Here is a 55296-nt window from a genome sequence, read left to right as displayed (position 1 = left end):
CCCGGCAGCAGCGCCAGCTTTATGCCGCGTTCGCGGGCAGTCGCGGCGAGTTGGTCGCAGCCATAGCGCCACCAGTCGTAGCCGCCGAGGATGCGCACCAAAATCACCTTGGCGTGGCGGGCGACGCTATCGACCCAGAGGTCGACGGACATGGGATGGCGCAGGTCGCGGAGCGCCGCCAATCGCATCGAGGGCAGGCGGCCGGCATCAGCCTTCCATGCGGCCGCCAGCCCGGCGAGGTCGCTGTCGGTGAAGGACAGCGCCACGATATCCGCCGGCGTCTGCCTGAGATCAACTGGCTCGGCGAGATCGTCGAGCGAGGCGGAGGTCGTGGTGAGTATGTGCATTGCGGCTCGTGGTTTGGGTCAGCCGGCGAGTATACGCTCGATCGCCGGGCGGTTCAGCCCCTTGAGGCCAATGACGACGAGGCGCGAGCGGCGGTCGTCCTCGGCCGTCCAGGCGCGGTCATAGTAATGGTTGACGCGCGGGCCGACGGCCTGCAGCAAAAGCCGCATCGGCTTGCCGCCGACATCGACGAAGCCTTTCACGCGCAGCACATTCTCTTCTTCGGCAATGGTGGTGACGCGCTTTGCCAGTTCGTCGGGATTGGCGATCGAGGGAATGTCGACGATGAAGGTGTCGAAGTCGTCGTGCTCGTGGTCGAAAGCGCCGTCATGATGCGACTTGCGGTTCTCGATATCGTCCTCGACGGCGAGACCGAGGCCGAGCAGGACGGAAGGATCGACCTTGCCATGCGCCGTCGGTACGATTTTTACCGCACGCGCGGAGTGCTCGCCAATGATGGCGTTGGCGCGGGCCGAGCCGGCTGAATCCATCAGGTCGCTCTTCGACAGGATGATCAGGTCGGCGCAGGCGATCTGGTCCTCGAAGACTTCCTCGACTGGATCGTCGTGATCGAGCGTCTCATCCTGAACACGCTGTGCCTGCAGGGCGTCCATGTCGTTGGCGACACGTCCCTCAGCCAGTGCCGGGCCGTCGACCACGGCGATGACGCCGTCGACCGTCACCCGGCTCTTCACGCTCGGCCACTGGAAAGCCTGGACCAGCGGCTTGGGCAAAGCCAGGCCCGAGGTCTCGATCAGGATGTGGTCGACCTTCGGCGTCAGCGCCAGGATCTGGTCGAGGGCCGGCACGAAATCGTCGGCGACGGTGCAGCAGATGCAGCCATTGGCCAGCTCAACGATGTTTTCCTCGGGGCAGGTGTCGATGCCGCATCCCTTGAGAATCTCGCCGTCGATGCCGATGTCGCCGAACTCGTTGACGATGATGGCAATGCGCTTGCCGCCGGCATTTTCCAGGAGATGGCGGACCAGTGTCGTCTTGCCGGCGCCGAGAAAGCCGGTGACGACGGTGCAGGGAACACGAGAGAGATTGCCGGCCGGATTTGGAGCGTTCATGGTCAGTCCTTCAACATGTCGAGGGGTGGGATGCGGGCAACGAGGCCGCGCTTGAGGCTATCGGGCCGGCCGCGCCAGGGGATGAGGCCGTCCGTCGAGGTGGCGAAGAGCTTGGCGCCGGTGACGAGATCGGCGCCGCTGGTCGTGGTCAGGTCGCCGAAGACATAGCTCCAGCAGCCATCGCGCAGGATCGCGGCGCTGAGTCGGCGCTTGCAATTGCCGAGGCATTCGACGGTGCGGACACGGATGTCGCCGGCAGCGGCGCGGCGCGTGTCCTCAGCCAGCAATTCGCAAGCGCGGGGATGGGCGTCTGAGCCGGTCTCGTCGCGGCAGGAGGCGCAGACGATGACAGTGACGCCGACCAAGGCGTCGCCATCGGCGGGCGAAATACCCGCTGTGCCAGCCGAAAAACTGCTGTTCTGGTCCAAAAACCGGGCTCCTTGCCCGGAAACCCGCCAGGCGATCGGATTCTTCTGTCGCAGACGGCAGGTCTCCTGGCTCGCGGGTCATCGCCTTGGTAGCCGCCTTCCCGGTGTTACCCAGTGGCTTTCGGCCTTGGCTCGTCGCTTACAGTTGCGGGGACAGCCGCGGATTTGGGATTTTGTCCCGCACCGCATTCCCTCTTGGCCCCAGCCGTTGCGGGCAGGGGACCGTCTGCAGCGGATTTAGGCTTTTGCGGGCAGCACTGTCAACGCACGGCTACGACATGGCAATGTCGGCCAAAGGCTGTCCCAAATCGCCGGCCGGCGTCACTTCGATGCGCTCGAGGCCAAGCCAGCCCTGCATCTGCTTCAATTCCTCGAAGAGTTGTGCGGCGGTCTCAGGTGGCGCTTTGGGTTCGGCATAAGCCGCGTGGACGCGCAGCACGCTGGCGGGACGGTCGGCTTTGAGGTCGACGCGCCCCACGATCCGGTCGCCGAGCAGGAACGGCAGCACGTAATAGCCGTATTGCCGCTTTTCGGCGGGGGTGTAGATCTCGATGCGGTAGTGGAAATCGAACAGACGCTCGCTGCGCGAACGCTCGAAGACGACGGGGTCGAACGGTGCCAGCAAGGCACGGGCTTCGATTTTTCGCGGCAGGCGGGCGTCCTTGTGGAGGTAAGCCGGCTTGTCCCAGCCTTCGACGCGCACCGGCAAAAGCTCGCCCGTCTCGACCAACTCCTCCAGCCGGCCCTTCATGTCGGCCGGCGACAGGCGGAAATAGTCGCGCAAATCGCCAGATGTCGCGATGCCGTGGGCGCGGGCGGAAATACGCAGCAACTCGCGGTGCGCATCCTTGGCGGCCGGCACCGGCAGATCGAGGATCGCCTGAGGCAGCACGCGCTCGGGCAGGTCGTAGAAGCGCTCGAAGCCGCGACGGTGGGCCGTGGTGATACGGCCGGCCCAGAACAGCCACTCGAAGGCATGCTTGGCATGGCTCCAGCCCCACCAGCCGCCCGAGCCCTTCTGGCCTTCGAGCGCCGAAGCGGCGATCGGACCGCGCTCGGCGACCGCGCGGTAGATCTCTTCGATATAGGCGGCGTGCTCGCGGCCCCATTTGGCGAGGCCGAGATACATTTCGTCGCCGCTCTCGGCACGCTGCATGCGCCAGCGCATCAGCGGCCAGGTCTCGACCGGCAGGAACGAGGCCTCATGCGCCCAATATTCGAACACCGTGCGCTTGCGGGTGACCGCGGCATTGTCGAGGAGGGCGAGCGGGTAGGGGCCAAGGCGCGAATAGAGCGGCATATAGTGGGCGCGCACCACGGCGCTGACGGAATCGATCTGCAGCAGGCCGGTGCGCGAGAGCACCCGGGCGAGGTGGCGGCGATCGGGTGTGCCGCCCGGGCGGGGGTCGGTAAAACCCTGCGCGGCCAGTGCGATCCGCCTGGCGGTAGCGAGCGATATTTTGTCCTTCATCAAGATGCCTTTGCCCTGGTCCTGTTCGCGCATTTTTAGCCGGTGATTCCGACCATGCTAGCAGGCGAATGGCGGGAGACATGTCAGGAGACAAAAGTGGAGTAAAAGGTGAAGGAAATCAAACAGGAGCGGATCGGACCAGTTTTTCCGGACCTGCCGTCCAGCACTGCGTTTTGAACAAGGTTTGACTTGCTTCGCCGAAAGCCCTGCGCTAACCCTCGCCGCGTTGCAGCATAGGCACCTAAAACGGTTCAGCGGTTAAACTGTCACGCTTCCGCATTAGGGTTGGTTGCTGTAATCAAAGTGGATTGGCCGCCAACGGAAAGCCCCGCAGCATGAACGCACTGCTCAGTTCGTACCTGCCCATCGTCCTCTTCATCGCCGTGGCGGCGGTCGTCGGCCTGGCGCTTATCATAGCGCCGTTCCTGGTGGCCTACCGCAGTCCCGACCCGGAAAAGCTTTCCGCTTATGAGTGCGGCTTCAACTCTTTCGACGATGCCCGCATGAAATTCGACATCCGCTTCTACCTGGTGTCGATCCTGTTCATCATCTTCGACCTGGAAGTGGCCTTCCTGTTCCCGTGGGCGGTGTCGTTCTCGAAGATCGGCATGCTCGGTTTCTGGTCGATGATGGTGTTTTTGGCGGTGCTGACCATCGGCTTCGCCTATGAATGGAAAAAAGGAGCGCTGGAATGGGATTGAACGACAGTTCCGGTACGCTCGTCGCACCGAAGCCCAAGGGCCTGATCGACCCCAATACCGGACGTCCGGTCGGTTCTGACGACCCGTTCTTCCTCGAGATCAACAATGAACTCGCCGACAAGGGGTTTCTGGTCACCTCGACCGAGGCGCTGATCACCTGGGCGCGCAGCGGCTCGCTGATGTTCATGACCTTCGGCCTGGCCTGCTGCGCTGTCGAGATGATCCACACCTCGATGCCGCGCTACGATTCGGAGCGGTTCGGTGTTGCGCCGCGCGCCTCGCCGCGCCAATCCGACATCATGATCGTCGCGGGAACGCTGACCAACAAGATGGCCCCGGCTTTGCGCAAGGTCTACGACCAGATGCCGGAGCCGCGCTACGTCATCTCGATGGGCTCCTGCGCCAATGGCGGCGGCTACTACCACTATTCCTATTCGGTGGTGCGCGGCTGCGACCGCATCGTGCCGGTCGACATCTATGTCCCCGGCTGCCCGCCGAGCGCCGAAGCGCTGCTCTACGGCATTCTTCTCTTGCAGAAGAAGATTCGCCGCACCGGCACGATCGAACGGTAAATCCATGGCCGCATCCCTTAGCGAACTGTCGACCTATCTCGGCGAAAAGCTGCCGGGTCGCGTCACCGATGCGGTGTTCGCCTATGGCGAACTGACGATCTCGGTCGAGCCCGGCGACCTGATCGACGTGGCGACCTTCCTGCGCGACGATCCACGCTGCCAGTTCATCTCGATCATCGATGTCTGCGGCGCCGACTATCCGTCACGGATCAAGCGCTTCGATGTCGTCTATCACCTGTTGTCGCCGAAGCAGAATTTGCGCATCCGCATCAAGGTTCAGGCCGACGAAGAGACGCTGGTGCCCTCGCTGACATCAGTCTATCCCGGCGCCGACTGGTTCGAGCGCGAGACCTACGATCTCTATGGCGTCCTGTTCTCCGGCCATCCGGACCTGCGCCGCATCCTCACGGATTACGGCTTCGAGGGTCACCCGCTGCGCAAGGATTTCCCGCTGACCGGTTTCGTCGAAGTCCGCTACGACGACGAGGCCAAGCGCGTGATCTACGAGCCGGTGGAATTGAAGCAGGAATTCCGCAATTTCGATTTTCTTTCCCCGTGGGAAGGCACCGACTACGTGCTGCCTGGGGACGAAAAAGCCAAGACGAATTGAGGCGCCAGAATGGCCGAAACCTCCGTCCGCAATTTTAACATTAACTTTGGACCTCAACACCCTGCGGCGCATGGTGTTTTGAGGTTGGTGCTTGAGTTGGACGGTGAGGTCGTGGATCGCGTCGATCCGCATATCGGCCTGCTGCATCGCGGCACCGAAAAGCTGATCGAGCACAAGACTTATCTGCAGGCGGTGCCTTATCTCGACCGGCTCGACTATTGCGCGCCGATGAACCAGGAGCATGCTTTCGCACTCGCCGCCGAGCGGCTGCTCGGCATCGCAGTGCCGAAGCGCGGGCAGCTCATCCGCGTGCTCTATTGCGAGATCGGCCGCATCATGTCGCACATCCTCAATGTGACGACGCAGGCGCTCGACATCGGTGCGCTGACGCCGCCGCTGTGGGGTTTCGTCGAACGTGAAAAGCTGATGGTGTTTTATGAGCGCGCCTCCGGCTCGCGCATGCATGCCGCCTATTTCCGCCCCGGCGGCGTGCACCAGGACCTGCCGGCCAAGCTGGTCGAGGACATCGGCAAGTGGATCGATCCGTTCCTGAAGTCGCTCGACGATCTCGACAAGCTGCTTACCGGCAACCGCATCTTCAAGCAGCGCAATGTCGATATAGGTACGGTGTCGCTGGCCGATGCCTGGGCATGGGGTTTTTCCGGCGTCATGGTGCGCGGTTCGGGCGCTGCTTGGGACCTGCGCAAGTCGCAGCCCTATGAATGCTATTCCGAGATGGATTTCGACATCCCGATCGGCAAGAACGGCGACTGCTACGACCGTTATCTGGTGCGCATGGAAGAAATGCGCCAGTCGGCCAAGATCATGCGCCAGTGCGTCGATCTGTTGCTCGGCAGGGAAAGCACCGGCCCGGTGTCGAACCTCGACGGCAAGGTGGTGCCGCCCAAGCGCCAGGCGATGAAGCGCTCGATGGAAGCGCTGATCCATCATTTCAAGCTCTACACCGAGGGCTATCGCGTGCCGGCCGGCGAGGTCTATGCCGCCGTCGAGGCGCCGAAAGGCGAGTTCGGCGTCTATCTCGTCTCGGACGGTACCAACAAGCCGTACCGCTGCAAGCTGCGCGCGCCGGGCTTCGCGCATCTGCAGGCCATGGACTTCCTCTGCCGCGGCCACATGCTGGCCGACGTCACCGCCGTTCTTGGCTCCCTCGACATCGTGTTTGGTGAGGTCGATCGCTAAATGTCAGTCCGCCGTCTCGCAGAAGCCAGCGTCCAGCCAGCCTCCTTCGCCTTCAACCGGGCGAATGCGGCGGTGGCCAAGCAATGGATCAAGAAATATCCGAAGGGTCGCGAGCAGTCGGCGATCATTCCCTTGCTGATGATCGCGCAGGAGCAGGAAGGCTGGGTCACCAAGGCGGCGATCGAGACGATTTCCGATATGCTCGGCATGCCGCGCATCCGTGGGCTCGAGGTCGCGACCTTCTACACGCAGTACCAGCTCAATCCGGTCGGCACACGCGCGCATATTCAGGTCTGCGGCACCACGCCCTGCATGTTGCGCGGCTCGGAAGCGCTGATGGATGTATGCCGCTCCAAAATCCACCACGATCAGTTCCACACCAACGACAAGGGCACGCTGTCGTGGGAGGAGGTCGAGTGCCTCGGCGCCTGCGTCAACGCGCCGATGGTCATGGTCTTCAAGGACACGTTCGAGGACCTGACGCCGGAACGGCTGGCCGAAATCATCGATCTCTACGATGCGGGCAAGGGTGCCACGGTTCCCACGGGACCGCAGAATGGTCGAACCGGCTCGGAGCCGGCCCCCGGCCTGACGACGCTGAAGAGCGAAAAGGCGATCCTCAAGGCGACGCGCGACAAGGAAGCCAAAGCGGCGACCAAGGCTGCAAGAACGGCGCCAGCCGTGGTTGCGCCGGCCGCTACGGTTTCGCAGGCGCCTGCCGCAGCGCCGGTTGCTCCGTCCAAGGCCGGCAAGCCAAAGACCGATGCTCCAGAGACCAGTCCGGCTCTGAAGTCGCCATCGCCGGTCAAGGTCGCGCCCGAGGTGGAAAAAGCAGCGAGCGTTGCCGCGCCGTTGCATTCGGCTGCCAATGCCAATCTGGCTGCCCCGGAAGTCGAGGAGGTCTCGAAACAGCGTAGCGGCCCCAGGAACAAAGCCGAGCCGGCGACTGCCTTCAAGGCGCCGGAAGTCAAGATTCCAGCCGCCAGGCCGGCAAAACCGTCGCTCAAAGACAAGAACCGTCCCGCTGGCATCGACAGGCCGGTCGCGGTCGATGATCTCAAGCTGATCTCAGGCGTCGGTCCGAAGATCGAGGGCATCCTGCACACTCTGGGCATCTTCACCTTCGCGCAGGTCGCTTCGTGGAAGAAGGCCGAGCGCGACTGGATGGACGGCTATCTCGCCTTCAGTGGCCGCATCGACCGCGACGACTGGGTCGGCCAAGCCAAGGCGCTCGCCAAGGGCGGCGTCGCCGAATACATCCACGTCTTCGGCAAGAAGCCGGTCTGAGGGACGAAACATGCTTCAGGATCAAGACCGCATCTTCAACAACATCTACGGCCTCTTCGACAAGTCGCTGGCCGGCGCCATGGCGCGCGGCGCTTGGGACAACACGCCCGGCATCATCGCCAAGGGGCGCGAATGGATCGTCAACGAAATGAAGGCGTCGGGCCTGCGCGGCCGTGGCGGCGCCGGCTTCCCGACCGGGCTGAAATGGTCGTTCATGCCCAAGCAGAGCGACGGAAGGCCGAGCTATCTCGTTGTTAATGCCGACGAATCCGAGCCCGGCACGTGCAAGGACCGCGACATATTGCGCAACGATCCGCACACGCTGGTCGAGGGCTCGTTCATTGCCGGCTTCGCCATGGGCGCGGTCGCCGCCTACATCTATGTGCGCGGCGAGTTTGTCCGCGAGCGCGAGGCGCTGCAGCGCGCCATCGACGAGGCCTATGAGGCCAAGCTGATCGGCAAGAACAACACGTCCGGCTACGATTTCGACATCTACATGCATCACGGCGCCGGCGCCTACATCTGCGGCGAGGAGACAGCGCTGCTCGAAAGCCTCGAAGGCAAGAAAGGCCAGCCCAGGCTGAAGCCGCCATTCCCGGCCAATGTCGGCTTGTACGGTTGTCCGACAACCGTGAACAATGTCGAGTCGATCGCGGTGGCCCCGACCATTCTGCGCCGTGGTGCGGCCTGGTTCTCGTCCTTCGGCCGGCCCAACAATGTCGGCACCAAGCTGTTTTGCATCTCCGGTCACGTCAACAATCCGTGCACCGTCGAAGAGGCGATGTCGATCCCGTTCCGCGAGCTGATCGAGACGCATTGCGGCGGCATTCGCGGCGGCTGGGACAATCTGCTTGCGGTCATTCCGGGCGGCGCTTCGGTGCCGCTGGTGCCGGCAGAGCAGATCATCGATGCGCCGATGGATTTCGACGCGCTGCGCGACCTGAAATCGGGCCTCGGCACGGCGGCTGTCATCGTCATGGACAAGTCGACCGATATCGTGAAGGCGATCGCCAGACTGTCCTATTTCTACAAGCATGAGAGCTGCGGCCAGTGCACGCCGTGCCGCGAAGGCACGGGCTGGATGTGGCGGGTGATGGAACGGCTGGTGCGCGGCGAGGCGCAGAAGCGCGAGATCGACATGCTGCTCGACGTGACCAAGCAGGTGGAAGGCCATACGATCTGCGCGCTGGGCGACGCGGCGGCATGGCCGATCCAGGGGCTGATGCGGCATTTCCGCGGCGAGGTGGAGCGGCGCATCGACGAGTTTTCCCGCAACGCGCACCGGGCCGAGCCGGTGATGGTGGCGGCGGAATAGATTTGAAATAAGGGCGCAAGCCCGGGACTGACATATCGGGGCGGGGCAGACGAAGAAACGACCAGGAGATTTCTATGGCGCCGTATTCGAACCCTTTGATGCCCAATTTGGACCAGCTTGAGAAGATGAACCAGGATTTGACCAGGATGATGCCGAAGGAGATGGCCAGCGCCGTCAACCTTCTCGCGCATCCTGTCGCCGGTGCCGCCGCCATGTCGGCGCTTGGCTTTGGCCTCGCCAACCATGCCTTTGGCGTGTGGCTTGGCGCATGGTCGGGTGCTGTCGAGACATCACAGCGGATTTTCCAGCCGATCATCGACGATTTCGAGCAGCGCGCCGAGCGCTATTCGGAGACAGCCCCCGCCACCAAGGCGCGCGCCGCGACCAAGACCCTGATCGCCGAGGCGCAGACTTTCGCGCAGGACGTAACCGATATTGCCGCCCGCACCGTCGATGCCGAGCCGGAGAAGGCGGATCCGGTCGCCGAAGACGCGACGACCGGGTTGATGCCGGAGGATTTCAGGCAGCCCAAGACGACAGCGCGTCCGTCCAAGCCATCTGATCTTAAGGCGATAGCGGGCGTCGGGCCGAAGCTGGAAAAGGTGCTGAACGGCCTCGGCATCTGGACCTTTGCCCAGATCGCCGCATGGACGCCGGAAGAGATCGCCTGGGTCGAGGATTACCTGTCGCTCAAGGGCCGCGTCGGCCGCGACGAGTGGACCCGCCAGGCAGCGGCGCTGACGCTCGCCGCCAAGGCGAAGAGGTAGGGGGCAGGTATGGATGTCCACGACAGGAGCGATGTTCTCGATGTGCGCAATGCCATCGTCAGCAACTCCAGATTTGACGATGTGAACCTGTCGAACACGCAGTTTCGCAACGTCAACCTGTCGGCGGCCCTGGTGGAAGACGCGGACCTCTCGAACGCGTTTTTCAGCAATGTGAATATGAGCAATTTGAAGATAGAAAACGCTGAACTCGCCGGCATGATGATCAATGGCATCAGGTTGAGCGATCTGTTTCAGGCATATGAGACGGCGCAGACCGCCGGGGGCAATTGATGGCAAAGCTCAAGGTCGACGGGAAAGAGATCACTGTACCCGACCACTATACGCTGCTGCAGGCGGCCGAGGACGCCGGCGCGGAAGTGCCGCGCTTCTGCTTCCATGAGCGGCTGTCGATCGCCGGCAATTGCCGCATGTGCCTGATCGAGGTGAAGGGCGGGCCGCCCAAGCCGCAGGCTTCCTGCGCCATGGGCGTGCGCGACCTGCGCCCCGGCCCGAACGGCGAGCCGCCGGAAATCTTCACCAACACGCCGATGGTCAAGAAGGCCCGGGAAGGCGTGATGGAGTTCCTGCTGATCAACCATCCGCTTGATTGCCCGATCTGCGACCAGGGCGGCGAGTGCGACCTGCAGGACCAGGCAATGGCCTTCGGCGTCGATTCCTCGCGCTATCACGAGAACAAGCGCGCGGTCGAAGACAAGTATATCGGCCCGCTGGTCAAGACGGTGATGAACCGCTGCATCCACTGCACGCGCTGCGTCCGCTTCACCACGGAAGTCGCCGGCATTTCCGAGCTTGGCCTGATCGGCCGCGGCGAGGACGCCGAGATCACCACCTATCTCGAAAGCGCGATGACCTCGGAGTTGCAGGGCAATGTCATCGATCTCTGCCCGGTCGGCGCGCTGACCTCGAAGCCTTTCGCCTTCCAGGCGCGGCCGTGGGAGCTGACCAAGACTGAATCCATCGACGTCATGGACGCCGTCGGCTCGGCGATCCGCGTTGATAGCCGCGGCCGCGAAGTGATGCGCATCCTGCCGCGCGTCAACGAAGCGGTGAACGAGGAGTGGATTTCCGACAAGACCCGCTTCATCTGGGATGGGCTGCGCACGCAGCGCCTCGACCGCCCCTATGTGCGCAAGGACGGCAAGCTTGCTCCCGCCAGCTGGGCCGAGGCCTTCGCGGCGATCAAGGATGCGGTGTCGAAGGCTGCGCCGGAGAAGATCGGCGCCATTGCCGGCGATCTCGCGGCGGTTGAGGAAATCTACGCGCTGAAGCAGCTTATGGCTGCGCTGGGCTCGAAGAACATCGACTGCCGCCAGGATGGCGCCGCACTCGATCCGGCGCTTGGCCGCGCCAGCTACATCTTCAATCCGACCATCGAGGGCATCGAGCAGGCCGATGCGGTGCTGATCATCGGCGCCAATCCGCGCTTCGAAGCGTCGGTGCTCAACGCCCGCATCCGCAAGCGCTGGCGCATCGGCAATTTGCCGGTCGGCGTCATCGGCGAGGTTGGCGACACTCGCTACGATTACGAACAGCTCGGCGCCGGCCCGGAATCGCTGAAGGATTTGGCCGACGGCAATGGCAAGTTCTTCCAGGTGCTGAAGAAGGCGACGCATCCGCTGATCATTGTCGGCCAGGGCGCACTGTCGCGCGCCGATGGCGCGGCAGTGCTCGGCCAGGCGGCGAAGCTCGCCGCTGCCGTCAACGCTGCCCGCGCCGACTGGAACGGCTTTGCGGTGCTGCACAATGCGGCCGGCCGCGTCGGCGGCCTCGATGTCGGCTTCGTGCCGAGCGAGGGAGGCAGGAATGTCGCCGGCATGCTTGGCGACAGCGATGTGCTGTTCCTGCTCGGCGCCGACGAGATCGATATGGGCAAGACCGGCGGCGCATTCGTTGTCTATATCGGCACCCATGGCGACGCCGGCGCGCACCGCGCCAACGTCATCCTGCCGGGCGCTGCCTACACCGAAAAGTCGGGCACCTATGTCAACACCGAGGGACGCGTGCAGCAGACCAACCGCGCCGGTTTCGCGCCGGGCGATGCGCGCGAGGATTGGGCAATCTTGCGGGCGCTGTCGGATGTGCTCGGCAAGAAGCTGCCCTTCGATTCGCTGCAGCAGCTGCGCGCCAAACTTTATGGCGAATACCCGCATCTCGCCCGCATCGACCATGTCGAGGCCGGCAATGCCGAGGATATCGCCAAGGTGGCGAAGCTCGGTGGGCGGCTGAACAAGGGCACTTTCACCTCGCCGGTCACGGACTTCTATTTGACCAACCCGATCGCGCGGGCGTCGGCCGTAATGGCTGAGTGCTCGGCGCTGGCGAAAAACGGCTTCAGGCAGGCGGCAGAGTAGACATGGACACTTTCTTCTCCTTCTACGTGCTGCCGACGCTGATCATCCTCTTGAAGTCGGTCGTGCTGATCGTCGTTTTGCTGATCGGGGTCGCCTACCTGCTTTACGCCGACCGCAAGATCTGGGCGGCGGTGCAACTGCGCCGCGGCCCGAACGTCGTCGGCCCATGGGGCACGCTGCAGGCTTTCGCCGATCTGTTGAAGTTCGTCTTCAAGGAGCCGGTCATCCCGTCGGGCGCCAACAAGGGCGTGTTCCTTTTGGCGCCGCTGGTGTCGGCGGTGCTGGCGATCTCGGCCTGGGCAGTCATTCCGGTCAACGCCGGCTGGGCGATCGCCAACGTCAATGTCGGCATCCTCTACGTCTTCGCCATCTCCTCGCTCGAGGTCTATGGCGTGATCATGGGCGGCTGGGCATCGAACTCGAAATACCCGTTCCTCGGCGCGCTGCGCTCGGCGGCGCAGATGGTGTCCTACGAAGTCTCGATCGGCTTCGTCATCGTCACCGTGCTGCTTTGTGTCGGCTCGCTCAACCTGTCCGACATCGTGATGTCGCAGCAGGACGGGCTGGGCACCAAGCTTGGCCTGCCCAACAGCTTCCTCGACTGGCACTGGCTGGCGCTGTTCCCGATGTTCGTCATCTTTTTCATCTCGGCGCTGGCCGAGACGAACCGCCCACCCTTCGATCTCGTGGAAGCCGAGTCCGAACTCGTCGCCGGCCATATGGTCGAATATTCCTCGACGCCGTTCCTTTTGTTCTTCCTCGGCGAATATGTCGCCGTGGTGCTGATGTGCGCGCTGGCCACCATCCTGTTCCTCGGCGGCTGGCTGCCTCCCTTCGACTTCGCCCCCTTCACCTGGGTGCCCGGCGTGATCTGGTTCGTGCTCAAGATCTGCCTGATGTTCTTCATGTTCTCCATGGTGAAGGCCTTCGTGCCGCGCTACCGCTACGACCAGCTGATGCGTCTTGGCTGGAAAGTCTTCCTGCCGATTTCGCTGGCGATGGTGGTAATCGTCGCCGCCTTTCTCAAGATCACGGGGTTTGCGTGATGTCCGCTCTTGGCCAAGCCGCCAAATCGCTGCTGCTGCAGGATTTCGTCAGCGCCTTCTTCCTGTCGATGCGCCAGTTCTTCGCGCCGAAGGAGACGATCAACTATCCGCACGAGAAGGGGCCGGTGAGCCCGCGCTTCCGGGGCGAGCATGCGCTGCGCCGGTATCCCAATGGCGAGGAACGCTGCATTGCCTGCAAGCTGTGCGAGGCGATCTGCCCGGCGCAGGCGATCACCATCGAGGCCGGCCCGCGCCGCAATGACGGCACGCGCCGTACCGTGCGCTACGACATCGACATGGTGAAGTGCATCTATTGCGGCTTCTGCCAGGAAGCCTGCCCGGTCGACGCCATCGTCGAGGGGCCGAATTTCGAATTCGCGACGGAGACGCGCGAGGAGCTTTACTACGACAAGGACAGGCTGCTGGCGAATGGCGACCGGTGGGAGCGCGAACTGGCGCGCAACATCTCGCTGGACTCGCCCTACCGCTGACATTTGACGCATGGACGGGGCGAGGGGCCTCGTCTAAGGACAACGCAACTTGCCGGCCGGAGGCGGTCGCAAACATCGAACAGGACGGATGTCCTGTTTCGGACAGGAACCCGGGGGATCCCCAATGCTGAGTGGACTAGAGGCGGCCTTTTTCTACCTCTTCGCCTTTGTCGCGGTGGCGTCGGCCTTCATGGTCATTTCGGCGCGTAACCCTGTGCATTCCGTGCTGTTCCTGATCCTGACCTTCTTCAACGCCGCCGGCCTGTTCATGCTGACCGGCGCCGAGTTCCTGGCGATGATCCTGCTCGTCGTCTATGTCGGCGCCGTGATGGTGCTGTTCCTGTTCGTCGTCATGATGCTCGATGTCGACTTCGCCGAGATGAAGGAGGGCGCTCTGCAATATGCACCGATCGGCGCGATGGTCGGGCTGATCCTGGCGGCGGAGCTGATCGTGGTGCTTGGCGGTTACACATTCGCGCCGCAGCTGGCGTCGACGGTCTCAAAGCCGATCCCGGACCTCGCCGCGCGGACCAACACCGCCGCCCTCGGCGACATCCTCTATACCGACTACCTCTACTACTTCCAGATTTCGGGCCTCATCCTGCTGGTCGCCATGATCGGCGCGATCGTCTTGACGCTGCGCCACAAGGAAGGGGTCAAGCGGCAGTCGATCGCAGCCCAGGTTGGCCGCACGCCGGCGACGGGCATGGAAATCCGCAAGGTCAAGTCGGGCGAGGGGCTCTGAGATGGTCGTCGGCATCGCACATTACCTCACCGTATCGGCGATCCTGTTCACGCTCGGCGTGTTCGGCATCTTCCTGAACCGCCGCAACATCATCGTCATTCTGATGTCGATCGAGTTGATCCTTTTGGCCGTCAACATCAATTTCGTCGCCTTCTCGGCCGCACTCGGCGATCTCGTCGGACAGGTGTTTGCGCTGTTCGTGCTGACGGTCGCGGCCGCTGAAGCGGCCATAGGTCTTGCCATTCTTGTCGTCTTCTTCCGCAACCGCGGCTCGATCGCGGTCGAAGACGTGAACCAGATGAAGGGTTGACGAGGCAGTTATGTATCAAGCGATCGTCTTCCTTCCGCTGCTGGGCTTCCTGATTGTCGGCCTGTTCGGCAATTCGCTCGGCGCCAAGGCATCGGAATACATCACCTCGGGCTTCCTGGTGATCTCGGCCGTGCTGTCCTGGGTCGCCTTCTTCTCCGTCGGCTTCGGCGAGGGCGAGGTGTTCACCGTGCCGGTGCTGCGCTGGATCCAGTCGGGCGGGCTGGACGCCTCCTGGGCGCTCAGGATCGACACGCTGACGGTGGTCATGCTGGTGGTGGTCAACACCGTGTCGGCGCTGGTTCACATCTATTCGATCGGCTACATGCACCACGACCCGAACCGGCCTCGCTTCTTTGCCTATCTGTCGCTGTTCACCTTCGCCATGCTGATGCTGGTGACGGCCGACAATCTGGTGCAGATGTTCTTCGGTTGGGAAGGCGTCGGTCTCGCTTCCTACCTGCTGATCGGTTTCTGGTACAAGAAGCCGTCGGCCAATGCCGCGGCCATCAAGGCCTTCGTCGTCAACCGCGTTGGCGATTTCGGCTTCGCGCTGGGCATTTTCGGCGTCTTCGTTTTGTTCGGCTCGGTCAATCTCGGCACCATCTTCGCCAATGCCGCGACGTTCATTCCGGCTGAAGGCGCTGAGCACGGTGCTGCCGTTCTCACCTTCCTTGGTTACGCGCTCGACAAGCACGCGGCCATGACCATCGTCTGTCTGCTGCTGTTCATGGGCGCCATGGGCAAGTCGGCGCAGGTGCCGCTGCACACCTGGCTGCCGGACGCCATGGAAGGCCCGACGCCGGTCTCCGCCCTCATCCATGCCGCCACCATGGTCACGGCCGGCGTGTTCATGCTGGCGCGGCTGTCGCCGCTGTTCGAGCTATCGCATTCGGCGCTGACGGTGGTCACCTTCATCGGCGCCTTCACCGCCTTCTTCGCGGCGACCGTTGGCCTGGTGCAGAACGACATCAAGCGCGTCATCGCCTATTCGACCTGCTCGCAGCTCGGCTACATGTTCGTCGCGCTCGGCGTCGGCGCCTATGGCGCCGCCATCTTCCATCTGTTCACGCACGCCTTCTTCAAGGCGCTGCTGTTCCTCGGTTCGGGCTCAGTCATCCATGCCGTCTCCGACGAGCAGGACATGCGCAAGATGGGTGGCCTGCGGAAGCTGATTCCCAAGACCTACTGGATGATGGTGATCGGCACGCTGGCGCTGACCGGCGTGGGCATTCCGGTGACCGTTATCGGCACCGCGGGCTTCTTCTCCAAGGACGCCATCATCGAGGCTGCCTTTGCCGGGCACAATTCGGTCGCCGGCCTCGCCTTCATCCTGCTGGTCATCGCCGCCTGCTTCACCTCGTTCTACTCCTGGCGGCTGATCTTCATGACCTTCCACGGGGAGCCGCGGGCGAGCCACGACGTCATGCACCACGTCCATGAATCGCCGCCGGTGATGCTGGTGCCGCTGTTCATCCTGGCCGCGGGCGCGCTGTTTGCCGGCATCATCTTCCATGGTGCCTTCATCGGCGAGGGCTATGCCGAGTTCTGGAAGGCGTCGCTGTTCACGCTGCCGGACAACCACATCCTGCATGATATCCACGAATTGCCGCTGTGGGTCGAGCTGGCACCGTTCGTCGCCATGATCATCGGCTTTGCCGTCGCCTGGAAGTTCTACATACGCTCGCCGGAACTTCCCCGGAGTGTCGCCGCCAACCATCGCCTGCTCTATGCCTTCCTGCTCAACAAGTGGTATTTCGACGAGCTCTACGACGTCCTGTTCGTGCGGCCGGCCAAGGCGCTGGGCAGGTTCCTGTGGAAGACCGGCGACGGCACCATCATTGACGGGCTCGGGCCGGACGGCGTTTCGGCGCGCGTCGTCGACGTCACCAACCGCGTCGTCAAGCTGCAGACCGGCTACCTCTATCACTATGCCTTCGCCATGCTGATCGGCGTGGCCGCACTCGTCACCTGGATGATGCTCTGATGACCGCCTGGCCAATCCTCTCGCTGGTCACCTTCCTGCCGCTGGTTGGTGTGCTGCTGATCCTGTTCATCCGGGACGACAGCGAAAACGCACGCCGCAACATCCGCGCCATCGCGTTCACAACGACGGCGGCTACCTTCATCATCTCGCTGTTCATCTGGACCGGCTTCGACAATTCGCAGGCCGGCTTCCAGTTCGTTGAGAAGTTTGCCTGGCTGGATTCCGGCATTTCATACCATATGGGCGTCGACGGCATTTCGATGTTGTTCGTCATCCTGACGACGTTCCTGATGCCGCTCTGCATCCTGGCGTCGTGGGAAGCGATCGACAAGCGCGTCAAGGCCTACATGATCGCCTTCCTGCTCCTGGAAACGCTGATGATCGGCGTGTTCTGCGCGCTCGACATCGTGCTGTTCTACGTCTTCTTCGAAGCCGGCCTGATCCCGATGTTCATCATCATCGGCGTCTGGGGCGGCAAGCGCCGCGTCTATGCCTCGTTCAAGTTCTTCCTCTATACGCTAGCCGGCTCGGTGCTGATGCTGCTCGCCATCATGGCGATGTTCTTCCAGTCCGGCACCACCGATATCCCGACGCTTTTGACCCACAATTTCCCGGCCAGTATGCAGACATGGCTATGGCTCGCCTTCTTCGCTTCTTTCGCCGTGAAGATGCCGATGTGGCCGGTGCACACCTGGCTGCCTGACGCGCACGTCGAGGCGCCGACGGCGGGCTCGGTGATCCTGGCCGCCATCCTGCTCAAAATGGGCGGATACGGCTTCCTGCGCTTCTCGCTGCCGATGTTCCCGCTGGCGTCGGAAATGTTTGCGCCGCTGGTGTTCACGCTGTCGGTCGTCGCCATCATCTACACGTCGCTGGTGGCGCTGATGCAGGAGGATATGAAGAAGCTGATCGCCTATTCCTCGGTCGCCCATATGGGCTTCGTCACCATGGGCATCTTCGCCATGAACCAGGAAGGCGTGCAGGGCGCGATCTTCCAGATGCTCAGCCACGGCCTGGTCTCGGGCGCGCTGTTCCTGTGCGTCGGCGTCATCTACGACCGCATGCACACACGCGAGATCGACGCCTATGGCGGTCTGGTCAACAACATGCCGAAATACGCCACCGTGTTCATGGTCTTCACCATGGCCAATGTCGGCCTGCCCGGCACCTCAGGCTTCGTCGGCGAATTCCTGACCATGCTCGGCGTGTTCAAGGTCAACACCTGGGTGGCGTTCTTCGCCGCCACCGGCGTTATCCTGTCGGCGGCCTACGCGCTCTGGCTCTACCGCCGGGTGATCTTCGGCGCGCTGACCAAGGAAAGCCTGAAGGGCCTGCTTGATCTCTCGACGCGCGAGAAGGCGATCATCTACCCGCTGGTCGTGCTGGTCATCTTCTTCGGCGTCTATCCCGCTCCCGTCTTCGATGCCACGGCCCAGTCGGTCAAGGCGCTCGTCACCAATGTCACCGCATCCATCGGCGCCGCGCAGACCGCGGCGGCGAACTGACCAGAGGTTTTGCGAACCATGACGCCGGACCTTTACTCCAGCCTTTCGCTCTCGACGCCGGAGCTGATCCTTGCCATCGGCGCGCTGGCGCTGTTGATGGTCGGCGCCTATTCGCGTGCCAACGCCGTCAACATGGTGACCGGCCTTGCCGTCGCCGTGCTGGTGATATCAGGCATGTGGCTGGTCTTTTCCACGGGGCAGGGCGCAGCCTATGGCAACGCCTTCATCCAGGATCCCTTTTCCCGCTTCATGAAGGTGCTGTCGCTCGTCGGTTCGGCAGTGACGCTGGTGATGTCGATGCGCTTTGCCAAGCAGGAGCATTTCGACAAGTTCGAATACCCGGTGCTGATCCTGCTCTGCACGCTCGGCATGATGCTGATGATCTCGGCCAACGGCATGATCGGGCTCTATCTCGGCCTCGAACTGCAATCGCTGGCGATCTACGTGCTGGCGGCGATCAACCGCGACAATCTGCGCTCGACCGAAGCCGGCCTGAAGTACTTCGTGCTCGGCGCGCTGTCATCGGGCATGCTGCTCTACGGCATCAGCCTGGTCTACGGCTACACCGGCAATGTCGGCTTCCAGGAAATTGCCTCCGCACTTGGCAGCGGCGAACGCCAGCTTGGCCTCGTCGTCGGCCTGGTCTTCGTGCTGGCCGGCCTCGCCTTCAAGATCTCGGCGGTGCCGTTCCATATGTGGACGCCGGATGTTTATGAGGGCGCACCGACGCCGGTCACCGCCTTCCTGGCGGCAGCCCCCAAGATGGCGGCGATGGCGCTGATCGTGCGCGTCACCATGGGCGCCTTCAAGCCGATCGCTTCCGACTGGCAGCAGATCGTCGTCTTCATCTCGATCGCCTCGATGGCGCTCGGCGCCTTTGCCGCCATCGGCCAGACCAACATCAAGCGACTGATGGCGTACTCCTCGATCGGCCATATGGGCTATGCGCTGGTCGGTCTTGCGGCCAACAGCGAGGCCGGTGTGCGCGGCGTCGCGATCTACATGCTGATCTATCTGGTGATGACGCTCGGCACCTTCGCCTTCATCCTCGCCATGCGGCGCAAGGAAGGCAATGTCGAGCAGATCAGCGATCTCGCCGGTCTCTCGTCGACCAACCCGATCATGGCGACGATCCTGACCATATTGATGTTCTCGCTGGCCGGCATCCCGCCGCTCGCCGGCTTCTGGGGGAAGTGGTACGTCTTCCTCGCCGCCATCAACGCCAATCTTTACGCGCTGGCGATCATCGGCGTGCTGGCTTCGGTCGTAGGCGCCTATTACTATCTGCGCATCATCAAGATCATGTGGTTCGACGAACCGGCGGGCGGCTTCGTGCCGATGGCCAGTGAACTGCGCCTCGTGCTCGGCGTCTCCGGCGCTTTCGTGCTGTTCTATGTGCTGATCGGCGGTCCGATCGCGACCTACGCCGAAGCCGCCGCCAAGACATTTTTCTGAGCGGGATGGCATTTCGGCTGGCTCCAACCTCTGAGACGGAAGGGTTCCGGCTCGAGGCCCATGACAGTATCGGCTCCACCAACACGGTGGCGCTGGACCATGCAAGGGCAGGCGACCGCGGCAAATTGTGGGTCGTTTCCAAAAAGCAGGAAAGCGGGCGCGGCCGGCGGGGTCGAGCCTGGGTATCGCCCGAAGGCAATCTGGCCGCGACTTTGCTCGTCATCACCGGCGGTGAGTTGCGTCTAGCGGCGACGCTCGGTTTCGTCGCCGGCCTGTCGCTGGCGGACGCGCTCGATGCCGTCGTGCCGAAGGGCAGGATCGCTATCGGCCTCGACGGCGGAAGCGACGGCAAGAACCGTTTCGAGTTGAAATGGCCGAACGATGTGCTGGCCTCCGGCGCCAAGCTTGCCGGGATCCTGCTGGAATCGGCCATTCTCGACGGCGGCCGCTTCGCGGTGGCGGTCGGCATCGGCGTCAATGTGGTGACATATCCCGAGGATATGCCGTATCCGGCGACATCGCTGCAGGCGCTTGGCGCGACATGCGATGCCGAAACGCTGTTTTTGGCGCTGTCGGATGCGTGGACCGACAATGCCAGGCTGTGGGATGAAGGACGTGGGCTCGACGCCATCCGGCGGCGCTGGCTGGCGCGCGCAGCGGGGCTTGGCGGCGAGGTTGCTGTCAGGATTGACGGGAATGTGGTGCGCGGTACCTTCGAGACCATTGACGCGGACTGCCGTTTCGTGATCCGCGATGACGAGGGGTCGGTTGTGACGGTAGCCGCCGGCGACGTGCATTTCGGCGCGGTCGCGTCGGCAAGAGTCTGATTGTTGTGCGCAATTCCTGTGGGAAAACCGTTACACACTTTTCCTGGAATTGCTTAAGGGGCTGGCCGCAAGGGCCGGGAAGGGAAAATTGATGGCGAAAGCGCAAAACGCCGAACTCGTCTTCGTGCCGCTCGGCGGCGTCGGCGAGATCGGCATGAACTTCGCCCTTTACGGCTACGGCCCGCCCAGTGCGCGCGAATGGATCGTCGTCGATGTCGGCGTGACCTTTCCCGACGCGGCGCATCCGGGCGTCGACCTGATCCTGCCCGATACGCGTTTTATCGAGGAGAACCTCGCTAATCTGCGTGGCATCATCATCACCCACGCGCATGAAGACCATTATGGCGCGCTGCTCGATACCTGGCCGAAGCTGAAGGCGCCGGTGTGGATGACGCCGTTCAGCGCCGGCCTGCTGGACGCCAAGCGCCAGGGCGAACAGGGCGCGCCGAAGATCCCGGTGACGATCTACCGGGCAGGCGAAAAGTTCACCGTCGGTCCGTTCGAGATCGAGGCCATTCCGGTGGCGCATTCGATCCCCGAGCCGATGTCGCTGGCGATTACCTCGCCGGCCGGCACGGTCATCCATACCGGCGACTGGAAGATCGATCCGGAACCGACGATCGGTCCCAAAACCGACGAAGCGCGCTTCCGCGCCTACGGAGACAAGGGCGTGCTGGCGCTGGTCTGCGATTCGACCAATGCGCTCAGGGAAGGCGAATCGCCGTCGGAAGTGGCGGTTGGCGAGGGTCTCCGGGGCGTCATCCAGAGTGCCGTCGGCCGCGTGGCGGTCACCACCTTCTCCTCCAATGTCGGGCGCATCGTCTCGATCGCCAAGGCGGCGCGCGATGCCGGCCGGCAGTGCCTGGTGCTCGGACGCTCGCTGAAGCGCGTCATCGATGTCGCCGGTGAACTCGGCTACATGGACGGGTTGCCGGAATTCATCGCCGAGGAGGATTTCGGTTTCATCCCGCGCGAAAACCTGGTCATCATCTGCACCGGCAGCCAGGGCGAGCCGCTGGCTGCACTGGCCAAACTCTCGCGCGAAGAGATGAAATCGGTGTCTCTGACGGCAGGCGACACCGTGGTGTTTTCCTCGCGCACCATTCCCGGCAATGAGAAGGCGATCCTCGAGATCAAGAACCGCCTGATCGACCTCGGCATCAAGATCATCGAGGACGGCGACGCGCTGGTGCATGTCTCCGGCCATCCGCGCCGCAGCGAATTGCGCAAGATGTATGAGTGGGTGCGGCCGCAAATCGGCGTTCCCGTGCATGGCGAAGCCGCGCATCTGGTGGCGCAGGGGTCGCTGATGTCGACCTCCGGTATCGGCCAGGTGGCGCAGGTGCGCGACGGTGACATGCTGCGGCTCGCTCCCGGTCCGGCAACCATCATCGACCAGGTGCCGTTCGGCCGCATCTACAAGGATGGCAGGCTGATTGGCACCGACCAAGCGATGGGCATACGCGACCGGCGCAAATTGTCGTTCGCAGGCCATGTCGCGGTCAATGTCGTGCTCGACGACAAATACGAGCTTGCCGGCGATCCCGATCTGGTCGCCATCGGCGTCGCCGAAGCGGATGCCCGTGGCGAGAACATGGAAGATCTGATGCTCGACGCGGCCGTCGGCGCGGTGGACTCTATCCCGCGCCAACGCCGCAAGGATCTCGATCTGGTGCAGGAAGCGGTGCGTCGCGCCGTGCGCGGCGCCGCCAACGAAGCCTGGGGCAAGAAGCCGCTGGTGACGGTGTTTGTCACGCGTTAGAGCGTTTCACCGTTTCACGGAAACGGCGAACCGCTCTATCTCTTTGTTTTGACGCAATTCCCAAGGGAAAGCGCTACGCGCTTTTTCCGGGAAAACCGCACACACTTTTCCTGGAATTGCTCTCGGGCGAAGCCAACCGCTGGAGTTCAGCTGGTGGCGGGAAGCCAGCGAAACGTCCCGTCCACCTGCTCGATGTGCCCGAGACCCGGAAATGGCATGTGATAGCCGGCGACAAGCAGCCGGTGGTCGGCGGCCATTTTCAACAGGCGCTTGCGGGTCTCGACGGCCTGCTCCTTCTCGTCGTCGAGGTCGGCATGCCACTCAGGGCGCTGGATCGACACGACAGAGTGCAGGAAGGCGTCCGACCAGACGAGCAATTGCTGTCCGTCGCTTTCGACGTGGAACGCCAGCAGTCCCGGCGAATGGCCGGCGGCGTCGATGGCGGTGATGCCGGGCACGACCTCGTCTCCGGGCGCTACGAATGTCGCGCGGTCGGCAAGGCCGGCGCAGACACGCAGGAACAGGGCGCGATTGCTCAGCCTGGCTTCGCGCACCGTATCGGCCTCGGTCCAGAAGACGAATTCTGCCGCACCGAACACGTAGCGCGCCCGGCTGAAGACGGCTTCGCCGTTGTGGACGAGGCCCCCGATGTGGTCGGGGTGGCCATGCGTGATGACCACCAAATCGATGTCGCCGGGCTGGAGCCCAAGGTCTTGCAGGCATTGCAGCAACGAACTGTCCTCGTCGCCGAATCCGGTGTCGAACAGGATCTTTTCGGCACCGGTGTCGATCAGCGTCGGGATGAAGCAATGCTCGTATCGATCGGGATCAACGGAGTTCGACATGGCGAGTTCCCGCACCGCGCCCGGCGATTGTCCAGGGGCGAAGGCAGCCGCGAGATTGTCTCTGGCATCGACGGCGTCGAGCAGGGCGGCAACCCTGAACGAGCCAAGATCGAAGCTGAAAACGCGGGAGCGGGCATCGGGCATTGCCGTTTGTACTTCGCCGATATCGATTGGAACAGGGCGGCGGTTCACCCAAGTGCGACCTTGCGCGCCTCGGCAAAGACTATTGATATTGGCCGATTTGACGTAAGACGCCAGCATCGAAGCTGGAGGTTTCATGCTGGGACGCCTGAACCATGTCGCGCTTGCCGTGCCGGATCTGACCGCGGCGATCACCGCCTATCGCGACACGCTGGGCGCCCGGGTCACCGCGCCGCAGGCGCTGCCGGAGCACGGCGTGACGGTGGTGTTCGTCGATGTCGGCAACACCAAGATCGAACTGCTGGAGCCGCTGGGCGACGGCTCGCCGATCGCGGCTTTCCTGGCGAAGAACCCCTCGGGCGGCATGCATCATGTCTGCTATGAGGTCGACGATATTCTTGCCGCGCGCGATCATCTCAAGGCGAGCGGCGCACGCGTGCTGGGCGACGGCAATCCCAAAACCGGCGCCCACGGCAAGCCGGTGCTGTTCCTGCACCCCAAGGATTTCTTCGGCACGCTGGTCGAACTGGAGCAGGCATGAGCTGGATTTCGTTTGCCGCGCTGTTCTTCATCACATGGTGGCTGATGCTGTTCATGGTGCTGCCGTTCAGCGTGCGCACGCAGGATGACGATCACGACGTGACGCTGGGCACGGTTCCCAGCGCCCCGCGCGGGCCGCATATGCTGCGCGCCGTGATCCGCACCACCATCGTCACGGCTGTCGTCATGGGCATTTTCTACGGCCTGACGCACGGGCTGGGTTACAGCCTCGACGAAGTCCCGCACATCATCCCCGAAGCCAGCCAGGCACCGGCTAACTAAAACCTTTCCCGCCGACAAAATCGGGCGGGCGGCATGCTGCTGTTTGTGCCTATTTTCGGATCATGGAAGTCCAGTTTCGGCGCACTCGGGCTGAGGTTAGCAACTCTGCGCGCAAGAATAGCCAATCCTGATGGAATCGCGGCGAGATCACGCCGGCGCAAGCTCATGTGATTTGGGAATGTGTAGATCTAACCAGATGATTGCGCAAAAAAAATGCAAGGCACAAGGCCTTGCAATTTAAACGCGTTCCGATCTGTTTTCCGGTTTCCGGCGGCAGCGGGTAACCGCGCCTAGATCGCATCCTCCCAAGACTTTGACCGCGTAGGAGAGCAGATTTTTCTCCGCCCTCTCGGTTATCGGGGCACACTAGCCTAACCCTGATGAAATTGTCACGCAGAATTTTGCCCGCAAACGGGCAATCTGTGCTGCAGTGCACAATAGTGCGGCAGGCTTTGCTTGCGAAACGAACAACACCGGGGCTGCCGCATTAATGTGGCCAGGTGTGCTGCGTCGCTCAGGTGCGCAAGGCGTGTGTCAGCACTTTGCAGCCAAGCCATCACTTTGCACCTGACCAATTATCGTTTTCGGTTCGAAGGTCTTTGGAAGAAGAATCGATTTTTGCGATTTCGGGCCGATGCCGCGGGTCGGGTTTCCATTCCGTCACGAAATAGCTATGAAGCCGGGGCAAGCAAGCCAGCCGCGCCGATTCCGGTGCAGCCTCCTCTCTCACGGACCTGTCCATGCGTTTGTCGCAGTTTTTCCTGCCCATCCTGAAAGAAAATCCGCGTGAGGCCGAGATCGTCTCGCACCGGCTGATGCTGCGTGCCGGCATGATCCGCCAGCAGGGGCAGGGCAGCTTTTCCTGGCTGCCGCTCGGCAAGCTGGTGCTGGACAAGGTCTGCCGCATCATCCGCGAGGAACAGAACCGCGCAGGCGCACTGGAAATCCTGATGCCGACCATCCAGTCAGCCGACCTGTGGCGCGAAAGCGGCCGCTATGACGACTACGGCAAGGAGATGCTGCGCATCAAGGACCGGCAAGACCGCGACATGCTCTACGGTCCGACCAATGAGGAAGTGGTTACCGAGATCGTGCGCGCCTACGTCAAGTCCTACAAGGATTTGCCGCTCAACCTCTACCACATCCAATGGAAGTTCCGCGACGAGGTGCGGCCGCGCTTCGGCGTCATGCGCTCGCGCGAATTCCTGATGAAAGACGCCTATTCCTTCGACCTCGATTTCGAGGGCGCCAAGGCGGCCTATAACAGGATGTTCGTCTCGTATCTGCGGACCTTCACGCGCATGGGCCTGCAGGCGATCCCGATGCGGGCCGACACAGGGCCGATCGGCGGCGACCTCAGCCATGAATTCATCATCCTGGCCGACACCGGCGAGAGCCAGGTCTACTGCGACCGCGAGTATCTGTCGCTCCAGGTGCCCGGCGAAAACACCGACTTTGCCAATGACGGCGAGATCGCCGACATCGTCAAGACATGGACGACGCCCTATGCCGCCACCGACGAGATGCATGACGAGGCGGCCTGGGACAAGCTCGGCGAAGCGGACCGGGTCTCGGCGCGCGGCATCGAGGTCGGCCACATCTTCCATTTCGGAGACAAATATTCGAAGCCGATGGGCGCCAAGGTGACCGGGCCCGACGGCAAGGATCATTTCGTCTCCGGCGGCTCCTACGGCATCGGCCCATCGCGCCTGGTGGCGGCGATCATCGAGGCCAGCCATGACGACAACGGCATCATCTGGCCGGAGGCGGTGGCGCCGTTCGACATCGGCCTGATCAACATGAAGGTGGGCGACGCCGACTGCGACCGCGTCTGCGGCGAGCTCTATTCCGCCTTCACCGGCGCCGGCAAGGACGTGCTCTACGACGACACTGACCAGCGTCCGGGCGGCAAGTTTGCCACCGCCGATCTGATCGGCCTGCCCTGGCAGGTGATCGTCGGACCGCGCGGCGTTGCCGCCGGCGAGATCGAGATCAAGAACCGCCGGACTGGCGAGCGCGAGACGCTGCCGGTCGCGGAGGCCAAGAAACGCTTCGGTGCAATCGCATGAGCGAAGCCGCGGCAACGAAGCCTTCGGTCGCCAAGTCGCCGATCGCCAAATCTCCGGTCGCTGGCCCGTTCTCCATGTTCGAACGCATGGTCGCCTGGCGCTATCTGCGGTCGCGCCGCAAGGAGACGGTGATCTCGGTCATCGCCTCGATCTCCTTCCTCGGCATCATGCTCGGTGTCGCCACGCTGATCGTCGTCATGGCGGTGATGAACGGATTCCGGGCTGAGCTTCTGACCCGCATCCTCGGCGTCAACGGTCATCTGATCGTGCAGCCGCTGGATTCGCCGCTGGAGGACTACGCGCAGGTTGCCGCCCGCATCAACGGCGTGGCCGGCGTCAAATACGCCATTCCGCTGATCGACGGCCAGGTGCTGGCGCAAGGCGATGTCGGCGGCGGCATGGGCGCGCTGGTGCGCGGCATACGCGCCGAAGACCTCGGCAAGATCGCCATCGTCGCCAACAACGTCAAGCAGGGTTCGCTCGCCGATTTCGACTCGGGCGAGGGCGTCGCCATCGGCAAGCGCATGGCCGAGAATCTCGGCCTCGTGCTCGGCGACACCATCACGCTGATCTCGCCGGAAGGCGATGTGACGCCGATGGGCACGACGCCGCGGATGAAGGGCTACAAGGTGGCGGCGATCTTCGAGGTCGGCATGTCGGAGTATGACAGCTCCATCGTCTACATGCCGTTTTCCGAAGCGCAGCTCTATTTCAACATGGACGGCAGGGCGCAGACGATCGAGATCTATGTCGACAATCCCGACGATGTGGACGCGCTGAAACCGCTGGTCGATGCGGCGGCGCAGCGGCCAATCGACATGGTCGACTGGCGCCAGCGCAACGAGACGTTCTTTTCAGCACTTCAGGTCGAGCGCAACGTCATGTTCATGATCCTGACGCTGATCGTGCTGGTGGCGGCGCTCAACATCATCTCCGGCCTGATCATGCTGGTGAAGGACAAGGGCCACGACATCGCCATCCTGCGGACGATGGGCGCCTCGCGCGCCGCCATCCTGCGCATCTTCCTGATGACGGGCGCTGCGATCGGCGTCACCGGCACGCTGGCCGGCGTGCTGCTCGGGGTGCTCATCTGCACCAACATCGAATCCATCCGCCAGTTCTTCTCGTGGATGACCGGCAAGGTGTTGTTCAATCCGGAGCTCTATTTCCTCAGCCAGTTGCCGGCAAAGATGGACCCGCGCGAGACCGCCTACGTCATCCTGATGGCGCTCGGTCTGTCCTTCCTGGCCACCGTGTTTCCGGCGTGGCGGGCCGCCCGTCTCGATCCGGTCGAGGCCTTGAGATACGAATGAAGTCCGAGATCATTATCGAGCTGAAGAGCGTCGAGCGGCACTATGTCCAGGGGCCGCGCAAGCTCACCATTTTGAACGGCGCCGACTTTTCGCTGAAGCGCGGCGAGATGGTGGCGCTGGTGGCGCCATCGGGCACCGGCAAGTCGACGCTCTTGCACACTGCGGGCCTGCTCGAGCGCCCCGACGCCGGCGACGTCATTTTGGCCGGCCGCGCCTGCGGACGGCTGTCCGATGACGAACGCACCGCGATCCGCCGCAACGATGTCGGCTTCGTCTATCAGTTTCACCATTTGCTGCCGGAATTTTCGGCACTCGAAAACATCATGATGCCGCAGCTGATCAAGGGGCTCTCGCGCAAGGAAGCGTCGGAGCGGGCGGCACAGCTGCTCGACTACATGCAGATCGGCAAGCGCGCGTCGCACCGGCCGTCCGAATTGTCGGGCGGCGAGCAGCAGCGCGTCGCCATTGCCCGTGCCGTCGCCAATGCGCCATTGCTGCTTTTGGCCGACGAGCCGACCGGCAATCTCGACCCTGTCACCGCCTCCTATGTCTTCGAGGCGCTGGGCGCGCTGGTCAGGCAGTCCGGCCTTGCCGCGCTGATCGCCACCCACAATCACGAACTGGCCTCGCGCATGGATCGGCGGGTGACGTTGCACGAGGGTAAAGTGGTGCCGCTTTAGGGCACATCGATACTCAGGTGAGGCCGGCCTGCGAACGGCGGCTTCCTGCGCTTCCGGCCCTGCGTCGGCGCCTGCTAACCTTTCCTTAACCCTGCCCAAACCGGCTGTCAGGATTTGTCGGCATGCCGCTTTCCGATCGTTGACATTCGAACAAAATTAGAACAAAATGCGAACATAGCAACAACAGGAGAGAGTTATGAGCGATCTTGTTCAGGACGTCGTTTCGTTGGTGTGCATGAGTGCGTTTCTCGTTTCCATGGCCGTCTGGATCGGCGCCATGTGATCAGTCTGCGGTTCGCCGCAGTGTTTTGAGGCGGGCAGGAGGGCGTTGTGTTGTTAAGCCTTTCTTGCCGCCATGACGCTAGGGTGCCCTGTCAAGACAGGGAGCAAACGCCCAAGTGTCGCCGATCGTGACGGCCCTTCTCGTGGCCGGTAATCTCGGACTGATTTTCCTTTTGATGACCGCGCCGCTCGGTTTGCGCACGGTGAGGCTCAGCCGCGTAGTTGCCATGGACCGGCAGCGCCTCTGGCAGGCGCTGTGGCCGCACGGCAGCGACGCCGGCTGGTCAGGCGAGATCCTGTCGGCAGAGCCGTTGGACGGGCAGGGCACGACCCGCATCATGCTGTCCTGGGAAGGCCGCGACGGCCAGCCGATCGAGCGCAGGTCGCGCTTCGAAGACGTCGTCGAGGGCAGTCGGTTTTCGATGCGCGTCATCGAGGATACCGCGCTCGACGCTTCGTTCTGGAAGGATTTTTACGAGACCACCGAACTCGTCTCGGAAGGCGCGGGCACGCGTGTCACGCTCAGCCAGACAGACCGCTATCGCGGTGTCGCCTTCCTGGTGTTCCGCTACTTCGCCATGCGCCGCGAGCTTGGCAAGCTGCAGCACTGGGCAAAAACCGGGCAGTATCGCAAAGGCGGCTGGTTCGAGCATCCGCTGAGCCAGGTAGGCTTCGCCATTCTGTCGACCTTCATTCTGTGGCCGTTCTTCGGGCTCAATCCCGGTGGCTTTGCGCTGGCCGCGATCCTGACCTCGGTGGTCGCCCTGCACGAGCTCGGCCATATGGCGGCTTTCCGGCTCACCGGGCATAGCAAGGCGCGGATGATCTTCATCCCGCTGCTCGGCGGCATCGCCATTGGCGGGCGGCCCTATGACAGCCGCTTCGAGGTCGCCTTCGTGGCGCTGATGGGCGCCGGCTTTTCCGCTTTCCTGGTGCCGCTGCTGATCGTCACCAGCGGCTTCGCGTCTAGCGAGGGGCATCGGCTGGCCGCCGCCCTTCTGGCGACGCTCGCCGGCTTTGCCGCGCTGTTCAACATCGCCAATCTGGTGCCGGTGTGGAAATTCGACGGCGGCCAGGTGCTGCGCCAGATCTGCCCAGGCCCGATCGCGCTGGCGCTGGCTTCGTTCTCTTTGCTTTCGGCTTTGCTGGCGGTGGGCTGGTTCGCTGGTTTTTCCCAAGGCTTTCTGCTGGTGGCAGGCGCGGTCTTTGCCATTCTCAGCCTGCTGACCGTGGGCAGCGGGGTAAAGCCGCGCCACGAACTGAAGCCGATCCGCACCTTCGACCGTTTCGCCATGGCCGGCGCGCTATTGGCCGTCTTCGCCATTCATGGTTACGGGCTGTTGTGGGCCTCGGCAAAGCTCCTCTGAGCGTTTGATCGAGCGATTTCAGCCGGCCTTGCGCGCTGGTTCGGCAGAAATAGCCTCGGCTGCCCCAAAAACATCCTCGAAGGCGGATTTCAGCGCCAGGTCGAAATCGGCCATGGTCACGGGCAGGCCGAGATCGACAAGGCTGGTGACGCCGTGGTCCGGCACGCCGCAGGGCACGATGCCGCTGAAATGGCCGAGATCCGGCTCGACATTGACGGCAATGCCATGAAAGCTCACCCAGCGCCGTAGCCGGATGCCGATGGCCGCGATCTTGTCGTCGGCCGGCGAGCCGTCGGGCAGGGAGGGACGATCGGGCCGCACCACCCAGACGCCGACGCGGTCCTCGCGGCGTTCGCCGCGCACGTTGAAGGCGGCAAGCGTGCCGATGATCCATTGTTCGAGCGCGGCGACGAAGGCGCGCACGTCCTCGCGCCGGCGCTTCAGGTCGAGCATGACGTAGGCGACCCGCTGGCCCGGCCCATGATAGGTGTATTCGCCGCCGCGTCCGGCCGCGAAGACCGGGAAACGGTCGGGGTCGATCAGGTCTTCGATACGGGCGCTGGTGCCGGCGGTGTAAAGCGGCGGGTGCTCGACCAGCCAGACCAGCTCGGCGGCGGCACCGGTGCGGATCGCCTCGGCACGTGCTTCCATCAGGGCAAGCGCATCGGTGTAGCTGGTCAGGCCGGGCTCGATGCGCCATTCGACCGGTGCTGAGCCGGGCAAGGGCAGGAACGACGTGGCGATCTGGCTGCGTTCTGTCATGGCTTTTCGTTTTTCGCTTAATGCACGCCGGCTTCCAAAACCGCTTCGGGCCTGGGGCGGGATGCATTTGCCCTTTCATATGGCGGCAATTGGCTGAAACGTCCAGTTCGCCACGCACTTCGGCCTTCCCGACCGTTATGCCAATTCCCGGCGATTATTGCGCGCCGCGCCCTTGTTTCGCCGGAAACGATTTGCTACACGCCGCGAGCCGGTTCGTTCCGGCTCCTACCACGGGCGGTCGTGGCGGAATTGGTAGACGCGCAGCGTTGAGGTCGCTGTGGGGCAACCCGTGGAAGTTCGAGTCTTCTCGACCGCACCATTCTCTCAGCCGCTAAGTTGCTGATTGTAATATGAAACAGGCGGCTTGGCCGCATTTTCTATTGACAAAATGGCCAAAATCGCACTACAAATCGCACTGCATATTGCATCACGGCAATCATGCGGGGGGCTGGACGTGGCAAGGAAAATACCATTCTCCTCAAATGTCCCGGATCCCGATCGGCATCTAAAAAAACGCGCCAAGAGATGGCATTATGTCCGGCGTGTCCCGGCCCATGTTTCCAGCTTCGATCCGCGTCGAACAATCCAGATTTCACTGAAAACCACATCCCATGAAGTCGCCCGCATCAAGCGCGACGCCTTCGAGAAGGCGGATGATCTCTACTGGTCGGGGCTCGCCGACGGACAGCAGGCCGAATTGGTCGTTGCCGCCTACAATGCCGCCAGAACCCGTGCTCTAGCTCTTGGTTTCGAATATCTGTCATCGGCGACCCTGGCCGCTACCCGTCCGCTGGACGAGATCCTGCATCGCGTCGAGAAAGCGAAAGGGTCAGGCGGGCGCGAGGCGCCCGCGCTTCTCGGCGCGCACGAGAAGCCGGCGCTCACAGTCCGGGAGGCCGCGGAGTATTATTTCGACACCATGGCCGCCGACGAGGCGCGGGGCATGAGCGAATACCAGTTCGCGTCCTGGAAAAAGGTGAAGAGATACGCGGCGGAAAGTTTCATATCGGTTGTCGACAACAAGCCGCTTCTTGATATTACCCGGGCCGACGCCCAGAAATATTACGAATTCTGGCTCGACCGCATGAAGGGCTCCAAGGGCGGCAAGCGCATGTCATCGAACACCGCCAACCGTAGTTTCGGTAATATGCGGAAACTATTCAAAACCTACGCGAACTGGCTGGCGCTCGATATCAGGAACCCTTTTGACGGGTTGTCGTTTCGCAACCGCAAAAGCGACCGGCGTGTGGTTCCTCCGTTCGAAGCCGACTGGATCCGGACCAAATTCCTTGTACCCGGTGCGTTCGGCCGTCTCAATGACGATGCCCGTCTCATTTTCCTCGCCTTGATCGAGACCGGCTGTCGGCCCTCCGAGATATGCAATCTGAGACCAGAAAATATCAGGCTCAACCACGCAGTCCCCCACCTCGCCATTCGGTTTCAGCCGGATCGCCTGATCAAGACGGAATTGAGCATTCGCGAAATTCCTCTTCTTGGCGTTTCGTTGGAGGCCATGAAACGCGCGCCAAAGGGGTTCCCGCGCTACAGTGACAAAGAGACCAACCTGTCGGCGACCCTGATGAAGGGCCTCAGAGCGGCAAAGCTGCTGCCTTCTGAGGGCCACAGCGTGTATTCGATCCGCCATGCGTTTGAAAAGCGCATGCAGGAAGCAGGGCTGGATTATGATTTGAGGTGCCGGCTGATGGGGCATGCCAATGACCGGCCGCAATACGGGGACGGCGGATCGTTGGAATGGCGGCGTGACCAGCTCAAGAAGATCGTACTGCCCTTCGATCCTTCGATCCTTGCATAGGCTGGCAGGTTACATCCGTGCCTTGGCTGCACGCAGGCGATCAGCTCGGGAGGCCAGTTGCTCCCGCTCGCGCTCCAGGCGCTCGAAAATCGGCCAATAGCTTTCGCCTTCGGGCCGTGTCTCGATCAAATGGGCAACATATGCGAGGGCCCTTTCGACCCGTGGGAGAAACATGGCTTCTGCACGACTGCGTTCCAGACCTCCCCAGCAGTCGTCAGCTTGGCCACGGGCATCTGATTGAACGCCAATGTCGGCCGGCCGAGCGACATCGGGGGCAAGGCGACCATCGTTTTCAACGCGATTTCTGCAACGGTAAGCGCCGCGACGTTCGTATATCGCCGCGTCGGTAGGCCCATCGTCTTTCCGAGAGGGATCGTTCCCCAGATTAGGCATCGTTGCAGTCCGCGAAATTTGACGAGCGGCCGCTGGCCTACTCGCGAACAGGAAGGATGCTGCGGCCAGTTGCTTGTGGGAAGACTTCGATCGGACCGATCGCACAAAGAAGATGTTGCGGCCTAAGAACAGGCCACGCCGCAAATCGTCGGAGCAGAACCAGGCGTCGATCGAATTCTTCCGTGATGAAGATTTCAATGCCAGCAAAGCAATCGCCATTCATGTGGGATAGAGGCCGGACCGCTACGCTCCGAAGGCAGAGGTCACAGGTTCGAATCCTGTCGGGTGCGCCACTTTAAACATAAATATCAGATAGTTAGTCGAAGGTAGTTTTGGGGAGTGTTCTCGCTCTTTATGCGCGGAAGCACTACGGAAGCACAAGAAATCGTACCCATTTCGTCGCAAACCCTCTTGTGGAAAAATGCCATCGAAGTCGGATCGAGGATGACGCGGCGACCTCAGGCCGCGATTTTCGGGGCGAACAGGATGCATAGGCCCATGAGATTGGTGTGGTTGATGATGGTAGCGCTATAGAGCGCTGCCGCCCTCCCACCATCTAGACCGTCTGTTCTGCCTGCGTTTCTACGGCAAGCCGATCCAGGAAACCATCGTCGCCGACCCGACCTCGGGCGCCGATGCCTTCGAATTCTTCGGCGGCGTGGCCGGTGCGGCGCTCAATGGCGAGCATATTCCCCTCGGCGCCGACTGGGCTTACACGAAACGCGTCCCGCTTGGCGTTTGCGTCGGCATAGGCGCCTGGAACTATCCCCAGCAGATCGCTTGCTGGAAGGGCGCGCCGGCGCTGATCTGCGGCAATGCCATGGTGTTCAAGCCGTCGGAAAACACGCCGCTCGGTGCATTGAAGATCGCCGAGATCTTAGTCGAAGCGGGCCTGCCCAAGGGCCTCTATAATGTAGTCCAGGGCGACCGCTCGACTGGCCCGCAGCTGGTCAACCACCCCCATGTCAATAAGGTTTCGCTGACCGGCTCGGTGCCGACAGGCCGCAAGGTGGCGGGATCCGCTGCGGGCAGCCTCAAAAGTGTCACCATGGAACTCGGCGGCAAGTCGCCGCTGATCGTCTTTGATGACGCCGACATCGATAGCGCAGTGGGTGGCGCCATGCTCGGCAATTTCTATTCGACCGGCCAGGTCTGCTCCAACGGCACCCGCGTCTTCGTCCAGAGGGGCGTGAAGGGCGAGTTCCTCAAGCGGCTCAAGGCACGCACCGAGGCGATCACGATTGGCGACCCGGCGGATTATGCGACCCAGATGGGCCCGGTGATTAACCGCGCCCAGCAGCAGAAAATTCTGAGCTACGTCGAGAAGGGCAAGGCCGAGGGTGCGACGCTGATGACCGGCGGCTCGATCCCGAACTCGGTTTCCGCCGAAGGTTGCTATATCCAGCCCACCGTCTTTGCCGACGTGACCGACTGCATGACCATCGCACGCGAGGAAATCTTCGGGCCGGTGATGTGCGTACTCGATTTCGATCATGAAGAAGAGGTGATCGAGCGTGCCAACGGCACTGAGTTCGGCCTTTCCGGCGGCGTGTTCACCAACGACATGGCGCGGGCCCATCGCGTGGTCGACCAACTCGAGGCCGGGATTGTGTGGATCAACACTTATAACCTCTGCCCAGTGGAAATTCCGTTCGGCGGTGTGAAGCAATCGGGTTTCGGGCGGGAGAATTCGATGGCCGCGATCAATCACTATTCGGAATTGAAGACGGTCTATGTTGCGATGGGTAAGGTCGAGGCGCCGTACTGAGTTGAACTGGATTCACCCCTCGCCGTCCATATCAGGCTGCCGATTGTCGCCAACGTTCGTGCAAAAACGTCGTACCAATTGGCAAAAAAGTACGGCGTCAATCCAGTAAGTGTTGAAACTATTGGTGATCCCGACAGGAATCGAACCTGTGACCTACAGATTAGGAATTTGTCAGACGACCTTTCCGATTGTTTCCCAATGCAGGTCGTTGTACGTTTTTCCCCTGTTCTAACATGCTCAAGTTGTTGTTGTTTTCGTGCTGCGCGGCTATGATGGCTTAGACAAACCAGCAGATCAAACAGGCCAAACGACATGATCTCGGCTTCATGATGATCGGCTAGAATGCCGGGAAGTAATGGCCGCCGTGCAGATCGCGATGGCAAACAAGCCTCCCCGGTACCGTGTTGAATACCATCCATGCGGAAGGATTGAACGTGTGCCGCAATGTTCCGTTCGGTCAGGAGTGAAGACTGGCGTCTTTGCTCGGACAGGTGCGTCAGCGATTGCGGGCTCGAGACCGAGCTCTGCATCACCTGAATGTCCCTGCCAGGCGGCAAGGCACTTGAGATGACCGCTGCCGCTTCCTGCTAGCCGGGGTTGCAAGCGGCCCCGCTAACAATCGTGGTTGCGCCTTTAGGGCATCGTGTTGAGACCGCTGGCGGATCAGAACTCATGTTGGCTTTGCGATCGGCTCATCGCTGCCGACAATCGGTGACCTATATAAAAGCGACATGTCCACGCGCCGAAAAATCAATGCAACAGCGAAGCTGATTGGAGAGTGGCCTTTAACCCCGGCTGCAACGCTTGGATCGTCCGTCAGAGCGAGGGGTATTTTTCTCGAAATACGCGCCCGCCTTCCAGCGGAGTTCAGGAAACTGCTCCATATCGAGTCCCGCGTGCTTACCCTGCGCCTGTCTGAGGGCGCCGAGACTGATGTGCAGGTGGCACTCGGGATCGTATCCAAAGCACTGCAGAATATCGAAGACCTGCCCGTAATCCCCCGTGAAATCGAGGACATTCTGACGATCTCGGCGGCCGAACGGCACCGCTGGCTGAAAGATGGTCGTTTGCAGAGCGCCGGGACGAAAACGGTGAAACTGCGCGGGCGGGCGAGGAACATCACCTTTCACGTGTTCGACCCGCAGCACGTCGAGGATGTGCTTGACCGCGACCTGGCCACGGTCTGGCGCGAACAGGACGCAGCGACAGCTGCAGAGAATAGGAGGCGAGCCGCGGGGAAGGCCGCTATGAAACGCGCTCAAAGAAGCGGTCGCGGAACCGCGGCTTCAGCTGGCTATGGCCCCGAGAACTCGCACGCCAATTTGCGCGGCTGGGAAGATTTTGAGAAGGACGGACTCCTGCACTAATAGGCCGGGCGCACAGGCAGTTTAGGACGTTCGCCTGCGCCGTGCGAGATGCGCAAGGAGGGCCGCCAAACGCATCGCGTTCAGGACCCGCTTCGCTGGGACACCGCCCTTGCGCGCCATCTCGACACCCCAATGCATGTGGTCGAGCTCGCGGATCGAATGAGCGTCCGGATTGATGCTGAAGATGCAGCCCTGATCAAGTGCCGTTTGATGCCAGCGCCAATCGAGGTCGAGGCGCCAAGGATGTGCGTTGATTTCGACAGCGACGCCATGTTTCGCACACGCTTTGAGGACTTTGTCGACGTCGAGATCATAACCGGGCCGGCGCAACAGCTGGCGACCGGTCATGTGCCCGATGATTGTCGTCCGAGGATTTCCGACCGCCTCAATGATACGCTCCGTCTGTTCCTTCTTTGGCAACTTGAAGCGGCTGTGCACGCTCGCGACGACGAAATCGAACTGCTCCAAGATATCATTCGGGTAATCGAGCGAACCATCCGCCAGGATGTCCGCCTCGATGCCCTTCAAAATGCGAAATTTTCCATTGTATGCCTTGTTCAGCCGGTCAGCTTCGCGGTGCTGTTCAGCAATCTCCTGCAGCGAAAGGCCGCCTGCGTAGTGAGCGGACTGCGAATGATCGGCGACACCATAGTAGTCGAAACCGCGCATGCGGGTAGCTTCAGCCATTGCCTCAAGCGTTTCGGTGCCATCCGATGCGGTCGTGTGAGAATGCAGGATGCCATGCAGATCTTCATCCCGGACGAGGGCGGGTAGCTTCTGCTTTGCCGCTCGCTCAATCTCGCCCCTGCCTTCGCGCAATTCAGGCTCGATGAACTGTAAGCCTAGCGCTTGGTAGATTTCTTCTTCTGTCGCTGACGCGATCAGCTTTCTCCCGCGATGAAGCCCGTCGGCGTTTAGACTGAAACCCTTCTTGGCCGCGAACGTCTTTAGTTGCTCAAGGTGATCTGCCGAACCGGTCGCTTCGAGCAGGCTCGCGCCAAAGTGCTTCCTGTCCGAGACGACAAGCCTGAGGGTTGTATCCTCAATTCCAACCGACTTTCTGCCCTGCGCTACCAGGGCGAAATCGGAAACGAGCTCGCAACCGCGCCGGAAGTCGCCTGCAATTTCGACGCGCGAAAACTCTGGATGTTCTTGCTTCACCGATATGACGGCATGTTCGAGAAGAGCGGCGGCCTTGTGCAGGTGAAGTTGCGTTTCGCCGCTGCGCACGATGGCGAGGTTCTGCAGGAGCTTTGTCTGAAGCGCGGCGCCGAGGCCTTTGACTGGGCGTATGCGGTCTTCTCTTGCTGCGGCCTCAAGCTCCGCAAGCGAGTTCACGCCGAGCGCCTGATGAAGCTTCAGTATCTTATCGGGACGAAGCCCGGGTATGGCAAACAGCTCCATCACGTCCGCTGGAACATCCTCGCGCAGCTTCTCAAGGCTTGGGTGCGTGCCGGTTTGGTAAAGTTTGGTCACGATGTCTGCGATCGCGTCACCGATCCCCGGGATCCTGGTGAGGGCGCCGGCGGCAATGATCCGATCAAGCGGTTGCGACAGCGCCATCAGACTGTCTGCCGCGCGCAAGTATGCCTTTGTGCGATAGGGATTGTCGCCGCGCATAGACGCCCGTAGCGCGTATTCCCTCAAAAGGCTGGCGACAGTCCTCGGATCGATTTTTGCCATGGCTTCAGCCAAACGAAGCCGATCTCCGCAGGTTCCAAGCAGGCAAGATCAACAGCGCCGCGTTGCCCTTTGAAGAGCTCGCTTTACTCCTCTTCCCGCGTCGGAAGCTACAAATTGGGCAAGGATTGGTCAGCGCGACCCCATCCCGTCAGAGCTTTGGAGGCTGCGCGTTTCTTCAATTCAGGAGCATCGCCGACGTGGAAATGAGAGGGCGCATCTATTGTCTTCATCTCCGCCCACGTGATCGGTGCCGCGACAGGGGCGCCCGGACGTGATCTTGCGCTGTAGGGCATGATCGCGGTCGCCCCGCGCTGATTGCGTAGATAGTCCACAAAGATGCGACCCTTGCGGCGCGCCTTTGACAAAACGGCCGTGAAATGGGCCGGATCGCTCTGGGCAACCGCCTGCGCCAGGCGAGACGCGAAGTCCTTCACCTCTGGCCACTCGGCGCCAGGGGTGAGGGGCGCGATGACGTGCACTCCTTTGCCTCCCGTCAGCATCGGGAAAGTCGTAAGCCCCAGCGATTTAAGGATAGCGCGGAACTGAAAGGCAGCGGCGCGGACGGCCTCAAAATCGAGGCCTTCATCAGGGTCGAGGTCGAACACGAGGCGGTCGGCCTTTTCGACATCCTCGATCCGAGCCCCCCATCCGTGCAGCTCAATCGTTCCCATCTGCACGCAAGTCATCAGTCCGTCGGCATCGTCGATATAGAGATATGGTTCCTCGTGCCCGTCTTTCTCCGTGATGCCGACGTGGTGGACTTTGTCGCCAAAGCTGCCGGCGTCGTGTTTTTGGAAGAAGCACTTCTTCGCGCGGCCCTGTGGGCATCGAACCAGACTGATCGGGCGGCTGCCAACCCAAGGCAGCATGATCGCCGCGACCGCTGCATAATGGTCGGCGAGCTGTCCCTTGGTGATGCTGGACTCCGGATAGATGACGCGGTCACGGTTACTTATCGCGATGGCGGTTGTCGCAGATGCGGCGAGATCGGCTGCATGACGTTCCGTCTCGAGCACGACCGCCTCCGCCTTCTTGTCTTCGCGAAGACCAAGATAGCTCGGATGTCGTAACGTCCCTTCATTTGTCATTTCGGTGAAGGCAATCTCAGCGACCAGTTTCGGACGGAGCCAGTGTGCGCCGCGCACTTCGGCGCGTGGTGCGTCGACGGTTGCGGCCTTCTGCTCAAGCGGCGCCATGATCTTCAAGAGGCGAAGAAGTTCGGCGGTATCGAAGCCGGTGCCGACTTTACCGGCGTAACGCAGCTTGCCGCCGTCATGAACGCCAAGGATCAAGGACCGAAACGCGCGGACCTTGTCGGACGGCGTCCAGCCGACAATCACAAATTCCTGCCGCCTGATGCATTTGATCTTCAGCCAGCTTGCGCCGCGGGCCGCCACATAACTCGAATCCGCGAGCTTTGAGATGACGCCCTCAAGGCCGGCTGCGCAGAAGCGATCGAGCAGCTCTTCTCCGCGGCCGAGGATATGGTCGGAGTAACGCAGGACCGGATTTTTCGCAGGCAAGATCGCCTCCAGCTTCGCCTTGCGCTCAAGAAGAGGAAGCCTTGTCAGATCTTCGCCGTCGAGCTGCAGCAGATCGAACGCATAAAAGTCGATTGTCGCCGGGGCACCCTTCAATGCATTCTGAAGCGCCTGGAAGTTAGATCTTCCTTCCGCGTCGACAACCACGGCCTCGCCGTCAATCAGGGCGGAGCGCACCTTGAGCTTGCGAGCCTCGGAGAGGATCGAGGGAAAACGGCTAGACCAGTCCAGACCAGATCGTGTGTAGGCTCGCGCCTCGCCACCGCCCACGGCAACGAGAATACGATAGCCGTCGTACTTCATCTCATGGATCCAATGATCGCCGGCAGGGACCGTGTCCACGAGCGTTGCGAGCTGGACCGGCCGGAAAGCGGGCGGCGCTAACGTGACCTCGCCACGAGCGGGCGACTTCGCTTGACTGGCGCTCGACCCATTGATTGCCTTATGCGACGTTGGCTTGACCACTCTGACCTAAACCATACTCAGAGACGAAATAGCGTTATCCGCCTCCAACGCGCGACTACTTCTTTAGTTTCGCTCCAGGCCGTATTGAGCTTTCGCGATCATTGCCGACCCGCTTTATTAGCGCCTCGGCCTGAGGCCCTGCTTCCTGCCTCCGGCCCTCCCAACTTCCCGATATGCGCGCACAGCTCACTGGCAATAATCAAGAGCAGGGACGTGCCCTCAAATGCCGCCGCAGCGTATCCGCTTTCTGCCATCGGCCTTAGAAGCCCGACATTCCGGTTCCGGTCCCCTAAACGGCCTGTCAGCTTTGCGCCCAATGGCAGTCATTCCTACGGTCCCGTCCATTCACCAAAAGCGGACCATGGAGCGGAAGTATAGGTGAGCATTCCGTGCCGGCGAGCGCCGCCAACTGCGTGCGACTGCCCTGTAAGCCGGAGGTCAGAACGTCTTGCTCATAAGCAGGATAGGAACCGGAGCCCCGCCACGCTCGTCGAAGAATTTCTTGACGGGTTGGTACCCGCAGGCGCGATACAGTGGCTCTCCGGCCGCGGTAGCTGCCAGCTCAGCACGGGCGAAGCCCTCGGCCTTGGCGGCACGCTCACAAAGCGCAAGGATCAGGTGGCCGACCCCCCGCCGGACAAAGTCCGGATGGGTGTACATGGCTCTGATGCGTGCTGCATCCTTGGCAGGATCAAGCAGCGCCGCATCACGTCCAGGCGACTGATCTCCACCATACATCGTTGCGCGCCGGCTCCAACCGCCGCACCCTGCCAAAACGCCGTTGTGCTCCACGAGGAAGTAAGTACCGTCGTCGACAAGTTGTGTATCCAGCCCCATGATGGCGCGGCTGGATTGAATCTGAGCGTCATCTAGAAAGGGCTTCTGGAGTTCAGAGATCGCCGCGTCCATGAGCGTAATCAGGGCCGGGAGATCCTCGCGTTGTGCTTTCCGGTGCCGAAAGTTTTCACTGGCCATGTTCAAGTCTCGACATGACGAATTTCGTTCCGGCAGAAGAGACCAAATATTCGCTGCTGCGGCAGCCTCCAGACGCCTATCCCCTGCGGCCGCGAGGGTATAGCCATGACAGTCATTCTGGCAGCCCCGCCATGCGATAGCCTTCCACGATATGCCGCCGCACGTCTTCGGCCGGGAAAGGCTGCGAAGCTGACCAATGCCGGATTGTGAAGTGCGGATTGCTTATCATGAACATTTCCGCCTCCCAGCGCGCCTCCTCCAAACGGCCAAGTTGCGCAAGGCTTGCTGCAAGCAGGCGTCGTGAAGTCGTGCGATAAGTTTCGGGTCTCCGCAACGTTTGAACCGCGGATTCGTAGTCGCCGATGGCATACTGAGCCTGGCCCAACATCCAGTAGTACCAACCGGGCGGGTGAGGGTTGAGCCGCAGCGCCTTGCGCACCTGCTCTATGGCTTCGGCAGGCCGGCCGTTTTCCGTCGTCAGTTCAGCCTGCATTGCCCATGCGTCGGCGTGGTTGGGATCCAGCTTGTGGGCGGCGGCGAATTCGGCATCCGATTCCGCCCAGCGACCCTCATGTCCTAGTATAACGCCCAATACCCATCGGTTCCCAGCGTCATTCGGGTCGAGTCCGACCGCCTGCTGTGCTTCGGCAAGCGCACTTGCGCGATTGGGATCCATCGGTTCGTCCCAGAACTCCCAGCCCAGCCAGAGGTTGAGTGCCAGCCAACGATGCGCCTCCGCATATTCCGGATCGAGCGCGATTGCCCGGTTCAGCAGGAAAATGGCTTCTTTCGCGGTGAGCGCCGTTTGCAGGCCCAAGGCCCGTGCACGCACACATAGATCATAGGCCTCGAGGTTCGTCGGTCTGTTGCGCCCCGGCGCGGCGGTCAGACGGCCCACCAGAGCCTCGACAATCTTGCCGGTCACCTCGTCCTGAACGGCGAAGATATCTTCAAGGCTTCGGTCGAATCTTTCGGCCCAAAGGTGGTCGCCCCCGATCGCATCGATCAATTGAGCGTTGATACGCACCCGCCCAGCTGCCCGCCGTGCACTACCCTCAAGAAGATGGCGCACTCCCAGTTCTCGCGCGATACGACGCACATCCACGTGCCTGCCCTTGTATGCAAAAGCCGAGTTGCTGGCGATGACAAACAGCTCGCTGTTCCTCGACAGATCCGTGATCAGGTCTTCGGTGAGGCCGTCGACAAAAGCCTCCTGCTCCGGATCGTTGCTCATGTTCGTAAAGGGAAGGACGGCGATGGAGGGCTTGCCGGGGAGCGGCAGCGGCGCCTTCTCCGCCGGTCCGCCACCTTCGGATGAGGCCGATAACCGAATCCGGTAAACGGACACCGGTTCGGCAACGTTCTTGATCGCTTGCGGGCCGAGTTCGTCGAAGTCGCATTCAAGCTTTCGCTTGACTTGGTCGTAGACGCTGCCGGAGACGCAGATATCTCCAGCCCCGGCCATTGCCTGAAGCCGCACTGCGACGACAACGCCATCGCCGAACAGATCGCCGTCCTCGACAACGACATCGCCCAGATTGATGCCGATATGCAGGTTGATTTGTCGGTCGAACGCCAAACCCTCGTTCGCGGCCATCATCCGCTTCTGGAGTTCGACGGCGCATGACACCGCGTTCACTGCGCTTCCGAACTCGACTAGGACGCCATCACCCATCACTTTTACGACACGGCCGTGACGGTCGCGGACCAGTGGTTCCAGGATCTCCTTCCGCCTCCTCTTTAACGCCGTCAACGTTCCTTGCTCGTCCAGGTCCAGAAGTCGGCCGTAGCCCACCACGTCGGCGGCCAATATGGCGGCAAGACGGCGTTGGGCGCGTTCTTCGGCCATTTCGCTTTGCTTTCATTGAAAGCAGAAAAATGGATTGTATGACGCCCATTTCAAAAGTCTACCAGGCTGGCTTCGAAGCTCGATCGGCAAGCCGCTAAATGGGGTGATCGCGTCACGTCGGTCGATCATTCACTTTCTTCTTTACGCGGTCGCGAGGACGGGTTGCTCTTGGCGAACTCTTCCGCAGCGATGCGGATCGCCTGCTGTGTCGCTGGATAGCCGCTGTAGGGGGCGAGATTGACCAGCGTTTCGATGATCTCTTCCCGGCTTGCTCCAACGTTCAAGGCGGCGTTGATGTGAACGCGCAAAGGGGTTTCCGTTGTCGCGGAACCGATGGCCGCCAAAGCCGCGCAAGCGCTGAGTTCACGGGTTTTCTGATCGATGCCTTTGCGCGAGAAAATCTCGCCATAGGAATGTTCGACGATCATGCGCCCGAGGTCCGGTGCGATATCGTCAAAACTGCGGACCAGGGCATCGCCTGAAGCGGCCGAGCTTTTGGAGCCTTCCCCCGCTCCAATCGATCCGTCCGAATTTCCGTATCGACGGGCATGGGGATGTCGACCTGAAGCGGCTGGACGCCGAGCGCGAAGACGCTCCGGGCGACCGAGAATGCGTTCAGGGCGGCCGGAAATCCACGGTAGACGCTGAGTTGGATGAGGAGCTCGATGATCTCTTCGCGCGTGACGCCATTGGCAAGGGCGCCGGCCAGATGAAGGCGAAGCGCATCGCTGCGATTGCCGCTTGAGGCGAGCATCGCGACAATCGCGAGCAGCTTTGCTTTGCTCCAGCCCATCACGGGCCAACGCCTCTCCGAACGCGAAATCGATCGAAAGCTGCGCGAGGTCGGGAGCGGCGGCGGCAAAGCGATCGAAGTAGTCCTGTCCGTCTCCGCCAGCCAGGGGCAATGATGAGAGCGGAATTGATTTTGCCACCCCCCTAACAGGAATTCGCTCAGGCTGGTTTGAAGGCTTGCACGACAAGTCAACGCGGCCTGAGTAGATCAGTCGCTAAGCGCTGCGCGCCCTCCGGACTCCTGCTCCCGGTCGTCGCTCACAAGGCCGTCACCAGTTGGGCTCCCCGCTTTTGAAGCGGCTGCCGTTCAGGCTTTCTGGGCCGGGGAACGGAACGCAAAACAGGCAACCGTGTTTAAGTCGGTAGTATCGGAGGTATGAAAATGCCAGCCAAATCCAAGGCTCAGCAGATGGCGGCCGGCGCCGCCCTTGCGGCCAAACGCGGTGAAAAGAAGAAAAGCGAGTTGAAAGGTGCATCCAAATCGATGGTCAAATCCATGAGCGAGAAGGAACTTCATGACATGGCATCGACCAAACGCAAGGGCAAAGCCGAGCATGCATCCAAATCGTGAGAAGCCGGTTCCAATGCCGACCACCAGCTTCTGGTTTTCTTGCGCATGCGTTCAACCCGTTTGAAACCAGCATCAGTGGCCGCGCCGAGGCGGACGCAAAATTTGGATACGTCCCGTGCACGGCCCGGTGCCTGCGAGTTTGATCGCATTGGATTCCGGCCATCAATCGGATCGGCGACGACGTCCGCGGGACCGCATTGATTGACATTGATCGGGAACACTCCTTGCTTCCGAGGGTTGAGCTTGATGACAGACGCGTATCGGACCGGGCCGTCACGGGATATGGATTTGGTGCTTCGACACCTGCCCCTCAGGATCGGCGCCTATGTGCCTGATGATCTCCTGGAGGACTGGTTCGCCCCACGCACCGGGATGAATCCGCCTTCCAGCGTGGCACTCGCGGCCGCCGCATCCTATGGGCGTCGCTTCGAATGCGAGTTCAAGCACTATCCCGAGCGAAAAGAAGGAGTGTTCTGGAAATGGGTGCCAGCATTGTGAAAGACCAGCCGCTCGAGGCAAAGGCGATCACCGGAGTGATAGAGGAACTCGAAAGACAGGCGGCCGAAAACCCGTCGAAACTCAAGGTCCGGCGGGACGGCGAGAGAACAATCGTCGATGGCGAGATCGACGTCGACGCGCTCGTTATGGTGGTCGTCGGCTCCATGGCTGGAGGTCCGTGACCGGCATGAGCCGGGGACGAAGCCAAGAGGAGGTATCCGAACATGAACATGAAGGCAGTCCGCATCCACGCCTTTGGCGGCCCCGAGGTTCTCTCGGTCGACCAGATCCCGTTGCCGCAGCCCCTCGACGACGAGGTTACGCTCAGGGTCCGGGCGGCGAGCGTCAATCCGATCGACTACAAGATCCGCGAGGGTTCGACGGGCCAGGCTTTGCCCGTTACGCTGGGGCGTGACGTGTCCGGCGTGGTGGAGATGTGCGGCACGCGGGCTCATACGTTCAAGAAGGGCGATCCGCTGTTTGCCATGCTTGGCAATGACCGAGGCGGCAATGCCGAATATGTCGTGGTCAAGGCGACGGAACTGGCTGCGAAGCCGGAACGTCTGAGCCATGTGGAGGCCGCTGCCGTTCCGCTCGCGGGCATCACCGCGTGGCAGGGCCTGTTTGACCATGGCGGCCTCGAATCCGGACAACGGCTGCTCATCCACGGCGGCGGCGGCGGCGTTGGCCATCTGGCTATCCAGTTTGCCAAGGCCGCCGGCGCATTCGTCGCCACGACCGTCTCCGCCGAGGATACCGTTTTCGTCCGGGAGCTCGGCGCCGATCAGGCCGTCGATTACAAGGATGAGCGCTTCGAAGAGGTGGTTGAGGAAGTCGACGTGGTTTTCGACCTTGTAGCGGGCGACACCCAGGACCGCTCCTGGAAGGTGCTCAAGCCCGGCGGGACGCTGGTTTCCACGCTTTCGCGGCCTTCGCAGGAAAAGGCGCGCCTGCATCGGGCGCGCGGCGTGTCCTACCTGGCCGAGCCGAATGCGGCGCAACTGGCGCAGATCGGCCGCCTCATCGACGACGGCAAGGTGACCCCTTTCGTGCAGACGACCTATCCGCTTGCGCAGGTTGCTAAGGCCGAGGAAAGGCTGGAGAACGACCACGTGCGCGGCAAGATCGTGCTTGAAGTGTCGGCCTGAACGTTCTGTCGTTGCCGAAGGCGCGACTGAATGCGAATGCCGCGGCGCTTGCGTGCACGGCTAGCAAACAGCCGCGGCGCTTCATTGCGCCGGCGGCGTTCCAGGCTGCTCGCCGCGCGGGTCTTGGGGGTGGGGTCCTTGTCGACCTCGGGTTCTGGTCGACGGTGTCGGTGTTGCTGTGGTTCGGTTCCGCGCTGGTGGTGCTGCCACCCTGACCCTGGCCCGGTTCGGTGTTGTTGCGGCACCCGCCAAAGCCAAGGACATTGCCAGCAAAAGCGATAATTTCTTCAGGGCTGGGGCGCGCGCTATGCGGCACGCTATGGACCGATCGGAAACTATGCCGCGAATTCCTACGACTCAGCCCACGTCTTGATTGCAGCGATCGAGGCTGCCGCCGATAAAGCCAAGCGTTATCCAAGCCGGCGCGACGTCGCGACGGCAATGCGCAAACTCCGCTTCAAAGGCATCGCCTATGACGATCCGGTCGAGTGGGATGACAGGGCGACAATTTGGCCGCCGTGACGGCGTTCAACGTGGTGGAGAACGGCCGCTTTCGACAGGTGGCGGAGATCCCGCGGATGCCGCCTGATCGGTCATTGCGTCCCCCTTCCGGCCTCGGGCTCACCATCGTTTCCGATCCTCCCCTCGGATCGTTGCACGGCCGCGCCGCCACGGTCCGGCCCGCTCGGGACGGCATCAACGGGATTATGCAGGCGCTGCGCACCAGACAGGACAAGATCCGATTCGTTCAGGTACGCCACGGGAGTCGGCGGCGTTCATGGCGACGGCCTACGCCTCCTTACTCTACTCGTTCGCCCATACGGGTCTTCGGGCGGCCTAGAGGTCGAGCATTCATTCTACGCTCAGTCGAGCGACGTGACGAAACCAAGGCGCGGCCAGAAATTACTGAAGCGCATCGCCGACTGCCTCGAGATCGAGGATGAGGTTCAGGATACCAAAGTGTTCAATGGTGGCGAACTGATTTGCGCCATCAGCGATCGCGGGGAAATTTCCTACATGCCCATCATGCGGCTTAAGTCACGAGAGGCCGCATGAAGGAACGGGAGTGGGAAGAAATCGTACGCGAAGTCCTGGCGGAGCGGGAACGCTCCGAGCCGGAAGACGAGAGCAACAAGCCAGAAATGTTGATGCCCCTTACCGGCGAACGAAATGTCAGGACGGCTCGCCGTATTCAGCATCGCTCGTTGTCGGTCGGTGGCGATTATAATCGATGGGAGGCGACAACATGACTTCGGCCTCGACTCTGCCGAATTCCCGGCCGATCTGGAACACCGCATAGAGAGCGCTAAGACCAAGTAAAAATTTGAGCATGATCATCCTCCTTCGTGGGTAACCCATGCGGCCGGCAGATAGTTCCATTCTGCCGGAACAATGCCCATCAGCGCTCGTTGCCTCTGATCAATGGGCGAGGAGCGCAGGTATGGCTGTGAAGAAAAAGAGCGACGCTAGCCGCGTCAAGAAGGGCGCTGAACTTGAGGTTGAACACCTTACCGAAGTCACGGACCTATCGCCCAAACAGGCGCGCACATTATTGCGGAAGCACGGCGCTGATTGGCAAAAACTCAAGGACGAAGCTGAAGATCTAAAGGACGACGACTGACTACCCGCTCCGCGCATTGCGGAACGGTTGCCCGGCCTGGGCGGTTTCTCGAATTGGGATGAAAATTGATCGGGTCGGAAAGGGGAATTTGACTCTGAAGCCCGATTCCATTGGCCTTTGGTACTCTATCAAGCCAAACCCTGAATCGCCGACCGGCCAGGAGGCATTGGCGACCGTCGCACGCGCAGACGTCAGCCAGGTGAGCGTATCTTTCAGCCCGTGGATCGAAGAGTGGGACGACATGTGTCATCACCATACGCGCCCTGGCTGAGCTCCTATAGGCGAGCCTCAGTGATCAGCCTGCGTGGCATCTGCGACACTGACGTCTCGCGCCGCACACAATGGCAAGGCTTAGGTTTATTCAAGATCAGTTGAAAATCGAAGTTTGCGACCAAGAGATCGATCGACGCATCACTGAGTGCGCGGGTCAGTATTAAGGCAAAAGACCGCCAGTACGAAGACTGATGGTATCTGGAAATCGATGAGAGTGGTATCCAGCAGGTAGTGCATGAGTGGGAGCATATCAGCGTCGGCTCCGGCTCAAAGAGCGAAGGAGAGAAGGTTATTTCGGTCCCGGCTTTCTTGGCGAATGGTAACCATCACGCGGTCGACAAGCTGAAGGAAATACTGGCGGCGGGCTAATTCTCGCGACTCTGTCATCCATCCGGCCGCCCATCGAGGCGGCCTTTTCATTTAGGAATCCGACCCGATCTACGAAGCCCGGCAACCAGACTCTTAGCCGCATCAAGGTAGCTAGCGCCGACCTGTTCGCTCATCGGCAGCGAAGCCCATGCGGCTAGTTCCGCGACCAGAGGGCCTCCGTTGCCGTCGATGGGCGCCGACGTAAGCTGTCCGTCCCTATCCATGACGATCGCGACGGTGCCATCTGCAGCATATCCAATTGCCGCGATCCTCTGAATGCCGGTGTCGCCGTCGACACGAACGTCGAATAACACCGAGCCTGCGGTCTTTTCGGCAACGTCGCTTACACGATCAGAGAACGGGTGGTTCATACCGCCGGCACTGGCGATTGACTGTTCAAGCAGAACCATCTCGACTTCTTGCGGCTTCACGGCGCGACTATGAGCGCTCACGTGCAATCGGCAATCCTGCCGACGCTTTTCACACAGGAATCCCAATGACCGCCCATCAACGCAGCCTTCACGTCGGGCGGGCCATTTTAGCGCTAGCTTAATCTTCCATTTACCTGTGCGCGCATGCTTCGAAGGCCGCGGCCATGTTTGAGTACCGCGCGGCTCGCAGGCAACAACTCATCGCTCTCCGCACCCCTGAGAGCGACGAGATCGAGGTTGCAACCAACATCTTCCACGCTCGTTGACTTTATGCTGGCTCGTTCAGCTACTCCAGACCGATTGCCCGCTGGCTCACGCCGGCGGGCTTTTTTCATTCGACCTGGGAACAACCCGTAAATGGCAAAGTTCTTCCATCACAGCGGTCCAGGGTGGGTTCCTCCCGCTGTCGACCGGTCCGCAAGACGGTCGGGCCCGCTCCCTCTCGATAAAGCAGCGCGGGCCGTTTCAAATTCGAGATTGTGTCAGCCGTCCGACGAGCCTGCCGTCAGCCGGAATGCGTAGCGGTTGCGGATGTGATTGTTGAAATGGCGGCCTTTTGCAAAGGCAGATTTAAACGCCTCAAAGGCGCCAAGCGGTACGTCCAAGAACTCATAGTGCTTCCCGCTGGCCACAAACCAGACCGAGAGGACCCTGGTGCTTGGGTCGTAGTCGAACTTGCGTATCGAGGTCGACGGCATGCCTAGGCGTCAAATTCAAGGGGCTCGTGATCCGGTTGCTCGTGCCACATGACCTGTCTGAAGTCGCGACGGTCGACCAGTTGGCCGCAGATAGTGCAAACATGGAAACGATCATGCCCGTTACCAGGCTCGTGTGGTTTGCCGGGGATCGGTGGCCCAAGGTCCGCAATTCTGGTCATGCTCGACCGAACACACTGCCGCAGCAAAAGTTCCCACGCGCTGTCACGCTTGCAGGTCTTTAGTCACGTTGTCCAACATGCCGAGCGCCGGACTCCCCTTGGCCGGCTGCAGTAAGCGTTGGTCGATAGCGGCGGCCTTGAACGCCGCGAAAGCGATGGCCGGACTGCAGCTTCCACCTTTGGCAGCCGCGATTAACCGGCACGCATCCCTATAGGGTGCCGCTCCCTTGTTTGGCCACTGACCTTGGAGCGCTGCTTCAGCGCCACAGATGGAGGAAACTGTCATTGATTTCCCGTCCACCAGCTTAATCGAAAGCGGTAAAAAGTTGCCCATGCCTAACCTCCCCATCATTGAAAGCGCCGAAACGCAACAGGGGCATTTTTGGTTGCGGGTCGCAGAGACAACTTTAGATAAAATTTCGGAACCATTTTAGCGCATGCTAATTGAATCGCCGGTTGCGTGGTGTGGGGTTCGAATGCTTAAGCGTGCAGGCGGCCGGCGGCTGGCGTTTATCGAGCCGTTAATGCCGACCTTGGTGGAGAAACCTCCCGAGGGCGCCGACTGGATTCATGAAATCAAATTCGACGGATACCGCTCTCAGATAATCATCGACGATGCCGGCGTGCGCATCCACACCAGGCGCGGCCTTGATTGGTCATCGAAGTACCGTGACCTCGTTAACGCGGCTCGGGAGCTTGGTGTCGAGAGCGCCATAATCGACGGGGAGATTATCGTGCTCAACGAAGCGGGCCTCTCCGATTTCGCGGCTTTGCGCAAGGCCATCACCAGCCGGCAGCAAGACCTCTATTTCGTTGCCTTCGACCTGCTGCACCTGAACGGCCACGGTCTGCGCGACATGCCTCTGGAGGACCGTCGTGAGATACTGACCGAGATGATCCCGGAAGGCGGTCGTATCCAATTCAGCCAGGCGCTGCCTGGCGATGCAAAGGCCATCTTCCATCTCGTCGACCAAGCCGGGCTTGAGGGCATGGTGTCCAAGCGCAAGGACAGCAAATATCGCTCCGGCAACTCGACGGCCTGGCTGAAAACGAAGGCTTTCACGATCGACGAATACGATCTGCTTGGCGTGGAGCGCGAAGCCGGTAAGCCGGCCTTCGCCCTGATGGCCGAGCGTGGCACCGGGCGATACGTCGGCAGCGCTTTCGTCACCTTGAACCGAGAACTGCGCGAGCGGCTATGGAAACGCGTCCAGGAGCACCATGGGGCGGCGCCGAAAGGCATGAAGCGGCCGGCGACGCAATGGGTCAAGCCGGGCATCGTCGGCCGCGTGAAGCATTTGCGCGGCGACGAGGACTTACGTCACGCCTCGCTTCAGGATTTCAGGGAAGAATGAGCAAGCGCGGAAGTGATTTTCTCTACCATTGGATATCGGAGCATTTGCCGGACGATCCGATCATCGACCCGGTCCTGATAGTGATTGATATGGTTGTGGACGCAAAACGAGCGGCCGAAACCCAAGGCATTCCGGGCCAAGAGATCGATGATGAAATTGGCACGATCTACGAATTCATCATGCGGGATTTGCGCTAAGAATCAAAGGCGATGACCTGATAGCCGCATCCTTCATTGCGCTGGAAGAGCGAGCGCCCGAGTGCCCCGTGCATGCCGACGCGGTATTGCCCGGTGAGACAACAGTGAAACCGCGTCGGCACTGCGGTCATGGCAAACCGCCACGCCAAGCTAGCGCTTGCCAGAAGTCGGGCAATAATAGCTCTCGGTTTGGTTAAAAACGTACCGTCATTTTTTATTGAACACAGCATCGGGCGGATTATGAATCGTATCGTCACCGACTTGGGTTAGGGCGTCGGTGCTTGAGAGTTCGCAAAGCTCCCGCCCTTGATGGGAGTTGGCATCATGGACCAGCCAGGTAATCGGGTATCGGCGTTTGACTGCGACATCCTGCGCGGCGCCTTCATAAAGTCCGTCATCGAAAACAACATTCCCGAAGACAAATGGCGGGCAGAGGCATCGCTTTTGATCAGCAACTTTACGGATTGCGATGACATCGATCCTGAGTTGCTGGAATGGATCGTGCGAAGTAGTCCGTTGGGGACGGAGAAGGCCCAGGCGCTAGGTTGGCGCTGGGGCGTTTAGACACGTACGAACGGTATGGAAGCGCATTCAATAGCATGCCGGGGCTGCGCCAAAGGGTATGAAGCGGCTGGCAACGCAATGGGTGAAGCCAGCCGTGTGAAGCTACCTCCGCGGCGAGGAACACCTGCGCGTGCCTAGCTGCAGGATTTCAGGGAAGAATGAGCAAGCGCGGGAGTGATTTTCTCCACCATTGGATATCGGAATATTTACCGGACGACCCGATCATCGACCCGTTTCTGCTGGTGATCGATATGACTGTGGTTGCAAAACGGGCGGCCGAAACCCAAGGCATTCCCGGCCCGGAGATCGATGAGGAAATCGGCACGATCTACAAATTAATCATGCAGGGGTTGCGCTAATTGATTTGCGCTATGCCTGGACCTTTGTTTGTGCAACCCGACGGTGAGACCTGACGGCCTCGAGCAGTTGGCGTTCATTGGTATGGGCATTTCGAAAAATCCCCACAACCATCGACGCTATCATTTGAGTTTCTCGGCTTAAAGGATCGAGGTGTTCGTCTGCGCAAACCTGATCGAATACGCGTTGGCAAATGGCCATATCGTGAGGGCTAAGACAGGTGCGATTAAAACGGTCCATAACGCCATCATTGCCAAGCAGCGGCCCCTTACGGTCGGGGAGTTGGGCGAAAGTTTCGGTCGCTGAACCAGAATAACGCTCGATCGTTAGGCGATGTTCCCGGCTGCAAAGATTGGTTAATTCTGTACAGTAGCGACTACAGTCATGCAGGCGCGGCTTGCCAGCACCCCTAACATGAGGAATATAATCCTTCGTTAGGATTTGACTCGCTACTGTTCGTCCGAAAGCGTACAATCCGTTTGTCGTCAGCTAAACAGCAATGGGCGCTGACGCTTGGGAGCGACCATCGCACTCTTGCCCTGAAGCGAGAGCACCGCGATGACAGAAGAACGTCGCCCCGGCTTTAAACCCGAAATCGTAGCCACACTAGCGCGGGAATCGGGGGCCACAGAACAGCAAATCAATGAGATAATTTCGTTGGTTGGCTTCGATCGTTCCTCGATATTGCGGGAAGCTCGACTGCTTAAGAAAAGTAAGTGAGCACGTAAATGTCGGTTTCGTACCGAGGCGGACAGATTCTGCCGCCGCCCCTATTTCTCTGGAATCGTCTGCAAATCGTTCTGGGCGCCGACGGCTGAGAGAAAGCGTGCTCTCGCCCATTGGGAGCGAGCGCTATGGATCTGCATCTTGATACAAACAAAAACGAGCTTTTGCGGCGTTTCGATCCTGCTGATCTGAATCGTCTCAGGCCGCATCTGCGTTCGACCTTCCTCGAATTGCGCACGCCGCTCGAAAAGACCGGACAGGAAATCGAGTTCGTCTACTTCCCTAGCAGCGGCCTTGCTTCGGTGGTTGCAAAAAAAAGGCTGGGGGCCGAAGCAGAAGTCGGCATCATTGGTTTCGAGGGTATGACCGGCTCCGCTCTTGTCATGGGAGATGACCGTGCCACGCATGATTGCTTTATTCAGATGACCAGCGAGGCGCTGATGATCGAAGCGCCGCTATTCAAGGCAGTTTTAGACGAAAGCAAAACCCTTCGGCCGTTTTTGATGCGCTACGTCCACGCATTTCACATCCAAGCCACTTATACGGCATTGATAAATGCCCGAAGCAAAATTGAAGAACGTCTGGCTCGGTGGCTGCTGATGTGCGACGACCGCGTTATTGGCAACCGGCTAGTCATCACCCACGAGTATTTGGCGGTCATGCTGGGAGTGAGGCGCCCTGGCGTCACGGTCGCGCTACAGGTGATTGAAGGACGAGGGCTCATCCAGTCTCGGCGTGGCGAAGTGATCATTCGCGACCGGGAAGGTCTGATTCATTTAGCAGACGGTGGCTATGGGGAATCGGAAGCGGAATACAGACGGCTCATTGGCGAAATCAAGATTCAGCCGCCGATTGTCCGGTGATGGAACCAACACCGTATGCGCGAGTTTGGGCCAATGGCCCTCTATTATTTCGACGTCGACGACAACGGCGCAGTCTATTCGGACGACGAGGGGACCGATTGCGCAACCTTCGATAAAGTCAAGGAAGAGGCTGTCCGCGCCCTCGTTGAGATGATCAAGGACAGCCTGCCTGATGGCGATCATCACAGGTTGACGATCAAAGTCCGCGATGACGGCGGCGTCGTGGTGCTGCAGGTCTCGATAAACTTTGAAGTTGAAGCAGAACACCGTTCCGGCGGTGGCAGCTCTCCCGATTCGCACGTCTAATAGCTTCCACGCACTCGAGCGCCGCGTAAACGCACACTGCTCGCCTCTTGCCACCAGGATATCCGGGAACCGAAAATCGCTGGCGGAATTTTCGGCAAATGGATGACCTCCATTATCCCAAGAAACTGGTGCCAAGCCCTCCGCCAAGATGGCAGAATGGCAAGGGCGCATTGATACCGGCTGCAGTTTTGTTGCTCGCGACTGCCGCGGTTATGGGTTGGTGGATCATCTTTCGATGAGCACGCCGTTGCTCGCGAGAGGCAGCGCGGCAAGAATTGCCGACGCATGGGTTGGGGAACCTGGGCGGGTTGCGCCCGCCACAAGCCGGAACAGGCCCGCAGAACCAACACCTCGGGCAGGACGTGGTTCGGACATATCAACTCCTATAGAAACCGCTCGCCGTCGCCGCGATGTTCTAAACAAAACCAGTGAGACGTCTGTCTCGGCCGAGCAAAACCAAACCCGCCCAGCTTGCCGCATTCTGGAAACTCGCAGATGTGATTTTCGATCCGCTCGCGCCCTTGTGTGACAGGGACCATGCCTTCGACAAGCCGGCTGGGTTCGTCGCTCATAACGGATTGATCGGCCCAACGAGGCCAGGATGATCATTGGGCAACTTGTTGACGGCGCTCGTGTTTACCTCACGGCCGACGCGGTTGAACTGAAGCTGGCCGTCGATGTCGTGACTGAGAATATCCTTGAGGCTGTCCTTGGGCGTCGCCGGATCCAGCCAGGCGTCATAGTATGCCTGGTCGAGAATGAGAGGTTGTCGATCGTGCAGTTGCTTCATAGGGTCGCCAGCGGGCTCAGTGATGATGGCGCAACTGGTGATGTCGAGATTGGAGTTATACGCCCAGAGGCCGGCGAAGGAGAATGGCGTGTGACCCGGCTGGTAGATGTGCCAAGGGTCCTTCTTTCCGTCAGCCGGTGAAATGATCCACTCATAAAAACCATCGGCGGGGATCAGGCAGCGCTTCGACATGAAGGCGTCGCGAAAGGCTGGCGCCGTATAGATGCCCTCAATTCTCGCATTGAACATCGCCGCCTTGGGCATCTCCTTTGCCCAGAAAGGAACGAGCCACCAGCGTCCTTCGCGAAGCCTTTGGTTGCCATCTTCACCGGCGGTGACGAACGGCACATCCTGCGTTGGCGCGATATTGTACCGCGGCTCGTCATTGCGACCAGTCTCTCCCGGCGCCGTCAGCCTGTAAAGCCGGTGGATTTCCGACCAGGACAGATACCTCGTATAGCGTCCGCACATGGCCTTGCCTCATTTGCGCAGGATTTCAGGCACGCTGAGCGGGCCGAGATCGAGGATGCGCCTGTATTCATCGGAGCGACGCCAGACCCCGCGTATTTGGCCATTCTCTCTGTCGCGTTTCGGATCGAACATCTGTCCAGAGAAATGGTCGCAGAACATCTTAGCCGCCTCGACATCAGCGAAGCAGTGGAGACGGTAATCTTCATACTTCCCATTTGGCCACACCGCCTGGACCTGCCTATGCTGATATTCAGTTCTGTGATCCAGGCAGAACTTCATGATCGTGGTCAGGTTTCCTTGAGTGCAAAGGTCATCGGGCAGTGCGACCTGGTGCGGCCATTTCTGGTCAATCACCGATGGCGCCGGAATGCTTCGGCTGCGCGCTACCATCAATGGCGTGCGCCGGCCTTCTTGCTTTCCCGGATATAGATGTCGGTCTGGTGGCGTATGGCATTTGAAAGCGACAATGCCAAATCGAGGTCTTCGGGATAGTTGGCCAAGACCCACACAGCCGTCAGTTCGGCGATGGCTGCCTTCTGGCTGACATCGGATAGACCACGCATTTGCTTGGCCATTTTGTTGACCGCCCGGTGAATGGCAGGGCGTTCGCGCTTTATCGTGGCGTAAATCTCAGGCTGCTCGGCCTCGGTCGCAACAATCGGTTCAATGGCTCTGTCTCCGTTTTG

Annotated in this window: 58 protein-coding genes, 1 tRNA gene, 1 pseudogene and 1 riboswitch (1 of these 61 only partly in view); of the genes and pseudogenes, 41 read left to right on the top strand and 19 right to left on the bottom strand. The window is 61.1% G+C overall.

What is annotated here, in order from left to right:
* From ACYHH6_RS26390 to ACYHH6_RS26375, 4 genes are all read right to left on the bottom strand, one after another.
* Nucleotides 1-347 carry the 5' end (the start) of a cobaltochelatase subunit CobN gene (locus ACYHH6_RS26390; RefSeq protein ID WP_352584080.1) on the bottom strand. Its footprint begins 3376 nt before the window's first position, so the window shows 347 of its 3723 coding nt (coding positions 1-347); the start codon lies at nt 345-347; its stop codon lies off the left edge, out of view.
* Nucleotides 348-365: 18 nt separating this feature from the next.
* A complete protein-coding gene (gene cobW, locus ACYHH6_RS26385; RefSeq protein ID WP_352584082.1) occupies nt 366-1418 on the bottom strand; it encodes a cobalamin biosynthesis protein CobW in 1053 nt (350 codons plus the stop codon).
* Between the two features lie 2 nt (nt 1419-1420).
* The gene (locus ACYHH6_RS26380) at nt 1421-1846 is read right to left on the bottom strand and encodes a DUF1636 family protein (RefSeq protein WP_352584084.1); all 426 of its coding nucleotides are present in this window, start codon (nt 1844-1846) and stop codon (nt 1421-1423) included.
* Between the two features lie 39 nt (nt 1847-1885).
* A riboswitch (cobalamin riboswitch) is annotated at nt 1886-2088 on the bottom strand.
* 29 nt (nt 2089-2117) lie between these two features.
* A complete protein-coding gene (locus tag ACYHH6_RS26375; RefSeq protein WP_352584346.1) occupies nt 2118-3317 on the bottom strand; it encodes a winged helix-turn-helix domain-containing protein in 1200 nt (399 codons plus the stop codon).
* Between the two features lie 335 nt (nt 3318-3652).
* Here ACYHH6_RS26375 and ACYHH6_RS26370 point away from each other — a divergent pair, with 335 nt between their 5' ends.
* From ACYHH6_RS26370 to ACYHH6_RS26285, 18 genes are all read left to right on the top strand, one after another.
* Nucleotides 3653-4018, top strand: a complete 366-nt coding sequence (locus ACYHH6_RS26370) for an NADH-quinone oxidoreductase subunit A (RefSeq protein WP_112565102.1) — start codon at nt 3653-3655, stop codon at nt 4016-4018.
* Entirely contained in the window at nt 4009-4590 is a 582-nt protein-coding gene (locus ACYHH6_RS26365; protein ID WP_023670824.1) for a NuoB/complex I 20 kDa subunit family protein, read from the top strand. Before ACYHH6_RS26370 ends, ACYHH6_RS26365 begins: the two co-directional genes overlap by 10 nt.
* Nucleotides 4591-4594: 4 nt before the next feature.
* A complete protein-coding gene (locus ACYHH6_RS26360; RefSeq protein WP_352584086.1) occupies nt 4595-5200 on the top strand; it encodes an NADH-quinone oxidoreductase subunit C in 606 nt (201 codons plus the stop codon).
* Nucleotides 5201-5209: 9 nt separating this feature from the next.
* Nucleotides 5210-6400: an NADH-quinone oxidoreductase subunit D gene (locus ACYHH6_RS26355; RefSeq protein WP_352584088.1), complete on the top strand. Its 1191-nt coding sequence runs from the start codon at nt 5210-5212 to the stop codon at nt 6398-6400.
* Complete coding sequence (locus ACYHH6_RS26350) at nt 6401-7687, top strand: NADH-quinone oxidoreductase subunit E (RefSeq protein WP_352584090.1); 1287 nt, start codon at nt 6401-6403, stop codon at nt 7685-7687.
* A gap of 10 nt (nt 7688-7697) precedes the next feature.
* On the top strand, nt 7698-9002 hold the full coding sequence (gene nuoF, locus ACYHH6_RS26345) for an NADH-quinone oxidoreductase subunit NuoF (protein WP_112565109.1): 1305 nt from the start codon (nt 7698-7700) through the stop codon (nt 9000-9002).
* 74 nt (nt 9003-9076) lie between these two features.
* Nucleotides 9077-9769 (top strand): NADH-quinone oxidoreductase subunit E, encoded by a 693-nt coding sequence (locus tag ACYHH6_RS26340; protein WP_352584092.1) that lies wholly within the window; start codon nt 9077-9079, stop codon nt 9767-9769.
* Between the two features lie 9 nt (nt 9770-9778).
* A complete protein-coding gene (locus tag ACYHH6_RS26335) occupies nt 9779-10060 on the top strand; it encodes a pentapeptide repeat-containing protein (protein WP_352584094.1) in 282 nt (93 codons plus the stop codon).
* Complete coding sequence (gene nuoG / locus ACYHH6_RS26330) at nt 10060-12141, top strand: NADH-quinone oxidoreductase subunit NuoG (protein WP_352584096.1); 2082 nt, start codon at nt 10060-10062, stop codon at nt 12139-12141. The genes ACYHH6_RS26335 and nuoG overlap by 1 nt, the downstream gene beginning before the upstream one ends.
* Before the next feature lie 2 nt (nt 12142-12143).
* A complete protein-coding gene (nuoH, locus tag ACYHH6_RS26325; RefSeq protein WP_352559276.1) occupies nt 12144-13187 on the top strand; it encodes an NADH-quinone oxidoreductase subunit NuoH in 1044 nt (347 codons plus the stop codon).
* Nucleotides 13187-13678, top strand: coding sequence for an NADH-quinone oxidoreductase subunit NuoI (nuoI, locus tag ACYHH6_RS26320; RefSeq protein WP_181055889.1), 492 nt, complete (start codon nt 13187-13189; stop codon nt 13676-13678). The genes nuoH and nuoI overlap by 1 nt, the downstream gene beginning before the upstream one ends.
* Before the next feature lie 124 nt (nt 13679-13802).
* Complete coding sequence (locus ACYHH6_RS26315; protein WP_352559278.1) at nt 13803-14423, top strand: NADH-quinone oxidoreductase subunit J; 621 nt, start codon at nt 13803-13805, stop codon at nt 14421-14423.
* 1 nt (nt 14424) lies between these two features.
* Nucleotides 14425-14733 (top strand): NADH-quinone oxidoreductase subunit NuoK, encoded by a 309-nt coding sequence (nuoK, locus tag ACYHH6_RS26310; RefSeq protein ID WP_023670810.1) that lies wholly within the window; start codon nt 14425-14427, stop codon nt 14731-14733.
* Between the two features lie 10 nt (nt 14734-14743).
* A complete protein-coding gene (gene nuoL, locus ACYHH6_RS26305; RefSeq protein ID WP_352584098.1) occupies nt 14744-16717 on the top strand; it encodes an NADH-quinone oxidoreductase subunit L in 1974 nt (657 codons plus the stop codon).
* Nucleotides 16717-18222, top strand: a complete 1506-nt coding sequence (locus ACYHH6_RS26300; RefSeq protein WP_352584100.1) for an NADH-quinone oxidoreductase subunit M — start codon at nt 16717-16719, stop codon at nt 18220-18222. Before nuoL ends, ACYHH6_RS26300 begins: the two co-directional genes overlap by 1 nt.
* 18 nt (nt 18223-18240) lie before the next feature.
* Complete coding sequence (nuoN, locus tag ACYHH6_RS26295) at nt 18241-19677, top strand: NADH-quinone oxidoreductase subunit NuoN (RefSeq protein WP_352584102.1); 1437 nt, start codon at nt 18241-18243, stop codon at nt 19675-19677.
* Between the two features lie 5 nt (nt 19678-19682).
* Nucleotides 19683-20504 (top strand): biotin--[acetyl-CoA-carboxylase] ligase, encoded by an 822-nt coding sequence (locus ACYHH6_RS26290; protein ID WP_352584103.1) that lies wholly within the window; start codon nt 19683-19685, stop codon nt 20502-20504.
* A gap of 91 nt (nt 20505-20595) precedes the next feature.
* Nucleotides 20596-22266, top strand: a complete 1671-nt coding sequence (locus ACYHH6_RS26285; protein WP_352584105.1) for a ribonuclease J — start codon at nt 20596-20598, stop codon at nt 22264-22266.
* 146 nt (nt 22267-22412) lie between these two features.
* On the opposite strand, the gene ACYHH6_RS26280 is transcribed toward ACYHH6_RS26285, so the two are convergent.
* Entirely contained in the window at nt 22413-23255 is an 843-nt protein-coding gene (locus tag ACYHH6_RS26280; protein WP_352584107.1) for an MBL fold metallo-hydrolase, read from the bottom strand.
* A gap of 133 nt (nt 23256-23388) precedes the next feature.
* On the opposite strand from ACYHH6_RS26280, the gene mce reads away from it, so the two are divergent.
* From mce to ACYHH6_RS26250, 6 genes are all read left to right on the top strand, one after another.
* Nucleotides 23389-23793, top strand: a complete 405-nt coding sequence (mce, locus tag ACYHH6_RS26275; RefSeq protein WP_352584108.1) for a methylmalonyl-CoA epimerase — start codon at nt 23389-23391, stop codon at nt 23791-23793.
* On the top strand, nt 23790-24074 hold the full coding sequence (locus tag ACYHH6_RS26270) for a DUF1467 family protein (RefSeq protein WP_352584110.1): 285 nt from the start codon (nt 23790-23792) through the stop codon (nt 24072-24074). Before mce ends, ACYHH6_RS26270 begins: the two co-directional genes overlap by 4 nt.
* 740 nt (nt 24075-24814) lie before the next feature.
* Entirely contained in the window at nt 24815-26143 is a 1329-nt protein-coding gene (gene proS / locus ACYHH6_RS26265; RefSeq protein WP_352584112.1) for a proline--tRNA ligase, read from the top strand.
* The gene (locus ACYHH6_RS26260; RefSeq protein ID WP_352584114.1) at nt 26140-27456 is read left to right on the top strand and encodes a lipoprotein-releasing ABC transporter permease subunit; all 1317 of its coding nucleotides are present in this window, start codon (nt 26140-26142) and stop codon (nt 27454-27456) included. Before proS ends, ACYHH6_RS26260 begins: the two co-directional genes overlap by 4 nt.
* Nucleotides 27453-28136, top strand: coding sequence for an ABC transporter ATP-binding protein (locus ACYHH6_RS26255; RefSeq protein WP_112565145.1), 684 nt, complete (start codon nt 27453-27455; stop codon nt 28134-28136). Before ACYHH6_RS26260 ends, ACYHH6_RS26255 begins: the two co-directional genes overlap by 4 nt.
* A gap of 398 nt (nt 28137-28534) precedes the next feature.
* A complete protein-coding gene (locus ACYHH6_RS26250) occupies nt 28535-29785 on the top strand; it encodes a site-2 protease family protein (protein ID WP_352584116.1) in 1251 nt (416 codons plus the stop codon).
* Between the two features lie 18 nt (nt 29786-29803).
* On the opposite strand, the gene lipB is transcribed toward ACYHH6_RS26250, so the two are convergent.
* On the bottom strand, nt 29804-30547 hold the full coding sequence (gene lipB, locus ACYHH6_RS26245; RefSeq protein WP_352584118.1) for a lipoyl(octanoyl) transferase LipB: 744 nt from the start codon (nt 30545-30547) through the stop codon (nt 29804-29806).
* Between the two features lie 234 nt (nt 30548-30781).
* Between lipB and ACYHH6_RS26240 the strand changes: the two genes are divergently transcribed.
* A tRNA-Leu gene (locus tag ACYHH6_RS26240) sits at nt 30782-30866 on the top strand.
* 45 nt (nt 30867-30911) lie between these two features.
* Entirely contained in the window at nt 30912-32360 is a 1449-nt protein-coding gene (locus tag ACYHH6_RS26235) for a site-specific integrase (protein ID WP_488500486.1), read from the top strand.
* Nucleotides 32361-32369: 9 nt separating this feature from the next.
* Here ACYHH6_RS26235 and ACYHH6_RS26230 read toward each other — a convergent pair whose 3' ends face one another.
* The gene (locus tag ACYHH6_RS26230; protein WP_352584122.1) at nt 32370-32960 is read right to left on the bottom strand and encodes a hypothetical protein; all 591 of its coding nucleotides are present in this window, start codon (nt 32958-32960) and stop codon (nt 32370-32372) included.
* Nucleotides 32961-33339: 379 nt separating this feature from the next.
* On the opposite strand from ACYHH6_RS26230, the pseudogene betB reads away from it, so the two are divergent.
* Together betB and ACYHH6_RS26220 are read left to right on the top strand one after the other, a co-directional pair.
* Nucleotides 33340-34521 (top strand): annotated as a pseudogene (gene betB, locus ACYHH6_RS26225) (betaine-aldehyde dehydrogenase); the annotation flags it as partial.
* A gap of 731 nt (nt 34522-35252) precedes the next feature.
* The gene (locus tag ACYHH6_RS26220) at nt 35253-35888 is read left to right on the top strand and encodes a hypothetical protein (protein WP_352584124.1); all 636 of its coding nucleotides are present in this window, start codon (nt 35253-35255) and stop codon (nt 35886-35888) included.
* Between the two features lie 21 nt (nt 35889-35909).
* Here ACYHH6_RS26220 and ACYHH6_RS26215 read toward each other — a convergent pair whose 3' ends face one another.
* From ACYHH6_RS26215 to ACYHH6_RS26190, 6 genes are all read right to left on the bottom strand, one after another.
* Entirely contained in the window at nt 35910-37571 is a 1662-nt protein-coding gene (locus ACYHH6_RS26215) for a DNA polymerase/3'-5' exonuclease PolX (protein WP_352584348.1), read from the bottom strand.
* Between the two features lie 107 nt (nt 37572-37678).
* The gene (gene ligD / locus ACYHH6_RS26210) at nt 37679-39577 is read right to left on the bottom strand and encodes a DNA ligase D (RefSeq protein WP_352584126.1); all 1899 of its coding nucleotides are present in this window, start codon (nt 39575-39577) and stop codon (nt 37679-37681) included.
* Nucleotides 39578-40015: 438 nt separating this feature from the next.
* Entirely contained in the window at nt 40016-40552 is a 537-nt protein-coding gene (locus tag ACYHH6_RS26205) for a GNAT family N-acetyltransferase (RefSeq protein ID WP_352584128.1), read from the bottom strand.
* Between the two features lie 112 nt (nt 40553-40664).
* Nucleotides 40665-42401, bottom strand: coding sequence for an adenylate/guanylate cyclase domain-containing protein (locus ACYHH6_RS26200; protein WP_352584130.1), 1737 nt, complete (start codon nt 42399-42401; stop codon nt 40665-40667).
* Nucleotides 42402-42526: 125 nt separating this feature from the next.
* A complete protein-coding gene (locus ACYHH6_RS26195; RefSeq protein ID WP_239601832.1) occupies nt 42527-42829 on the bottom strand; it encodes a carboxymuconolactone decarboxylase family protein in 303 nt (100 codons plus the stop codon).
* Nucleotides 42826-43194: a carboxymuconolactone decarboxylase family protein gene (locus ACYHH6_RS26190; protein ID WP_352584133.1), complete on the bottom strand. Its 369-nt coding sequence runs from the start codon at nt 43192-43194 to the stop codon at nt 42826-42828. Before ACYHH6_RS26190 ends, ACYHH6_RS26195 begins: the two co-directional genes overlap by 4 nt.
* Before the next feature lie 381 nt (nt 43195-43575).
* Here ACYHH6_RS26190 and ACYHH6_RS26185 point away from each other — a divergent pair, with 381 nt between their 5' ends.
* From ACYHH6_RS26185 to ACYHH6_RS26155, 7 genes are all read left to right on the top strand, one after another.
* Nucleotides 43576-43764: a DUF3008 family protein gene (locus ACYHH6_RS26185; RefSeq protein WP_352584350.1), complete on the top strand. Its 189-nt coding sequence runs from the start codon at nt 43576-43578 to the stop codon at nt 43762-43764.
* 282 nt (nt 43765-44046) lie between these two features.
* Complete coding sequence (locus ACYHH6_RS26180) at nt 44047-44262, top strand: hypothetical protein (protein ID WP_352584352.1); 216 nt, start codon at nt 44047-44049, stop codon at nt 44260-44262.
* Complete coding sequence (locus ACYHH6_RS26175) at nt 44244-44444, top strand: hypothetical protein (RefSeq protein ID WP_352584135.1); 201 nt, start codon at nt 44244-44246, stop codon at nt 44442-44444. The genes ACYHH6_RS26180 and ACYHH6_RS26175 overlap by 19 nt, the downstream gene beginning before the upstream one ends.
* Nucleotides 44445-44486: 42 nt before the next feature.
* Nucleotides 44487-45410 carry an NADP-dependent oxidoreductase gene (locus ACYHH6_RS26170; protein WP_352584137.1) on the top strand — a complete coding sequence of 308 codons (924 nt, stop codon included), beginning with the start codon at nt 44487-44489 and terminating at the stop codon, nt 45408-45410.
* A gap of 1052 nt (nt 45411-46462) precedes the next feature.
* Nucleotides 46463-46660 (top strand): hypothetical protein, encoded by a 198-nt coding sequence (locus tag ACYHH6_RS26165; RefSeq protein ID WP_352584138.1) that lies wholly within the window; start codon nt 46463-46465, stop codon nt 46658-46660.
* A gap of 191 nt (nt 46661-46851) precedes the next feature.
* The gene (locus ACYHH6_RS26160) at nt 46852-47031 is read left to right on the top strand and encodes a hypothetical protein (protein ID WP_352584140.1); all 180 of its coding nucleotides are present in this window, start codon (nt 46852-46854) and stop codon (nt 47029-47031) included.
* Between the two features lie 58 nt (nt 47032-47089).
* Nucleotides 47090-47302, top strand: coding sequence for an HK97 family phage prohead protease (locus tag ACYHH6_RS26155; protein ID WP_352584141.1), 213 nt, complete (start codon nt 47090-47092; stop codon nt 47300-47302).
* 418 nt (nt 47303-47720) lie between these two features.
* On the opposite strand, the gene ACYHH6_RS26150 is transcribed toward ACYHH6_RS26155, so the two are convergent.
* From ACYHH6_RS26150 to ACYHH6_RS26140, 3 genes are all read right to left on the bottom strand, one after another.
* On the bottom strand, nt 47721-48083 hold the full coding sequence (locus ACYHH6_RS26150) for a hypothetical protein (protein ID WP_352584143.1): 363 nt from the start codon (nt 48081-48083) through the stop codon (nt 47721-47723).
* Between the two features lie 503 nt (nt 48084-48586).
* A complete protein-coding gene (locus tag ACYHH6_RS26145; protein WP_352584145.1) occupies nt 48587-48802 on the bottom strand; it encodes a KTSC domain-containing protein in 216 nt (71 codons plus the stop codon).
* 222 nt (nt 48803-49024) lie between these two features.
* A complete protein-coding gene (locus ACYHH6_RS26140; RefSeq protein WP_352584146.1) occupies nt 49025-49315 on the bottom strand; it encodes a DUF982 domain-containing protein in 291 nt (96 codons plus the stop codon).
* Between the two features lie 142 nt (nt 49316-49457).
* On the opposite strand from ACYHH6_RS26140, the gene ACYHH6_RS26135 reads away from it, so the two are divergent.
* The 6 genes from ACYHH6_RS26135 to ACYHH6_RS26110 all read left to right on the top strand — a co-directional run bounded on the left by ACYHH6_RS26135 (nt 49458) and on the right by ACYHH6_RS26110 (nt 53349).
* Entirely contained in the window at nt 49458-50336 is an 879-nt protein-coding gene (locus ACYHH6_RS26135) for an ATP-dependent DNA ligase (RefSeq protein WP_488500517.1), read from the top strand.
* The gene (locus tag ACYHH6_RS26130) at nt 50333-50533 is read left to right on the top strand and encodes a hypothetical protein (RefSeq protein WP_352584148.1); all 201 of its coding nucleotides are present in this window, start codon (nt 50333-50335) and stop codon (nt 50531-50533) included. The genes ACYHH6_RS26135 and ACYHH6_RS26130 overlap by 4 nt, the downstream gene beginning before the upstream one ends.
* Before the next feature lie 324 nt (nt 50534-50857).
* Entirely contained in the window at nt 50858-51097 is a 240-nt protein-coding gene (locus ACYHH6_RS26125) for a hypothetical protein (RefSeq protein WP_352584150.1), read from the top strand.
* A gap of 158 nt (nt 51098-51255) precedes the next feature.
* Nucleotides 51256-51456 carry a hypothetical protein gene (locus tag ACYHH6_RS26120; RefSeq protein ID WP_352584152.1) on the top strand — a complete coding sequence of 67 codons (201 nt, stop codon included), beginning with the start codon at nt 51256-51258 and terminating at the stop codon, nt 51454-51456.
* Between the two features lie 852 nt (nt 51457-52308).
* Nucleotides 52309-53043, top strand: a complete 735-nt coding sequence (locus tag ACYHH6_RS26115; protein WP_352584154.1) for a Crp/Fnr family transcriptional regulator — start codon at nt 52309-52311, stop codon at nt 53041-53043.
* 33 nt (nt 53044-53076) lie between these two features.
* On the top strand, nt 53077-53349 hold the full coding sequence (locus tag ACYHH6_RS26110; protein WP_352584155.1) for a DUF6894 family protein: 273 nt from the start codon (nt 53077-53079) through the stop codon (nt 53347-53349).
* 568 nt (nt 53350-53917) lie between these two features.
* Here ACYHH6_RS26110 and ACYHH6_RS26105 read toward each other — a convergent pair.
* The 3 genes from ACYHH6_RS26105 to ACYHH6_RS26095 are packed head-to-tail and all read right to left on the bottom strand — an operon-like array spanning nt 53918 to nt 55185.
* A complete protein-coding gene (locus tag ACYHH6_RS26105; RefSeq protein ID WP_352584157.1) occupies nt 53918-54610 on the bottom strand; it encodes an SOS response-associated peptidase in 693 nt (230 codons plus the stop codon).
* Between the two features lie 9 nt (nt 54611-54619).
* Nucleotides 54620-55003: a hypothetical protein gene (locus ACYHH6_RS26100; RefSeq protein ID WP_488500485.1), complete on the bottom strand. Its 384-nt coding sequence runs from the start codon at nt 55001-55003 to the stop codon at nt 54620-54622.
* Entirely contained in the window at nt 55000-55185 is a 186-nt protein-coding gene (locus tag ACYHH6_RS26095; protein ID WP_352584161.1) for a hypothetical protein, read from the bottom strand. The genes ACYHH6_RS26100 and ACYHH6_RS26095 overlap by 4 nt, the downstream gene beginning before the upstream one ends.
* Nucleotides 55186-55296 lie beyond the last annotated feature (111 nt).

The organism is Mesorhizobium sp. P171375 (genome assembly GCF_057786075.1).
Note: the sequence above shows the minus strand (reverse complement) of the source record. Positions and strands in the feature narration are given on the sequence as shown.

Excerpts from the sequence above, each read along its gene's own strand:
- cobW (WP_352584082.1), bottom strand. The coding sequence starts at position 1,418 with ATGAACGCTCCAAATCCGGCCGGCAATCTCTCTCGTGTTCCCTGCACC.
- ACYHH6_RS26375 (WP_352584346.1), bottom strand. The coding sequence starts at position 3,317 with ATGAAGGACAAAATATCGCTCGCTACCGCCAGGCGGATCGCACTGGCC.
- ACYHH6_RS26370 (WP_112565102.1), top strand. The coding sequence starts at position 3,653 with ATGAACGCACTGCTCAGTTCGTACCTGCCCATCGTCCTCTTCATCGCC.
- ACYHH6_RS26365 (WP_023670824.1), top strand. The coding sequence starts at position 4,009 with ATGGGATTGAACGACAGTTCCGGTACGCTCGTCGCACCGAAGCCCAAG.
- ACYHH6_RS26360 (WP_352584086.1), top strand. The coding sequence starts at position 4,595 with ATGGCCGCATCCCTTAGCGAACTGTCGACCTATCTCGGCGAAAAGCTG.
- ACYHH6_RS26355 (WP_352584088.1), top strand. The coding sequence starts at position 5,210 with ATGGCCGAAACCTCCGTCCGCAATTTTAACATTAACTTTGGACCTCAA.
- ACYHH6_RS26350 (WP_352584090.1), top strand. The coding sequence starts at position 6,401 with ATGTCAGTCCGCCGTCTCGCAGAAGCCAGCGTCCAGCCAGCCTCCTTC.
- nuoF (WP_112565109.1), top strand. The coding sequence starts at position 7,698 with ATGCTTCAGGATCAAGACCGCATCTTCAACAACATCTACGGCCTCTTC.
- ACYHH6_RS26340 (WP_352584092.1), top strand. The coding sequence starts at position 9,077 with ATGGCGCCGTATTCGAACCCTTTGATGCCCAATTTGGACCAGCTTGAG.
- ACYHH6_RS26335 (WP_352584094.1), top strand. The coding sequence starts at position 9,779 with ATGGATGTCCACGACAGGAGCGATGTTCTCGATGTGCGCAATGCCATC.
- nuoG (WP_352584096.1), top strand. The coding sequence starts at position 10,060 with ATGGCAAAGCTCAAGGTCGACGGGAAAGAGATCACTGTACCCGACCAC.
- nuoH (WP_352559276.1), top strand. The coding sequence starts at position 12,144 with ATGGACACTTTCTTCTCCTTCTACGTGCTGCCGACGCTGATCATCCTC.
- nuoI (WP_181055889.1), top strand. The coding sequence starts at position 13,187 with ATGTCCGCTCTTGGCCAAGCCGCCAAATCGCTGCTGCTGCAGGATTTC.
- ACYHH6_RS26315 (WP_352559278.1), top strand. The coding sequence starts at position 13,803 with ATGCTGAGTGGACTAGAGGCGGCCTTTTTCTACCTCTTCGCCTTTGTC.
- nuoK (WP_023670810.1), top strand. The coding sequence starts at position 14,425 with ATGGTCGTCGGCATCGCACATTACCTCACCGTATCGGCGATCCTGTTC.
- nuoL (WP_352584098.1), top strand. The coding sequence starts at position 14,744 with ATGTATCAAGCGATCGTCTTCCTTCCGCTGCTGGGCTTCCTGATTGTC.
- ACYHH6_RS26300 (WP_352584100.1), top strand. The coding sequence starts at position 16,717 with ATGACCGCCTGGCCAATCCTCTCGCTGGTCACCTTCCTGCCGCTGGTT.
- nuoN (WP_352584102.1), top strand. The coding sequence starts at position 18,241 with ATGACGCCGGACCTTTACTCCAGCCTTTCGCTCTCGACGCCGGAGCTG.
- ACYHH6_RS26290 (WP_352584103.1), top strand. The coding sequence starts at position 19,683 with ATGGCATTTCGGCTGGCTCCAACCTCTGAGACGGAAGGGTTCCGGCTC.
- ACYHH6_RS26285 (WP_352584105.1), top strand. The coding sequence starts at position 20,596 with ATGGCGAAAGCGCAAAACGCCGAACTCGTCTTCGTGCCGCTCGGCGGC.
- ACYHH6_RS26280 (WP_352584107.1), bottom strand. The coding sequence starts at position 23,255 with ATGCCCGATGCCCGCTCCCGCGTTTTCAGCTTCGATCTTGGCTCGTTC.
- mce (WP_352584108.1), top strand. The coding sequence starts at position 23,389 with ATGCTGGGACGCCTGAACCATGTCGCGCTTGCCGTGCCGGATCTGACC.
- ACYHH6_RS26270 (WP_352584110.1), top strand. The coding sequence starts at position 23,790 with ATGAGCTGGATTTCGTTTGCCGCGCTGTTCTTCATCACATGGTGGCTG.
- proS (WP_352584112.1), top strand. The coding sequence starts at position 24,815 with ATGCGTTTGTCGCAGTTTTTCCTGCCCATCCTGAAAGAAAATCCGCGT.
- ACYHH6_RS26260 (WP_352584114.1), top strand. The coding sequence starts at position 26,140 with ATGAGCGAAGCCGCGGCAACGAAGCCTTCGGTCGCCAAGTCGCCGATC.
- ACYHH6_RS26255 (WP_112565145.1), top strand. The coding sequence starts at position 27,453 with ATGAAGTCCGAGATCATTATCGAGCTGAAGAGCGTCGAGCGGCACTAT.
- lipB (WP_352584118.1), bottom strand. The coding sequence starts at position 30,547 with ATGACAGAACGCAGCCAGATCGCCACGTCGTTCCTGCCCTTGCCCGGC.
- ACYHH6_RS26220 (WP_352584124.1), top strand. The coding sequence starts at position 35,253 with ATGTCCACGCGCCGAAAAATCAATGCAACAGCGAAGCTGATTGGAGAG.
- ACYHH6_RS26215 (WP_352584348.1), bottom strand. The coding sequence starts at position 37,571 with ATGGCAAAAATCGATCCGAGGACTGTCGCCAGCCTTTTGAGGGAATAC.
- ACYHH6_RS26205 (WP_352584128.1), bottom strand. The coding sequence starts at position 40,552 with ATGGCCAGTGAAAACTTTCGGCACCGGAAAGCACAACGCGAGGATCTC.
- ACYHH6_RS26200 (WP_352584130.1), bottom strand. The coding sequence starts at position 42,401 with ATGGCCGAAGAACGCGCCCAACGCCGTCTTGCCGCCATATTGGCCGCC.
- ACYHH6_RS26195 (WP_239601832.1), bottom strand. The coding sequence starts at position 42,829 with ATGATCGTCGAACATTCCTATGGCGAGATTTTCTCGCGCAAAGGCATC.
- ACYHH6_RS26190 (WP_352584133.1), bottom strand. The coding sequence starts at position 43,194 with ATGGGCTGGAGCAAAGCAAAGCTGCTCGCGATTGTCGCGATGCTCGCC.
- ACYHH6_RS26185 (WP_352584350.1), top strand. The coding sequence starts at position 43,576 with ATGCCAGCCAAATCCAAGGCTCAGCAGATGGCGGCCGGCGCCGCCCTT.
- ACYHH6_RS26180 (WP_352584352.1), top strand. The coding sequence starts at position 44,047 with ATGGATTTGGTGCTTCGACACCTGCCCCTCAGGATCGGCGCCTATGTG.
- ACYHH6_RS26175 (WP_352584135.1), top strand. The coding sequence starts at position 44,244 with ATGGGTGCCAGCATTGTGAAAGACCAGCCGCTCGAGGCAAAGGCGATC.
- ACYHH6_RS26170 (WP_352584137.1), top strand. The coding sequence starts at position 44,487 with ATGAACATGAAGGCAGTCCGCATCCACGCCTTTGGCGGCCCCGAGGTT.
- ACYHH6_RS26165 (WP_352584138.1), top strand. The coding sequence starts at position 46,463 with ATGAAGGAACGGGAGTGGGAAGAAATCGTACGCGAAGTCCTGGCGGAG.
- ACYHH6_RS26160 (WP_352584140.1), top strand. The coding sequence starts at position 46,852 with ATGGCTGTGAAGAAAAAGAGCGACGCTAGCCGCGTCAAGAAGGGCGCT.
- ACYHH6_RS26155 (WP_352584141.1), top strand. The coding sequence starts at position 47,090 with ATGAAAATTGATCGGGTCGGAAAGGGGAATTTGACTCTGAAGCCCGAT.
- ACYHH6_RS26150 (WP_352584143.1), bottom strand. The coding sequence starts at position 48,083 with ATGGTTCTGCTTGAACAGTCAATCGCCAGTGCCGGCGGTATGAACCAC.
- ACYHH6_RS26145 (WP_352584145.1), bottom strand. The coding sequence starts at position 48,802 with ATGCCGTCGACCTCGATACGCAAGTTCGACTACGACCCAAGCACCAGG.
- ACYHH6_RS26140 (WP_352584146.1), bottom strand. The coding sequence starts at position 49,315 with ATGGGCAACTTTTTACCGCTTTCGATTAAGCTGGTGGACGGGAAATCA.
- ACYHH6_RS26135 (WP_488500517.1), top strand. The coding sequence starts at position 49,458 with ATGCTTAAGCGTGCAGGCGGCCGGCGGCTGGCGTTTATCGAGCCGTTA.
- ACYHH6_RS26130 (WP_352584148.1), top strand. The coding sequence starts at position 50,333 with ATGAGCAAGCGCGGAAGTGATTTTCTCTACCATTGGATATCGGAGCAT.
- ACYHH6_RS26125 (WP_352584150.1), top strand. The coding sequence starts at position 50,858 with ATGGACCAGCCAGGTAATCGGGTATCGGCGTTTGACTGCGACATCCTG.
- ACYHH6_RS26120 (WP_352584152.1), top strand. The coding sequence starts at position 51,256 with ATGAGCAAGCGCGGGAGTGATTTTCTCCACCATTGGATATCGGAATAT.
- ACYHH6_RS26115 (WP_352584154.1), top strand. The coding sequence starts at position 52,309 with ATGGATCTGCATCTTGATACAAACAAAAACGAGCTTTTGCGGCGTTTC.
- ACYHH6_RS26110 (WP_352584155.1), top strand. The coding sequence starts at position 53,077 with ATGGCCCTCTATTATTTCGACGTCGACGACAACGGCGCAGTCTATTCG.
- ACYHH6_RS26105 (WP_352584157.1), bottom strand. The coding sequence starts at position 54,610 with ATGTGCGGACGCTATACGAGGTATCTGTCCTGGTCGGAAATCCACCGG.
- ACYHH6_RS26095 (WP_352584161.1), bottom strand. The coding sequence starts at position 55,185 with ATGGCCAAGCAAATGCGTGGTCTATCCGATGTCAGCCAGAAGGCAGCC.